This is a genomic window from Actinokineospora baliensis, assembly GCF_016907695.1.
In the GTDB taxonomy this organism is placed as follows: Bacteria; Actinomycetota; Actinomycetes; order Mycobacteriales; family Pseudonocardiaceae; genus Actinokineospora; species Actinokineospora baliensis.
Window position 1 is genome coordinate 2,220,891 of sequence record NZ_JAFBCK010000001.1, and the last position, 55,858, is coordinate 2,276,748.

56 protein-coding genes (2 of these 56 only partly in view) are annotated in these 55,858 nt (G+C 70.6%); 27 read left to right on the top strand and 29 right to left on the bottom strand.

Annotated features, from left to right (window positions below; genetic code table 11):
• From JOD54_RS10595 to JOD54_RS10610, 4 genes are all read left to right on the top strand, one after another.
• Positions 1-69: the final stretch of a class F sortase gene (locus JOD54_RS10595; RefSeq protein ID WP_204450362.1), read on the top strand. It extends 687 nt beyond the left edge of the window; only the last 69 of its 756 coding nucleotides appear in the window; its start codon lies beyond the left edge, outside the window; its stop codon occupies positions 67-69.
• A gap of 315 nt (positions 70-384) precedes the next feature.
• The gene (locus JOD54_RS10600) at positions 385-1,353 is read left to right on the top strand and encodes a polysaccharide deacetylase family protein (RefSeq protein ID WP_239573334.1); all 969 of its coding nucleotides are present in this window, start codon (positions 385-387) and stop codon (positions 1,351-1,353) included.
• Positions 1,354-1,440: 87 nt separating this feature from the next.
• A complete protein-coding gene (locus tag JOD54_RS10605) occupies positions 1,441-2,400 on the top strand; it encodes an ATP-binding protein (RefSeq protein ID WP_204450364.1) in 960 nt (319 codons plus the stop codon).
• Positions 2,401-2,560: 160 nt separating this feature from the next.
• Positions 2,561-3,439 carry a DivIVA domain-containing protein gene (locus JOD54_RS10610; RefSeq protein WP_204450365.1) on the top strand — a complete coding sequence of 293 codons (879 nt, stop codon included), beginning with the start codon at positions 2,561-2,563 and terminating at the stop codon, positions 3,437-3,439.
• A 571-nt stretch (positions 3,440-4,010) separates the two neighbouring features.
• On the opposite strand, the gene JOD54_RS10615 is transcribed toward JOD54_RS10610, so the two are convergent.
• Positions 4,011-5,018, bottom strand: a complete 1,008-nt coding sequence (locus tag JOD54_RS10615; protein WP_204450366.1) for a polyprenyl synthetase family protein — start codon at positions 5,016-5,018, stop codon at positions 4,011-4,013.
• A 399-nt stretch (positions 5,019-5,417) separates the two neighbouring features.
• Between JOD54_RS10615 and JOD54_RS10620 the strand changes: the two genes are divergently transcribed.
• Positions 5,418-6,500, top strand: a complete 1,083-nt coding sequence (locus JOD54_RS10620) for a terpene synthase family protein (RefSeq protein WP_204450367.1) — start codon at positions 5,418-5,420, stop codon at positions 6,498-6,500.
• 493 nt (positions 6,501-6,993) lie between these two features.
• Here JOD54_RS10620 and JOD54_RS10625 read toward each other — a convergent pair whose 3' ends face one another.
• A complete protein-coding gene (locus JOD54_RS10625) occupies positions 6,994-7,482 on the bottom strand; it encodes an Lrp/AsnC family transcriptional regulator (protein ID WP_204450368.1) in 489 nt (162 codons plus the stop codon).
• Between the two features lie 159 nt (positions 7,483-7,641).
• Here JOD54_RS10625 and hppD point away from each other — a divergent pair, with 159 nt between their 5' ends.
• Together hppD and JOD54_RS10635 are read left to right on the top strand one after the other, a co-directional pair.
• Positions 7,642-8,844, top strand: a complete 1,203-nt coding sequence (gene hppD / locus JOD54_RS10630; protein ID WP_204450369.1) for a 4-hydroxyphenylpyruvate dioxygenase — start codon at positions 7,642-7,644, stop codon at positions 8,842-8,844.
• 129 nt (positions 8,845-8,973) lie between these two features.
• Positions 8,974-9,222: a hypothetical protein gene (locus tag JOD54_RS10635; protein WP_204450370.1), complete on the top strand. Its 249-nt coding sequence runs from the start codon at positions 8,974-8,976 to the stop codon at positions 9,220-9,222.
• Positions 9,223-9,262: 40 nt separating this feature from the next.
• Here JOD54_RS10635 and JOD54_RS10640 read toward each other — a convergent pair whose 3' ends face one another.
• The 4 genes from JOD54_RS10640 to JOD54_RS10655 form a co-directional block, all read right to left on the bottom strand.
• Positions 9,263-10,420: a cystathionine gamma-synthase gene (locus JOD54_RS10640; RefSeq protein WP_204450371.1), complete on the bottom strand. Its 1,158-nt coding sequence runs from the start codon at positions 10,418-10,420 to the stop codon at positions 9,263-9,265.
• 96 nt (positions 10,421-10,516) lie between these two features.
• Entirely contained in the window at positions 10,517-11,035 is a 519-nt protein-coding gene (locus JOD54_RS10645) for a hypothetical protein (protein ID WP_204450372.1), read from the bottom strand.
• Positions 11,036-11,118: 83 nt separating this feature from the next.
• Positions 11,119-12,357: a hypothetical protein gene (locus JOD54_RS10650; protein ID WP_204450373.1), complete on the bottom strand. Its 1,239-nt coding sequence runs from the start codon at positions 12,355-12,357 to the stop codon at positions 11,119-11,121.
• Positions 12,358-12,476: 119 nt separating this feature from the next.
• Positions 12,477-13,856: a cystathionine beta-synthase gene (locus JOD54_RS10655; protein ID WP_204450374.1), complete on the bottom strand. Its 1,380-nt coding sequence runs from the start codon at positions 13,854-13,856 to the stop codon at positions 12,477-12,479.
• 165 nt (positions 13,857-14,021) lie between these two features.
• Between JOD54_RS10655 and JOD54_RS10660 the strand changes: the two genes are divergently transcribed.
• A complete protein-coding gene (locus JOD54_RS10660; protein ID WP_204450375.1) occupies positions 14,022-14,834 on the top strand; it encodes an SGNH/GDSL hydrolase family protein in 813 nt (270 codons plus the stop codon).
• A gap of 88 nt (positions 14,835-14,922) precedes the next feature.
• Positions 14,923-16,143: an acetyl-CoA C-acetyltransferase gene (locus tag JOD54_RS10665; RefSeq protein ID WP_204450376.1), complete on the top strand. Its 1,221-nt coding sequence runs from the start codon at positions 14,923-14,925 to the stop codon at positions 16,141-16,143.
• A 509-nt stretch (positions 16,144-16,652) separates the two neighbouring features.
• Here JOD54_RS10665 and greA read toward each other — a convergent pair.
• Positions 16,653-17,147, bottom strand: a complete 495-nt coding sequence (gene greA / locus JOD54_RS10670) for a transcription elongation factor GreA (protein WP_204456197.1) — start codon at positions 17,145-17,147, stop codon at positions 16,653-16,655.
• A gap of 175 nt (positions 17,148-17,322) precedes the next feature.
• Entirely contained in the window at positions 17,323-17,763 is a 441-nt protein-coding gene (locus JOD54_RS10675; protein ID WP_204450377.1) for a DUF4307 domain-containing protein, read from the bottom strand.
• A 127-nt stretch (positions 17,764-17,890) separates the two neighbouring features.
• Between JOD54_RS10675 and mca the strand changes: the two genes are divergently transcribed.
• Both mca and JOD54_RS10685 read left to right on the top strand, forming a co-directional pair.
• Positions 17,891-18,772 carry a mycothiol conjugate amidase Mca gene (mca, locus tag JOD54_RS10680; protein ID WP_204450378.1) on the top strand — a complete coding sequence of 294 codons (882 nt, stop codon included), beginning with the start codon at positions 17,891-17,893 and terminating at the stop codon, positions 18,770-18,772.
• A complete protein-coding gene (locus JOD54_RS10685) occupies positions 18,772-19,017 on the top strand; it encodes a hypothetical protein (protein WP_372440399.1) in 246 nt (81 codons plus the stop codon). The genes mca and JOD54_RS10685 overlap by 1 nt, the downstream gene beginning before the upstream one ends.
• Here JOD54_RS10685 and JOD54_RS10690 read toward each other — a convergent pair.
• Positions 19,012-21,516, bottom strand: a complete 2,505-nt coding sequence (locus tag JOD54_RS10690; RefSeq protein WP_204456199.1) for a polynucleotide kinase-phosphatase — start codon at positions 21,514-21,516, stop codon at positions 19,012-19,014. The two genes, JOD54_RS10685 and JOD54_RS10690, sit on opposite strands and share 6 nt — an antisense overlap.
• A gap of 2 nt (positions 21,517-21,518) precedes the next feature.
• Positions 21,519-22,853: a 3' terminal RNA ribose 2'-O-methyltransferase Hen1 gene (locus JOD54_RS10695; protein ID WP_204450379.1), complete on the bottom strand. Its 1,335-nt coding sequence runs from the start codon at positions 22,851-22,853 to the stop codon at positions 21,519-21,521.
• Positions 22,854-22,909: 56 nt separating this feature from the next.
• Between JOD54_RS10695 and JOD54_RS10700 the strand changes: the two genes are divergently transcribed.
• On the top strand, positions 22,910-23,209 hold the full coding sequence (locus JOD54_RS10700) for a hypothetical protein (RefSeq protein ID WP_204450380.1): 300 nt from the start codon (positions 22,910-22,912) through the stop codon (positions 23,207-23,209).
• On the opposite strand, the gene abmR is transcribed toward JOD54_RS10700, so the two are convergent.
• Positions 23,206-23,706 carry an ATP-binding transcription factor AbmR gene (gene abmR / locus JOD54_RS10705; RefSeq protein WP_204450381.1) on the bottom strand — a complete coding sequence of 167 codons (501 nt, stop codon included), beginning with the start codon at positions 23,704-23,706 and terminating at the stop codon, positions 23,206-23,208. The genes JOD54_RS10700 and abmR overlap by 4 nt on opposite strands.
• Positions 23,707-23,768: 62 nt before the next feature.
• Here abmR and JOD54_RS10710 point away from each other — a divergent pair, with 62 nt between their 5' ends.
• Positions 23,769-24,299, top strand: coding sequence for a GNAT family N-acetyltransferase (locus JOD54_RS10710; RefSeq protein WP_204450382.1), 531 nt, complete (start codon positions 23,769-23,771; stop codon positions 24,297-24,299).
• Positions 24,300-24,910: 611 nt separating this feature from the next.
• Here JOD54_RS10710 and JOD54_RS10715 read toward each other — a convergent pair.
• On the bottom strand, positions 24,911-25,660 hold the full coding sequence (locus JOD54_RS10715; protein WP_204450383.1) for a GntR family transcriptional regulator: 750 nt from the start codon (positions 25,658-25,660) through the stop codon (positions 24,911-24,913).
• 336 nt (positions 25,661-25,996) lie between these two features.
• Here JOD54_RS10715 and JOD54_RS10720 point away from each other — a divergent pair, with 336 nt between their 5' ends.
• A complete protein-coding gene (locus JOD54_RS10720; protein WP_204450384.1) occupies positions 25,997-26,410 on the top strand; it encodes a hypothetical protein in 414 nt (137 codons plus the stop codon).
• On the opposite strand, the gene trhA is transcribed toward JOD54_RS10720, so the two are convergent.
• Both trhA and JOD54_RS10730 read right to left on the bottom strand, forming a co-directional pair.
• Positions 26,407-27,030 carry a PAQR family membrane homeostasis protein TrhA gene (gene trhA, locus JOD54_RS10725; protein WP_204456200.1) on the bottom strand — a complete coding sequence of 208 codons (624 nt, stop codon included), beginning with the start codon at positions 27,028-27,030 and terminating at the stop codon, positions 26,407-26,409. The genes JOD54_RS10720 and trhA overlap by 4 nt on opposite strands.
• A gap of 127 nt (positions 27,031-27,157) precedes the next feature.
• Positions 27,158-27,595: a CoA-binding protein gene (locus tag JOD54_RS10730; protein WP_307859932.1), complete on the bottom strand. Its 438-nt coding sequence runs from the start codon at positions 27,593-27,595 to the stop codon at positions 27,158-27,160.
• Positions 27,596-27,644: 49 nt separating this feature from the next.
• On the opposite strand from JOD54_RS10730, the gene JOD54_RS10735 reads away from it, so the two are divergent.
• Both JOD54_RS10735 and phoH2 read left to right on the top strand, forming a co-directional pair.
• Positions 27,645-28,421 (top strand): isoprenyl transferase, encoded by a 777-nt coding sequence (locus tag JOD54_RS10735; RefSeq protein ID WP_204450386.1) that lies wholly within the window; start codon positions 27,645-27,647, stop codon positions 28,419-28,421.
• A gap of 588 nt (positions 28,422-29,009) precedes the next feature.
• Positions 29,010-30,278 carry an RNA 5'-3' helicase PhoH2 gene (gene phoH2 / locus JOD54_RS10740; RefSeq protein ID WP_372440400.1) on the top strand — a complete coding sequence of 423 codons (1,269 nt, stop codon included), beginning with the start codon at positions 29,010-29,012 and terminating at the stop codon, positions 30,276-30,278.
• A 46-nt stretch (positions 30,279-30,324) separates the two neighbouring features.
• Here the strand turns inward: phoH2 and JOD54_RS10745 are convergent, their stop codons facing one another.
• The 7 genes from JOD54_RS10745 to JOD54_RS10775 form a co-directional block, all read right to left on the bottom strand.
• Positions 30,325-30,531 (bottom strand): helix-turn-helix domain-containing protein, encoded by a 207-nt coding sequence (locus JOD54_RS10745; protein WP_204450388.1) that lies wholly within the window; start codon positions 30,529-30,531, stop codon positions 30,325-30,327.
• A complete protein-coding gene (locus JOD54_RS10750; protein ID WP_204450389.1) occupies positions 30,531-31,010 on the bottom strand; it encodes a DUF2975 domain-containing protein in 480 nt (159 codons plus the stop codon). The genes JOD54_RS10745 and JOD54_RS10750 overlap by 1 nt, the downstream gene beginning before the upstream one ends.
• A gap of 52 nt (positions 31,011-31,062) precedes the next feature.
• A complete protein-coding gene (locus JOD54_RS10755; RefSeq protein ID WP_204450390.1) occupies positions 31,063-31,590 on the bottom strand; it encodes a hypothetical protein in 528 nt (175 codons plus the stop codon).
• Positions 31,591-31,686: 96 nt separating this feature from the next.
• The gene (locus tag JOD54_RS10760) at positions 31,687-32,472 is read right to left on the bottom strand and encodes an ABC transporter permease (RefSeq protein WP_204450391.1); all 786 of its coding nucleotides are present in this window, start codon (positions 32,470-32,472) and stop codon (positions 31,687-31,689) included.
• Complete coding sequence (locus tag JOD54_RS10765; RefSeq protein ID WP_204450392.1) at positions 32,469-33,512, bottom strand: ABC transporter ATP-binding protein; 1,044 nt, start codon at positions 33,510-33,512, stop codon at positions 32,469-32,471. The genes JOD54_RS10760 and JOD54_RS10765 overlap by 4 nt, the downstream gene beginning before the upstream one ends.
• 160 nt (positions 33,513-33,672) lie before the next feature.
• Positions 33,673-34,431 (bottom strand): hypothetical protein, encoded by a 759-nt coding sequence (locus tag JOD54_RS10770; protein WP_204450393.1) that lies wholly within the window; start codon positions 34,429-34,431, stop codon positions 33,673-33,675.
• A gap of 5 nt (positions 34,432-34,436) precedes the next feature.
• Complete coding sequence (locus tag JOD54_RS10775; RefSeq protein WP_204450394.1) at positions 34,437-35,000, bottom strand: papain-like cysteine protease family protein; 564 nt, start codon at positions 34,998-35,000, stop codon at positions 34,437-34,439.
• A 189-nt stretch (positions 35,001-35,189) separates the two neighbouring features.
• Between JOD54_RS10775 and JOD54_RS10780 the strand changes: the two genes are divergently transcribed.
• Both JOD54_RS10780 and JOD54_RS10785 read left to right on the top strand, forming a co-directional pair.
• A complete protein-coding gene (locus tag JOD54_RS10780; RefSeq protein WP_204450395.1) occupies positions 35,190-36,143 on the top strand; it encodes a hypothetical protein in 954 nt (317 codons plus the stop codon).
• Between the two features lie 4 nt (positions 36,144-36,147).
• On the top strand, positions 36,148-37,578 hold the full coding sequence (locus tag JOD54_RS10785; protein WP_204450396.1) for a GuaB1 family IMP dehydrogenase-related protein: 1,431 nt from the start codon (positions 36,148-36,150) through the stop codon (positions 37,576-37,578).
• A 49-nt stretch (positions 37,579-37,627) separates the two neighbouring features.
• On the opposite strand, the gene JOD54_RS10790 is transcribed toward JOD54_RS10785, so the two are convergent.
• The gene (locus tag JOD54_RS10790) at positions 37,628-39,133 is read right to left on the bottom strand and encodes an ATP-dependent DNA ligase (protein ID WP_204456201.1); all 1,506 of its coding nucleotides are present in this window, start codon (positions 39,131-39,133) and stop codon (positions 37,628-37,630) included.
• A gap of 297 nt (positions 39,134-39,430) precedes the next feature.
• The gene (gene pdxR / locus JOD54_RS10795; RefSeq protein WP_204450397.1) at positions 39,431-40,813 is read right to left on the bottom strand and encodes a MocR-like pyridoxine biosynthesis transcription factor PdxR; all 1,383 of its coding nucleotides are present in this window, start codon (positions 40,811-40,813) and stop codon (positions 39,431-39,433) included.
• 743 nt (positions 40,814-41,556) lie between these two features.
• On the opposite strand from pdxR, the gene JOD54_RS35495 reads away from it, so the two are divergent.
• A complete protein-coding gene (locus tag JOD54_RS35495; protein WP_307859933.1) occupies positions 41,557-42,495 on the top strand; it encodes a DMT family transporter in 939 nt (312 codons plus the stop codon).
• Here JOD54_RS35495 and JOD54_RS10805 read toward each other — a convergent pair.
• Positions 42,401-43,792: a class II fumarate hydratase gene (locus tag JOD54_RS10805; RefSeq protein WP_204450398.1), complete on the bottom strand. Its 1,392-nt coding sequence runs from the start codon at positions 43,790-43,792 to the stop codon at positions 42,401-42,403. The two genes, JOD54_RS35495 and JOD54_RS10805, sit on opposite strands and share 95 nt — an antisense overlap.
• Positions 43,793-43,916: 124 nt before the next feature.
• On the opposite strand from JOD54_RS10805, the gene JOD54_RS10810 reads away from it, so the two are divergent.
• On the top strand, positions 43,917-44,900 hold the full coding sequence (locus JOD54_RS10810; RefSeq protein WP_204450399.1) for an NAD(P)/FAD-dependent oxidoreductase: 984 nt from the start codon (positions 43,917-43,919) through the stop codon (positions 44,898-44,900).
• A 57-nt stretch (positions 44,901-44,957) separates the two neighbouring features.
• Here the strand turns inward: JOD54_RS10810 and JOD54_RS35000 are convergent, their stop codons facing one another.
• Together JOD54_RS35000 and glpX are read right to left on the bottom strand one after the other, a co-directional pair.
• On the bottom strand, positions 44,958-45,614 hold the full coding sequence (locus JOD54_RS35000; protein ID WP_204450400.1) for a L,D-transpeptidase: 657 nt from the start codon (positions 45,612-45,614) through the stop codon (positions 44,958-44,960).
• A gap of 115 nt (positions 45,615-45,729) precedes the next feature.
• The gene (gene glpX / locus JOD54_RS10820; RefSeq protein ID WP_204450401.1) at positions 45,730-46,785 is read right to left on the bottom strand and encodes a class II fructose-bisphosphatase; all 1,056 of its coding nucleotides are present in this window, start codon (positions 46,783-46,785) and stop codon (positions 45,730-45,732) included.
• A gap of 154 nt (positions 46,786-46,939) precedes the next feature.
• Between glpX and JOD54_RS10825 the strand changes: the two genes are divergently transcribed.
• Positions 46,940-47,476, top strand: coding sequence for a DUF4245 domain-containing protein (locus JOD54_RS10825; RefSeq protein ID WP_204450402.1), 537 nt, complete (start codon positions 46,940-46,942; stop codon positions 47,474-47,476).
• Here JOD54_RS10825 and JOD54_RS10830 read toward each other — a convergent pair.
• Positions 47,473-48,438 (bottom strand): 4-hydroxy-3-methylbut-2-enyl diphosphate reductase, encoded by a 966-nt coding sequence (locus JOD54_RS10830; protein WP_204450403.1) that lies wholly within the window; start codon positions 48,436-48,438, stop codon positions 47,473-47,475. The two genes, JOD54_RS10825 and JOD54_RS10830, sit on opposite strands and share 4 nt — an antisense overlap.
• Positions 48,439-48,534: 96 nt before the next feature.
• Between JOD54_RS10830 and JOD54_RS10835 the strand changes: the two genes are divergently transcribed.
• From JOD54_RS10835 to JOD54_RS10850, 4 genes are read left to right on the top strand one after another with little or no spacing between them, the layout of a single operon-like run.
• Positions 48,535-49,065 carry a lipid droplet-associated protein gene (locus tag JOD54_RS10835; RefSeq protein ID WP_204450404.1) on the top strand — a complete coding sequence of 177 codons (531 nt, stop codon included), beginning with the start codon at positions 48,535-48,537 and terminating at the stop codon, positions 49,063-49,065.
• Positions 49,062-50,300: an exodeoxyribonuclease VII large subunit gene (xseA, locus tag JOD54_RS10840; RefSeq protein ID WP_204450405.1), complete on the top strand. Its 1,239-nt coding sequence runs from the start codon at positions 49,062-49,064 to the stop codon at positions 50,298-50,300. Before JOD54_RS10835 ends, xseA begins: the two co-directional genes overlap by 4 nt.
• An 8-nt stretch (positions 50,301-50,308) precedes the next feature.
• Positions 50,309-50,704: a sugar ABC transporter substrate-binding protein gene (locus tag JOD54_RS10845; RefSeq protein ID WP_204450406.1), complete on the top strand. Its 396-nt coding sequence runs from the start codon at positions 50,309-50,311 to the stop codon at positions 50,702-50,704.
• Positions 50,685-50,888: an exodeoxyribonuclease VII small subunit gene (locus JOD54_RS10850; RefSeq protein WP_204450407.1), complete on the top strand. Its 204-nt coding sequence runs from the start codon at positions 50,685-50,687 to the stop codon at positions 50,886-50,888. Before JOD54_RS10845 ends, JOD54_RS10850 begins: the two co-directional genes overlap by 20 nt.
• A gap of 974 nt (positions 50,889-51,862) precedes the next feature.
• On the opposite strand, the gene JOD54_RS10855 is transcribed toward JOD54_RS10850, so the two are convergent.
• A complete protein-coding gene (locus tag JOD54_RS10855; protein WP_204450408.1) occupies positions 51,863-52,435 on the bottom strand; it encodes a DUF6542 domain-containing protein in 573 nt (190 codons plus the stop codon).
• A gap of 103 nt (positions 52,436-52,538) precedes the next feature.
• A complete protein-coding gene (gene rmuC / locus JOD54_RS10860) occupies positions 52,539-53,480 on the bottom strand; it encodes a DNA recombination protein RmuC (protein ID WP_204450409.1) in 942 nt (313 codons plus the stop codon).
• Between the two features lie 134 nt (positions 53,481-53,614).
• Between rmuC and JOD54_RS10865 the strand changes: the two genes are divergently transcribed.
• Positions 53,615-54,757, top strand: a complete 1,143-nt coding sequence (locus JOD54_RS10865; RefSeq protein ID WP_204450410.1) for an exonuclease SbcCD subunit D — start codon at positions 53,615-53,617, stop codon at positions 54,755-54,757.
• Positions 54,754-55,858, top strand: the start of a protein-coding gene (locus tag JOD54_RS10870; protein WP_204450411.1) for an AAA family ATPase. The gene runs 1,859 nt beyond the window's last position; the window shows 1,105 of its 2,964 coding nt (coding positions 1-1,105); its start codon is at positions 54,754-54,756; its stop codon lies off the right edge, out of view. The genes JOD54_RS10865 and JOD54_RS10870 overlap by 4 nt, the downstream gene beginning before the upstream one ends.

Here is a 55,858-nt window from a genome sequence, read left to right on the forward strand (position 1 = left end):
GGCGGCCAGTGGGTCGGCGGCCCGGAGGGCTACGAGTCGAACCGGGTGGTCATCGCGGTCCCGGTCTAGACCTGACGCCTGAGCACTGCCGACCCGAACCGGGTGACCCTGGTTCGGGTCGGTTTGTCTCGATCGGGGGGATGTCGAATTACCGATGGCAACGACCTCACCGGACAGGCGTCTATCCGAACGGGAGCACCGAGCGGCGACAGGGGAGGGACGCGAATGGTGGCCAGGAGGCGTTGGGAGATAGTGGTTGTCGGGATCGCGCTGGTTCTGGCCTTTGTGGTCCTCGTGGTCGTCGGCACGATTCGTCCGGAACGGTCCGGTCACGTCGTACAGGGATCGCCGAGTCCCCAGGCATCGGCCGGGCCGCCGGTGTGGATGCGGAAGTTGAACCCGGGGGAGAAACCGCCGCAGTTCGTCCTGTTCTCTTTCGACGGCGCCGGGTCCCACGAGCACTGGCAGCGCTTCTTACCCCTCGCGCGCAGCGTCAACGCGCATTTCTCCGGATTTCTGTCCGGTATCTACATGCTCACCGACGCGGAGAAGACCGCCTACACCGGGCCGGGCCACAAACCCGGCCGCGCGTCCATCGGTTTCGGCGGCACCGCCGATGACGTCCGCCTGCTCATCGGGGACCTCAACACCGCGCTCGACCAGGGCCACGAGGTCGGCACCCACTACAACGGGCACTTCTGCCAGGGCGCCGAACCCAGCGTGGGGCGCTGGGACGCCGCGCAGTGGAACGACGAGCTGGACCAGTTCTTCGCCTTCGTCGACAAGGGCAGGGCGCAGGGGCTGCGGCTGGACCCCAAGACCGTCAAGGGCGGCCGCACGCCGTGCCTGGAGGGCCGCTTCGACGTGCTGATGCCGGTGCTGGCGGCCCGCGGCATGACCTACGACTCGAGCCAGGTCTCCGACGGCCTCGCCTGGCCCACGACGCAAGGCGGGGTGTGGGAATTTGCCATGCCCTCGGTTCGGGTGCCAGGAGTCCGCTACAAGAAGACAATCATGATGGACTACAACTTCTGGTACCTGCTCAACAAAGCGAAGGACGAGCCCGCCAGGGCGCCGGAGTTCACCGGCGTCGTGCTCGACACCTATGAACGCGCTTACCAGGCCGCGTTCGACGGCAACCGGGCGCCGATGGTGGTGGGGAACCACTTCAACAACTGGTCCGGCGGCGCGTTCCTGGCGGCCACGGAGAAGTTCATGGGATCGGTGTGCGCGAAGCCCGAGACCGTGTGCGCCTCCTACTCCGAAGTCGTCGAATGGCTGTCGTTGCAAGACCCCGCGGTGCTCGACGCGTGGCGGAAACTGCCCAACGCGCAGATCCCCCAACCGAGCTGATCACATTCGGGTGGTCCCGCTTGCGTTGGATAATGATAACCGATACCAGTAGTGGGTCAGGATCCACCAGCACCACCGGAGACCCACGTGAAGATCGCCTTCGTAGGCAAGGGCGGCAGCGGCAAGACGACGCTCGCGTCGCTGTTCCTGCGCCACCTCGCCGCCGAGACCCCGGCACCCCCGCTGCTGGGCGTCGACGCCGACATCAACCAGCACCTGGCCGCCGCGCTGGGCGCGCCGGAGGACCACGACCAGCCCACCCTCGGTGAGCACCTGACCGCCATCAAGGACCACCTGCGCGGCGACAACCCCCGCGTGCTCTCGGCGGCCGACATGATCAAGACGACCCCGCCCGGCCGGGGCTCCCGGCTGATCGGGATCGCGGGCGACAACCCGCTCTACGACCGGTTCGTCCGCCCGGTCGGCGGGGTGCGGCTGGCCGCGACCGGCCCGTTCGCCGAGTCCGACCTGGGGGTCTCCTGCTACCACTCCAAGGTCGGCGCGGTGGAGCTGCTGCTCAACCACATGGTCGACGGCCCGGGGGAGTACGCGGTGGTCGACATGACCGCGGGCGCGGACTCCTTCGCCTCCGGCCTGTTCACCCGGTTCGACGTCACCTTCCTGGTGTGCGAGCCCACGCTGCGCAGTGTCGGGGTGTACCGGCAGTACCTGGAGTACGCCCGGGACTTCGACGTGCGCGTCGCCGTGGTCGGCAACAAGGTCATCGACGGCGACGACGTGGCCTTCCTGCGCCAGCACGTCGGCGCCGACCTGCTGGCCTGGGTCGGCCGCTCCGACCACGTCCGGGCGGCCGAGCGCGGCGAGATCCGCCCGGTCGAGGCCCTGGAGCCCGACAACCGCGACGCGCTGCGCTCGATGCGCGCCCTGGTCGACACGGTCGAGAAGGACTGGGCGAAGTTCCACCGGCAGACCGTGCAGTTCCACCTGCGCAACGCCTCGGCGTGGGCCAACGGCCGGGCGGGCCGCGACCTGGCCGAGCAGGTCGACCCCGAGTTCGTGGCAGGCCCGGTCCCGCTGGCAGGCTGAGCCGCCAGGCGGGTCAACGGCTCCCGGCAGGCAGGTGCCGCGCCCGCGGCATCCCGGGGCTGTTGCGCCGCTGCGCGGATATGCCCCGGCGGAGTGACGCGTCACCTGTCCGAGCGGCCTTCATGTTGCCGTTCGTACCCGCCCCGGTACGGTCGTCGGCATGGGCCCCCAGCAGGATCACCCCGAGTTCAGCGTGGCGCGGCACGGGTACGACCGGACGCAGGTCCGCCGCTACGTCGACCGGCTCGTCGAGGAGCACGCGGGCACCACCGCCGAGCGGGACGAGGCCAGGGCGCGCGCCGAGGAGCTGGAGGGGCAGCTGCAGTTGGCGCGCCGCGAGATCACCGCCCTCACCGAGCGCCTCGACAAGATAGGCAACGCCGCCGCGGCCTCGTCGGCCCCCAACGCCGCCGAGCGCGCCGCCCGCACCATCGCCACCGCCGAGGCCCAGGCCGGTGAGATCGTCGCCCGCGCGCAGTCCGCCGCCGACACGGCCTGGTCGGCGGCCGAAGCCGCCTCCGCCGAGCTGCGCGAGCGCTACCGCACCCTCTTCGCCGACGTGGAGAAGCGCCACACCGAGCTCCACGAAGCCCACGTCGGGCTGATGGCCGAGGCCAAGGCCAAGTCCGAAGCCATGACCACCGCCGCCACAACCCGCCAACGCACCACCGACGACCAGGCCGAGCGCGACCGCCAGCGCCAAGAGCAGCAGTTCCAACAAGAGCTGGCCACCCGCCGAGCCGCCCTGGACGACGAAACCACCACCCGCCGGGCAGAGTCCGAAGCCGAAGCCACCCGCCGCATCACCGAAGCCACCGACGAAGCCGCCAAGCGGATCGCCGCGGCCACGAGCCAGGTGGAACAGCTGACCGCCCTGCGCGAACAACTAGCCGGACGCCTGCGCGGCACCTCGGACCTGCTCAACCAGAGCGCGCAGCTGCTGGAGCCCATCGAAGCCGAAATAGACCTGGACCCCGTCAACACCGAGGCCCCCACGGCCAAGAACCTCCCCATCCCCCAGAAAGCCACCCAGCCCTAGCCGCTCGCCCCGCGCACCCCCCACCCGACGCCCGGCTTCGGCTGTCGCGGGTCCCCCGGTGGACGGCCAAGCGGGTTCGCTGCCGCGAACAGGGTGGCCTCGATCAACCCCTGCCGCGGTGTGCCAAGTGAGTAGCAGGTGTGCCAAGGCTTCCGCTGCTCCTTGTGGCGCCCGTGCGGGCAGGGCTGTGGCTTCGACCAACGGCCCCTTGACCTTCGGTGGGGTTGGTCCCGTTTACCCGCTGAGTACCAGCTGCGGCGGACGGCGGCTTGGTCCAGGTCTGTGCTGTGGTGGTGCCAGAGGACGACCGGTGTGGCCGAGGCTTGGCTGTGACCTCGGTCAGTCTCCGTTCGGCCCCCGATCAGGCGTGGTCTTTGCTCGCCCGGGTATCGGCTGCCGCAGGTGGCGATTCACTCTGGGCCCCAGCTGCCGTTGTGGGCCAGGTGCGCGGCCGGTGTGGTGCGGCCGGGATGAAGCTGGCGCTCGGTCTGGGCCTCAGCTGTCGCGGTGTGCCGGGTGGCAGGCCGAGGTTTCCGCTGCTCCTTGGTCGGGCTGGGTCTTGCTCCGAGTCCTAGCTGTCGCGGTGTGCCAGGTGGGTGGCCAGGGTGGCCAGGGCCTCCGCTGCTCCTGGGTGGGGGTTTGCCCGCGTCAGCAGAGTTGTGGCTTCGGCCAGCCTCCGCTCTGCTTCCAGCTGGGCCCAGTCCCGTCCACCCGCTGACTGGATCAGGTGGGCGGCGTGTGTTTGCTCCGACTCGGTCAGCGCTCGGTCTCCCCGGTAGAACGCGGCCAATTCGACGCCCGCGGCGGTTCCGGAGTTCAGGGCGGCGACCACCGGCAGGGTCTTCTTGCGGTTCACCAGGTCGCCGCCTGGTTTTCCGGTCGTGCCGGGGTCGCCCCAGATGCCGAGGAGGTCGTCGACCAACTGGAACGCAAGTCCCAGTTGTTCGCCCATCTCGCGCAGCGCGGCGATCTGGCCCGTGGTCCCGCCGCCGAGCAGCGCCCCCAATGCGCACGCGCACCCCATGATCGACCCGGTCTTGCCAGCCGCCATCGCTTCGCACTCGGCGACGGTGACTTCCGTGCGGTGCGGGAAATCGGCGTCCGCGCTCTGGCCGTCCATGAGCCACCACAGGGCGTCGGTGAGGATCGGCAGGGAGCGGTCGGCGTGGGGGGCGGCCGCGAGGACGCGCAAGGCCAAGGCCCACAAGGCATCCCCGGCCAGTAGTGCCGCGGGGACGCCGAAGACCGTCCACGCGGCACCTCGGTGTCTGCGGGTCCGGTCGCCGTCCATGATGTCGTCGTGGAGCAGGGAGAAGTTGTGCACCAGCTCCACCGCCACCGCCGCGGGGATGGCCGAGGTGGGGTCACCGCCGACGGCGCGGGCGCAGAGCAGGGCGAGGGCGGAGCGGACCATCTTGCCGCTGTCGGTGTGCACGGGGCTGCCAAAGGCGTCGGACCAGCCGAAGTGGTAGCACGCTATTCGCCTCATGGGGTACGGCATGGCCGCCACGGCAGCACGCAGCGCAGGCAGCACGGCACCACGGCTCTCGGTCAGCACCTGCTCGACACCCGGGCTCATGGCTCGCGCTTCCCCGTCGACTCCGCTAGCGACCCCTGAATGATCCCGTGCAGCTGCACAGTCCCCGGTGATCTTTTCGGGTGATCTCCTCGCCGGTATGCCCCGAATGGCCCAAACAGTTGCCGCGCACCGTAGGGGCGCGGCCGCCGCGCAGGTGAAAGCTGTTCACACCCGGGTGGCGCGTGCCCGCCGAAGGGCAGGCTAAGGAAGTCGTGGTCACTGACCGGCTCGACGTCGACCCGGTCACCCGGCCAAGATCACCGGAGTGGCGCAACCGGCAGCGGCACACGGTGACGCCCGTGCGTCCGCACAGGTGAACCGGTGCGGCATCCGCATGAGCGAGATGGAGCGAAACAATCCACCGCGTTTACAATTGAACTATAAAATGGAGGAGTTGGTTTGAAAGATTCTCCCCATCCGGCGGTCGAACTTCGTTACGGAATGTCCTACCGGCTGCCCGCGCTGCCGACCCACTGCCCGCTCGCGCTGCACCAGGACTACCCGGCCACCGCGCCCCGGGTCCTGGCCTGGCTGCGCCCCTACCTGGTCGACTACTTCGGCGAGTCCGAACAGGACAGTCGGATCACCGACCGCTACCTCCGCCAGGACCTGCACCGGTGGGGTGCCCTGTGCCTGCCGCACACCCGGCCGGACCGCTTCTTCGTCCAGCAGCTCTGGATGAACACCGCGGCACTGGTCGACGACGCCTTCTCGGCGCCGTGGCTGCGCGAGCCCGCCGCCCGCGCCCGGCTCGCCGGTGAGCTGTGCACCGCGCTCGGGGCCGACGACGCGGGCGCGAACCCGTTGGTCCGGCTCGTGCGCGACGTGCACCGGCTGATGCTGCCCACAGGTGATTCGGTCGGCGGGCGGATGGTCGAAGCGGGCCGGGCGGTGGTGGTCAACAACGCCACCGAGAACACCGTCGAGGACCTGACCGACCTGGACGCCTACCTGGGCTCCAGCCGCCGGGTGAACGCCTACGGCTTCTGGATCCTCGCCGTCGCCGAGTGGTCCCTCGGCATCGACCTCGGCGACATCGCGGCGGAAGACCCGTTGGTGCGCCGGGCGTGCACGCTCGCGATCGACCACTGGATCCTCGTGAACGACCTCTACTCGTTCGCCAAGGAACTGGAAGAGGGCGAGACCAGCAACGCCGTGTGGGTCCTCTTAGGACAAGGTGCTCCCCTCCAAGAGGCCCTCGACGCCATAGCCGCCCGCGCCGTCGCGACCGAGCAGCGCTTCATCGCCACCCGCGACAAGATCGCCACCGGACCGCTGCGGCACCGCACCGACCTGTCCCGCTTCCTGGTCGAGGTCGGCCACATGATCACCGGAAACCTCCGGCACGCCCGCGAGAGCACCCGCTACCACGGCGACAACCGCACCCTCACCGACGACCTCGCGGGCAGCCCCGTCCCAGAACCCCGAACCCTCACCCGGCTCGGAACCGCCCACCAACCCCTCACCAACCCAACCCGCTAACCCCGGCCCCCACCCCGAGTTGTCCACAGCCCGCCCCGGCATCCACCGCACCCAACCCGCCCCTCCCGGTAGGCTGTATCTCGGGGGCAACTCAGCTCAATTGGATCTTGCAGCCACCCCGAAATGCGCCACTGAACTGCGAATATGCCACCGGAGCGGCACTGGCCAAGTGGCCGCCACCGCACCCCAGCGCGAACCTCCAACGACGAGAGTTATCCACAGGCCGCCTCGCCGCTCACCGCGTCGAGGCCGACTCTCTCGGTAGCCTGGGATTCGGGGGCTGCTCACATCGATTCGATCTTGCCTCGGGCCGTGGAGCACTCGAAACCCAGCTGACGCCCCGCCTCTCGCCGGGCTTCCGAGCACCCGCCCAGAGTTGTCCACAGCCCGCCTCACCACTCGCCCCGCCCAACCCGCCCCTCTCGGTAGGCTGGATACGGGGGCTGCTCAGCGCGATTCGATCTTGCCCGCCGCCCGCCGCCCGCCGCAAACGTCACCGCACCGCCCGTTCCAGCAGCGGCCGCACCCGAGGCGGGATGGGCGTCGACAGTGCGATCGAGGTGGACGTTCGCCGGACCCATTCGACGTTGACCACCCGGTCGATGACGCGTTGCAGGTCGGCGTTGTTCTGGGCGACCATCCGCACCAGCAGGTCGCCTTCGCCGGTGGTGGCGTGGACTTCGCACACCTCCGGGATCGCGTGCAGCCGCTGCGCGACCTCGCCCCGCTTGCCCTGCGCGATCTCCAGCACCGCGAACGCGGTCAGCCCGTACCCCATCGCCGCGAGGTCGACCGCGGGCGGGAACCCGGTCAGCACCCCGCGCCGCTCAAGCCGGTCCATCCGGGCCTGGACCGTGCCGCGCGCGACGCCCAGTCTGCGTGAGCACTCCAGCACGCCCAGCCTGGGTTCGTCGGTCAGCAGGAGCAGCAGTCGGGCGTCGAGGTCGTCGATCCCCGGGCCGCCCTCGGTGGTCTCGCTCATCGCCCGTCCTCTCGTCGCAGGTGCGCAGAGTGTCTGAATTGCCGAACACTATGGGTAATACCCTATACATACTGTCCAGTGATCTTCTCAACTGTTGCGCAGGATGCCCGGTCTGCTCATGCTCGTGCCAACGCAGGACGCGAACGCAGGAGGAATGCCATGACGGGCACGCTGAACCGCGGTGACCAGGGCATGGACGAGGTGAGCTTCGACCAGCTCCGCCAGCTCGTCGGTCTCGTGGAGTACGACGAGAGCAAGGACCCGTTCCCGGTCCGCGCCATGGACGCCGTCGTCTTCGTCGTGGGCAACGCGACGCAGACCGCGCTGTTCTACCAGGCCGCGTTCGGCATGACGCAGGTCGCGTACTCGGGTCCGGAGACCGGCAACCGCGACCACAAGGCGTTCGTGCTCAAGTCCGGCTCGGCGCGCTTCGTCATCAAGGGCGGCGTCGACCCCAAGAGCCCGCTGCTCGACCACCAGCGCGCGCACGGCGACGGCGTCGTCGACCTGGCCCTCGAGGTCACCGACGTGGACAAGTGCCTGGCGCACGCCCGCGCCCAGGGCGCGATCGTGCTCGAGGAGGCGCACGACGTCACCGACGAGCACGGCACCATCCGCATCGGTGCCATCGCCACCTACGGCAAGACCAGGCACACCCTGGTCGACCGCTCCCGCTACAACGGCGTCTACCTGCCGGGCTACGTGGCGAAGGCGGGCGCCTACACCAAGCCCGCGGACGCCCCCAAGCGCATCTTCCAGGCCGTCGACCACTGCGTCGGCAACGTCGAGCTCGGCAAGATGGACTACTGGGTCGACTGGTACAACCGCGTCATGGGCTTCGTGAACATGGCGGAGTTCGTCGGCGACGACATCGCCACCGAGTACTCGGCGCTGATGAGCAAGGTCGTCGCCAACGGCAACCACCGCGTCAAGTTCCCGCTCAACGAGCCCGCGATCGCGAAGAAGAAGTCGCAGATCGACGAGTACCTGGAGTTCTACGGCGGCCCCGGCTGCCAGCACATCGCGCTGGCCACCAACGACATCATCGCCACCGTCAAGGCCATGCGCGCCGCCGGTGTCGAGTTCCTGGACGTGCCGGACTCCTACTACGAGGACCCGGAGCTGCGCGAGCGCATCGGCAACGTGCGGGTGCCGATCGAGCAGCTCAAGGAGCACGCCATCCTGGTCGACCGGGACGAGGACGGCTACCTGCTGCAGATCTTCACCAAGCCCACCGGCGACCGGCCGACGGTGTTCTACGAGATGATCGAGCGGCACGGCTCGCTCGGCTTCGGCAAGGGCAACTTCAAGGCCCTGTTCGAGGCGATCGAGCGCGAGCAGGACCGCCGGGGCAACCTGTAGCCCCCGCTTGAGCGCACGAGTGTGGCCCCCGTCCCGGTTGGACGGGGGCCACACTCAGCTACTACTCAGGTGCGTTCGGGACCGGGCGGGTACGCTCGCCCCCAGGGCGTATTCACCTCGGGGAGAACCATGGCCGCACGCAGGACGATGCCACTGGCTGGCGCTGCCGCGGCTGCTCTGGTCCTGGCGGGCGTCGCGGTGTTCACCGTGAGCAACGCGGGCTGCGCGAGCGCGGGCGAGTTCGTCCAGCGCCCGCAGGGCCTGGAACTGGTGGGCGGCTGCGTCGACCCGGCCGACCTGCCCGCCGCGCCCAGCACGCCCACGTCGGAGACCGACGCGGGCCGGGCCGTCGAGCGCTTCCACCAGATCAGCCCGTGACCCGCCGCGGGGCCTCACGACGAGGCCCCGCTGACGAGGTCTAGTCCAGTGCCTTCAGCAGGTCGGTCACCAGGTCCGTGCTGTCCTCGATGCCCACCGACAGCCGCAGGATGTCGCCCGCGACCTGCAGCGGCGACCCCGTGGTGCTGGCGTGGGTCATCTTGCCGGGGTGCTCGATCAGCGACTCGATCCCGCCGAGCGACTCCGCCAGCAGGAACAGCCGGGTGCGGGCCGCCACGGCGAGCGCGGCCTCTTCCCCGCCCGCGACGGAGAACGACACCATCCCGCCGAACCGGCGCATCTGCTTGGCGGCGATCTCGTGCCCGGGGTGCTCGGCGAGGCCGGGGTAGTAGACCCTGGTCACCTTGGGGTGGCCGACCAGCGTCTCCACGATCCGCTCGGCGTTGTCGCTGTGCCGCTCCATGCGCAGCGCCAGGGTCTTGGCGCCCCGCAGCACCAGCCACGCGTCGAACGGGCCGGGCACCGCGCCCGCGGCGTTGCGCAGGAAGGCGAACTGGTCGCGCAGTTCGTCGTCGGAGGTGATCAGCGCCCCGCCGACCACGTCGGAGTGCCCGCCGAGGTACTTGGTCGTCGAGTGCAGCACGACGTCGGCGCCGAGGCCGAGCGGGGACTGCAGGTACGGGGTGGCGAAGGTGTTGTCGATGATCAGCCGGGCGCCCGCCTCGGCGGCGATCGCGGCCAGCGCGGCGATGTCGACGACGCCGAGCAGCGGGTTGGTCGGCGTCTCCGACCAGATGACCTTGGTGGTCGGGCGGACCGCGGCGCGGGTGGCGTCGAGGTCGCCGAGGTCGACCGCGGTGTACTCGACGCCCCACTGGGTCAGGACCTTGTCCAGCAGCCGGAACGTGCCGCCGTAGGCGTCGTTGCCGAGGATCACGTGGTCGCCGGGCCTGGTGATCGACCGCAGCGCGACGTCGGAGGCGGCGAGGCCGGAGGCGAAGGCCAGGCCGTGCTTGCCGCCCTCCAGCGCCGCGAGCGCCTGCTCCAGCGCGGTGCGGGTCGGGTTGGCGCTGCGCGAGTACTCGTACCCGCCCTCGCGCAGGCTGCCGACACCGTCTTGGACGAAGGTCGAGGTGGCGTAGATGGGCACGATCACCGCGCCGGTGTGCGGGTCGGGCTCCTGCCCAGCGTGGATCGCGCGGGTCTCGAACCCCCAGCGCGCAGTCTCGTCAGCCATGCCGTCCAGGCTACGGGGATCCGGCTCCCAGCCCACTACCTGGGAGCCTTCCCACTATGAGGAATATTTCACCGATCGAGTGACCTGCGCCTGGTGTCAGTAGCGGCGCGCGCCCCGCAGCCACCGACCGGTCGGCGGCAAGATCGCGAACAGGAAAGCCAGCAGGGCGGCGGCAGCTCCGACGGCGAGCAGGATCGTGTAGGTGTCGTTGAACTCGAAGAGGGCCTGGAAGTAGTCGCTGACCGACAGGCCGATGCCGCGCAGCATCTCCGAGACCACGGGCTCCAGCGGCAGCGATGCCGCGCCGAGGATCGCGCTGATGGCTACGACGGGGGCCCCCGCCCGGCGCCGCGCGAACAGCATGATCGCGCCGATCAGTGCCAGCGCGGCGATCGCGAGCCTGCCGATCAGGATCGACTGCATCCCGGCCGGGAGGTCGAAAACGTTGCCGTAGGAAGGGAACTCGGCGAGGAAGTACGCCGAGGCGCCGCCGATGCCACCCGCAACGGCCAAAGAGGACAGTCCAGCTAGGACAGCCGTGGCCGGGCTGCTCTGCGCCAGCGGGTAGGACGGGTGGAAAGCCTGCTGCTGCGGGTACTCGGACTGGTAGTTCATGGTTCCCCCTCGCGTCTCGCGGTGACGAACCCTGAGACGCCGATGGGCCCCGGCTGGTTGCCGGGGCCCATCGATTCACTTCATTAGCTCCACTGCTGCGGGGGCTGCTGTCCGGGGGGCTGCTGCCCGTAGCCACCCTGCGGCGGCTGCTGCCCGTAACCCTGCTGCGGCGGCGGGAAGCCGGGCGGCGGGGTCTGCGGCGGCGGGCCGTACCCGGGCGGCGGGGGCGGCTGCTGGCCGTAGGGCTGACCGTAACCCTGCTGCGGTTGCTGCTGCTGGGGCTGGCCGAAGGGCTGCTGCGGCTGGCCGAAACCACCGGGCGCACCGGGGCCGCCGGTGCCACCGCCGCCGCTGAGCGAGCTCAGCGGCGAGCTGCCCAGCAGGTAGTCCTTGGTCTGCGGGAAGAACGCCAGCGCACCGGCACCCGCGATGATCAGGCCGAACACGAACGACGTGGTGATGCTGCCGCCGAAGGTGAAGGTGATGCCGTTGAGCAGCGAGCCGAGGAGCACGACACCGCCACCGCCGACGACCAGGAAGTGCGCGATGTTCAGGTTCCGCTTCAGCGCCAGCAGCACCGCGCCCGCGGCGGCCACGCCGCCACCGGCCAGCTGCAGCAACGAGAACAGCACGTTGATACCGCTCGGGCAGGCGATGCTGACCGCGAAGGCGCTGTCGTTGTAGGCCGAGCACGCGCTGCTGACCGACGAGATGGTGGACGTCAGCGAGATGCCCATGATCAGCGTGATCACGCCGAGCAGCGCCACGACGCCGAGCACGATCAGCGCGATCATGCCGGTGTTGGCGGGCTGGCCCGCGCGCGGCGCACCGCCGAGGCCGGGCTGCTGCGCGAAACCGCCCTGCTGCGGGTACCCACCGGGCTGCTGGCCGTAGCCGGGCTGCTGCTGGCCGAACCCGCCGGGCTGGCCGTACTGCTGCTGCGGCTGGCCGTAGGGCTGCCCGAACCCGCCGGGGGGCGATGCGGTGTCGGCCGCGCTCGGCGGCGGGTTGTAGGGCGGGTTCTGCGGGACCGAGCCCGGCGGCACCATCTGGGTGGCGTCACCCTGGCCGGGGCGCACGACCTGCGTGCGGTCGACGCCGTCGTCCTCGCTGCCAGGGGGGTTCTGCCCCGGGCGGATGGCCTGCGTCCGCTCGACGCCGTCGGCGCCGGTGTTGTCACCGGGCGGCGGCGCGTAGTGCGGCTGCTGCGCCGGGTAGCCACCCGGCTGCTGGCCGTACGGCTGGTCCTGACCGGGTTGACCAGGCCACTGCTGGGGCTGACCGCCCTGCCATGGCTGGTTCGGCGGTTGGGGAGCACTCATCGGGTTTCCCACCCCTTTTGACCTGGTGTGTCAGCTGGCAACGCGGATAACACTGCCGGTAACGCTATCTGATGCGCTATCCGGGTGTAGTTCGTGCCTCGCCGGGTGACCATGCGGCGTCACCGCCCGGCGAGGAAGCCGAGGAGATCTTGCCTCGTGACCACCCCGGCGGGCTTGCCGTCAACGAGGACGAGCGCGCCATCGGCGTCGGTCAGCGCCTTCATGGCCATCGACACCTGCTCGCCTGCGCCGATCGTGGGCAGCGGGCCGGACATGTGGCGGTCGAGCCGGTCGGCCAGGGCGGCCTTGCCGGTGAACAGGGCGTCGAGCAGGTCGCGCTCGTTGACCGCGCCGACGACCTCGGCCGCCATGACCGGCGGCTCGGCGTTGACCACCGGCATCTGGCTCACGCCGAACTCGCGCAGGATCGCCACGGCGTCGGCGACGGTCTCGGTCGGGTGGGCGTGCACGAAGTCCGGGATGGTGTTGCCCGACGCGCTCTTGCGCCGCAGCACGTCGCCGACCGTGGCGCCGGAGTGCTCCGGCGGCAGGAAGCCGTACTGCGCCATCCACGGGTCGTTGAAGACCTTCGACAGGTAGCCGCGGCCGCCGTCGGGCAGGAGCACCACGACGACGTCGTCCGGGCCGAGCTGCTTGGCCAACCGCAGCGCCGCGGCCGCCGCCATGCCGCAGGAACCGCCCACCAGGAGGCCCTCTTCGCGGGCGAGCCTGCGGGTGATCTCGAAGGACTCGGCGTCGGACACCGCGATGATCTCGTCGGCGACGGTGCGGTCGTAGGCCTCCGGCCAGAAGTCCTCGCCGACGCCCTCGACCAGGTACGGCCTGCCGGTGCCGCCCGAGTAGACCGAGCCCTCCGGGTCCGCGCCGATGACCTGGACCGCGCCGCCCGAGACGTCCTTGAGGTAGCGGCCGGTGCCGGAGATCGTGCCGCCGGTGCCGACGCCCGCCACGAAGTGCGTGATCTTGCCCGCGGTCTGCCGCCACAGCTCCGGGCCCGTGGAGTGGTAGTGGCTCGCCGGGTTCTGCGGGTTGGCGTACTGGTTGGGCTTCCACGCGCCCTCGATCTCGCGCACGAGCCGGTCGGAGACGTTGTAGTAGGAGTCCGGGTGCTCCGGTGCCACCGCGGTCGGGCACACCACGACCTCGGCGCCGTAGGCCTTGAGGACGTTGCGCTTGTCCTCGCTGACCTTGTCCGGGCAGACGAAGACGCACTTGTAGCCCTTGCGCTGCGCCACGAGGGCCAGGCCGACGCCGGTGTTGCCCGACGTGGGCTCGACGATCGTGCCGCCGGGCCGCAGCTCGCCGGAGGCCTCGGCCGCCTCGATCATGCGCAGCGCGATCCGGTCCTTGACGCTGCCGCCCGGGTTGAAGTACTCGACCTTGGCCAGGACCGTCGGTGCCAGCCCTTCGGCCAGGGAGTTCAGCTTCACCAGCGGCGTGTCACCGACGAGATCGATGATGTGCTCGACGTACTCCACCGAGGGCTCCTTCGTGGGGTCGCGTGTAGGGGTCGCGTCGTTGACCTGCTCCTGGAGCGTAGCCGGGGCCAAGGCGCGGCGAGGTGTTCGGCGCGTTTGGTAAGGAGGAGGTCCAAAGGGGCGATAGGTCTAGGACAGTCACCTTTGGTCGGAGGGGGGCAGGCGATGTACTGGGTCCGTGGGCTCTGGGTGGCCGCGGTTGCGGCGGGATCCGTTGGCGGCCTGTCCGGCGCGGCCTACACCCTCTTGCAGTCGCAGTCCCGGCAGGCCCGCAGCGTCATCGGTGTCCCGCGCGACCTGCCGTTCAACGCCGATGGGGTGTACCTGCCCGATGGCTCCGGACCGGTCGTGGCCGCCGGTGGCCTCACCTTCGGCGTCTTCGGTGACTCGAGCGCGGCGGGCCTCGGTGCGGAGGCGCCGGACTGGTTGCCGGGTGTTCAACTCGCGCGTGGTCTTGCGGAGGAATCGGGTCGTCCGGTCCGGTTGACGACCTACGCGATCAGCGGCTCGCGCAGCTCCGACCTCGCGGGCCAGGTCGACCGCGCGCTGGTGGACCCGCCTCGGGTCGCCCTGGTCATGGTCGGGGGCAACGACGTCACCGCTCGGCGCGGTGTCGCCGTGTGCGCCGAGTTGCTGGCCGAGCAGGTCCGGCGGCTGGTCGCGGCAGGCACGGCGGTCGTGGTGGGTACGTGCCCGGACCTCGGCTCGGTCCGCCCGATCCCGCAGCCGCTGCGGTCGCTTGCCGCGCGGTGGAGCCTGGCGCTCGGCCGGGCGCAGGCGCGTGCCCTGGTGGGCAGCGGCGCCTCGGTCGTTCCGCTGACGCTGCTGTCCCGGCACTTCGCGACCCGGCCGGAGGAGCTGTTCAGCACCGACCGGTTCCACCCCAACGGCGCGGGGTACGCGTTGGCGGCGGCAGTGATCCTCGCCCCACTGTGTTCGGCGGCCGGGGTGTGCGACAGTGCGGTGACTCCCGACTGAGCGGCGTGGCTCCACGGGTGGGTTACCGGCGGGTAGTTCGGCGTAGCCTCAGCGGTGTCGTGTTGGTGTCCACCGCGAAGGAGTACCCATGCCCGAGGCAGTCATCGTCTCCGCCGTCCGCTCGCCGATCGGCCGCGCGGGCAAGGGGTCGCTGGTCGACATCCGGCCGGACGACCTCACCGCGCAGATGGTCCGCGCCGCCCTCGACCGGGTGCCCGCGCTCGACCCCGCCGACATCGACGACCTGATGCTCGGCTGCGGCCTGCCCGGCGGCGAACAGGGCAACAACATGGGCCGGATCGTCTCGGTGCTGCTCGGCTACGACTCCCTGCCCGGCTGCACGGTGACCCGCTACTGCGCGTCCTCGCTGCAGACGACCAGGATGGCGCTGCACGCGATCAAGGCTGGCGAGGGCGAGGTGTTCATCTCCGCGGGCGTGGAGGCGGTCTCCCGGTTCGCCAAGGGCAGTTCCGACTCGTGGCCGGACACGCACAACCCGATCTTCGCCGAGGCCGAGGCGCGCACCGCCGAGGTCGCCGAGTCCGGCGCGGGCGAGTGGCACGACCCGCGCACCGACGGCCGCGTGCCCAACGCCTACATCGCGATGGGCCAGACCGCGGAGAACCTGGCGCTGGCCAAGGGCATCACCCGCGAGGAGATGGACCACTTCGGCGTCCGCTCGCAGAACCGCGCGGAGGAGGCGATCAAGTCGGGCTTCTGGGCCCGCGAGATCACCCCGGTGACCCTGCCAGACGGCCGCGTCGTCGACACCGACGACGGTCCGCGCGCGGGCGTGACCTACGAGAAGACCGCCACCCTGCAGCCGGTGTTCCGCCCCGACGGCCGGGTCACCGCTGGCAACTGCTGCCCCCTCAACGACGGCGCGGCGGCCCTGGTGATCATGTCCGACCGCAAGGCCGCCGAACTCGGCCTGACCCCGCTTGCCCGCATCGTCTCCACCGGCGTCTCCGGCCTGTCCCCGGAGGTCATGGGCCTCGGCCCGGTCGAGGCGTCCCGGCGGGCACTGGCCCGCGCGGGCCTGACCATCGCCGACATCGACCTGGTGGAGATCAACGAGGCCTTCGCCGCCCAGGTCATCCCCTCGGCCCGCGACCTCGGCGTCGACGAGGACCGCCTCAACGTCAACGGCGGCGCCATCGCCGTCGGCCACCCCTTCGGCATGACCGGCGCCCGCATCGCCACCACCCTGATCAACTCCCTCCAGTGGCACGACAAGCAACTCGGCCTGGAAACCATGTGCGTCGGCGGCGGCCAGGGCATGGCCATGGTCCTGGAGCGGCTGAGCTGATTCGGGGCCGTGCCGAGCAGCCCCCGAATCAATCCTTCCAGGTCCGAGGGCTGCTCGGAGACCGGCGATCTTGCGTGTGGATCCCGGGCGACGTTGTGGACAAACCCAAGGGAGGTCCGCCACCCGACCTGCTCGCCGCCCGCGGCAGGGGACCGAGCTGTCCACAGCCCGCCCGCCGAGCCGCCCGTTCTGCCCGCTTCCGCCGGTAGGCTCGGTTCGGGGGCTGCTCAGCGCGGTTTGATCTTGCTCCGAGGCGTGGTCGCCGAGTTGTCCACAGCCCGTCCATCGAGCCGCCCGTTCTGCCCGCTTCCGCCGGTAGGTTCGGTTCGGGGGCTGCCTACTTCGGTTTGATCTTGCCCCGAGGCATGTCCGCCCCGTCCTCCCCAGGTCGCCGTTCGTGGCGCCGCCGCCCTGCGGGCAAGCCCTGCCGCTCGGCTCGAACGGCACCCGCGAACGCCGAACGGCCACCCCCGCCAGCGCGGGGATGGCCGTTCGAGTGGGTACCTGGGTCAGCCGCCGTAGGGGACGGCCTTGGTGAGGATGACCTTCTGGGTCTTGCCGTTGGGGAGCTCGTACTCGCGGGTCTCGCCCTCCTTGGCACCGAGCAGCGCGCGGCCGAGGGGGGACTCCGGGGAGTAGACCTCCAGCTCGCCCTCGCCGCCCTCCTCGCGGGTGGCCAGCAGGAAGACCTCTTCGTCGTCCTCGCCGTCGTAGCGGACGGTCAGGACCATGCCCGGCTCGGCGATGCCGTCGTTGGCCGGGGCCTCGCCGACCTTGGCGCCGCGCAGCAGCTCCTGCAGGTGGCGGATGCGGGCCTCTTGCTGGCCCTGCTCCTCGCGGGCCGCGTGGTAGCCGCCGTTCTCCTTGAGGTCACCCTCCTCGCGGCTGGTGTTGATCTTCTGCGCGATGACCGGGCGGTTCTCAATCAGCTCGTCGAGCTCGTGCTTGAGCCGGTTGTAGGCCTCCTGGGTCAACCAGGTCACCTGGGTGTCGCTCACGGTCACCAACTCCTCGTCGTACTCCGGGCCCGTGGTCACAGGCCGGCAGTCCAGGCCTCGTGGTGCGCCCGGAATGGAAAAAACACGGCCCTCCTAGGGGCCGTGCAGGTCTACGAGCGTACCACGAACACACGTGCTATAACGCCGGATTTGTCCCCTTTGCCCCAATTCTGGGTGTAGTTCACCCCGTTGGCGGCTGGGTTGTGGACAGGTAAGCGGGCACCTGGTACGAGCAGCCGAAAACGTCGGCCGTAACCGGTTCTGTGCTGCTCGCGACCACCGTCGTCATCCGGACGGACGCCTGACCCGGCGGCACGTAGACCTCTTTGCGGCCGCCTTCGGCGCCGTCGATGCCGCGCACCCGCACCACGCACACCGCGGCCCGTTCCGGGGTGGATCGAGTCACCTCGAACGTCATTCGCATGCGGTTGCCGGGCTCCGGACTAAAAGCAGTCCGCTCTGCTTCTATAGGCGCCGAACCCAGGTTGCGGTATCCGACGTAAGCCACCGCGGTGCCCACGACGAGGCCGAGGGTGACCAAAACGATCGCTGTCCGTCGCGACCGCGGCGCCTTTCGCGCGCCGTAACGGCCCTCTGGCGGTGTGCGACCGTCGGCGGTCATAGCGGGGCCTCCTCACGCGGGCGTTCCAACCGGCGGGAACAATGGCCCCCGCGCGGCGCGTTGCGCTGTTCGGGTCGAGTATCCGCCGTGCGCGGGACCACGTACCAGGAGGGGGCCGAGGAGGACCATGTCCGAGAAGCTGCGGTTGATGGCGGTGCACGCCCACCCCGACGACGAGTCGAGCAAGGGTGCGGCGACGATGGCCAAGTACGTCGCCGACGGGCACGAGGTCATGGTGGTCACCTGCACCGGTGGGGAGCGCGGGGACATCCTCAACCCGGCGATGGACCGGCCCGAGGTGACCGCGGACATCGCGGGTGTGCGGCGGGCGGAGATGGCCAAGGCCGCCGAGATCCTGGGCGTCGAGCACCGCTGGCTCGGGTTCGTCGACTCCGGCCTGCCCGAGGGCGACCCGAAGCCGCCGCTGCCGGAGGGTTGCTTCGCGCTGGTGCCGCTGGAGGAGTCGGTGCCGCCGCTGGTCGCCGCGATCCGCGAGTTCCGCCCGCACGTCGTCATCACCTACGACGAGAACGGCGGCTACCCGCACCCCGACCACATCCGCTGCCACGAGGTCTCCGTTGCAGCGTTCGACGCCGCGGGCGACCCGGAGCTGCACCCGTCGGCGGGCGAGCCGTGGCAGCCGCTGAAGCTGTACTACTCGCACGGCTTCAGCCGGGTCCGGATGGTCGCGATCCACGAGGCCCTGCTCGCGCGCGGCCTGGAGTCCCCGTACGGCGAGTGGCTGGAGAACTGGTCCGCCGACCGGGGCGACGTCGCCGACCGGGTCACCACCCGCGTCGAGTGCGCCGACTACTTCGAGGTCCGCGACGCCGCGCTGCTGGCGCACGCCACCCAGATCGACCCCAACAGCCGCTGGTTCGCGGTGCCGCTGGACCTGCAGCGCGAGGTGTGGCCGGTCGAGGAGTACGAGCTGGTCCGCTCGCTGGTCGACAGCACCCTGCCCGAGGACGACCTCTTCTCCGGCATCCAGGAGAAGGTCGCGCTGTGATCCCCGGCCCCGAGTTCCCGGTCACCTTCGCCCAGGTGCAGACCCAGCCGCCCAAGCCTGCCGACCCCGGCGGCCAGGGGGAGGACTTCGGCAAGTCCTCCCCGCTCGGCTTCCTGATCCTGGTGCTGTTCTTCGTGGCGGTGGCCTTCCTGGTCCGCTCGATGACCAAGCACCTCAAGCGGCTCCCGGCGTCGTTCGACGAGCCCGCCGCCGAAGAACCACCGGCCAAGCCGACCGCGTCATAGCCTGGGGTCGATCGGCTCCGACTCCAGCGCCAGGACCGCGAACACCGCCTCGTGCACCCGCCACAGCGGTTCGGCCTTGACCAGCCGGTCCAGCGCCTCGAGGCCGAGCGCGTACTCGCGCAACGCCAGGGACCGCTTGGGGCCGAGCTTGCGGTCGCGCAGTCGGTCCAGGTTGGTCGTGTAGTCCGGGCCGTAGACCACCCGCAGGTAGTCGCGGCCGCGGACCTTGAGGCCGGGCAGGGTCAGCTTGCGGCCGGTGCGCACGAAGTTCGCCGCCGGTTTGACGACCATGCCCTCGCCGCCCGCCGCGGTCAGCGACTCCCACCAGGCCACGCCCTCGGCCACCGAGCCCGGGTCGGTCGGGTCGACCGCCAGCCGCCGGGTGCGGGTGAACAGGTCCGGGTCGGCGGCGTGCAGCCGGTCGGCGATCTCCAGGTGCCAGGTGTGCGGTCGGTCGTGGTAGGTCCGGCCTTCGGTGGCCAGCAGCTGGAACGGCGCGAGGCGCACGCCGTCGAGGCCGGTTGTCGGCCAGCAGTAGCGGCGGTAGACGTCCCGGAACGATCCCGCGTTGGTGAGCCGGATTTCCGTGCGGGACAACAGGTCCGCCACTCCGACGCCGCGGTCGGCGGCCGAGCGCAATGCTGACAGCGCGGCCGGGAGCGCGGCGTGGGCGGCTGCGGCGACGGCGGCGAACTGGCCGGTGATCAGCTCCTTCGCCTTGGCGTTCCACGGCAGCAGCTCGGCGTCGAGCAACACCCAGTCGGTGTCCAGCTCCTCCCACGGGATGGTCGAACGTACTCGTCCCAAGAGGACGGATGTGGTCTCTTCGTCGAAGAACGGCCTGCCGGTGCGGGTGTAGACGGCGCCGTCGCCCTCGATCGCGAACCGCCGAGGAGCGACGGACTCCGAGCGGGTCACCAGCACGACCGCCCGGGAGCCCATGTGCTTCTCCTCGCACAGCACGGGAAGCGCCCCGTACCCGGCGAACGCCTCCCTCGGGTGCTCCAGGTACTCGCCTTCCCGATGCGTCTCCGCGGGCGCCATCGTCGGCGGCAGGTACACCAGCCAGCGCGGATCCACCGCGAACCGGCTCATCACCTCCAACGCCGCTGCGGACCGCTCCCCGCGCACTGTCACCGCGTCCTGTGCCCACGTCTGGACGACCCGGCGGCCGAGGACGTCGTCGAGCGCCAGCGCGGTCGGCTCCCGCTCGGCGACCGGTGCCACCAACGGCCGCACCGGCTCGTACCACACCTCGTGCGCCGCGACGGAAACCAGTTCCCGCTCCGGGTAGCGCAACGCGGTCAGCTTCCCGCCGAACACGCACCCGGTGTCCAGGCACATGGTCGAGTTGATCCACTCCGCTTCCGGGACCGGCGTGTGTCCATACAGGACCATCGCCCGACCGCGGTAGTCACGGGCCCACGGGTAGCGCACCGGCAGCCCGTACTCGTCTGTCTCGCCGGTCGTGTCACCGTAGAGCGCGAACGAGCGAACCCGGCCGGACGCCCGCATGTGGTAGTGCTCCGGCAGGCCCGCGTGCGCGACCACCAGTGCGCCACCGTCGAGCACGTAGTGCCCGATCAGCTGGTCGCAGAAGCGTTCCACGCGCGTGACGAACTCGGGTTCCTCGCGCCCCAACTGCTCCAGCGACTCGGCGAGCCCGTGCCGCACGGTGACCTGCTTGCCGCGCAACGCCTTCAGCAGCTTGTGCTCGTGGTTGCCCGACACGGCCAGCGCCGTACCGGCCTCGACCATGCCCATCGCCAGTCGCAGCACGCCCGGCGTGTCCGGCCCCCGGTCCACGAGGTCGCCGACGAACACCGCGCGCCTGCCCTGCGGGTGCGCCGCGCCGACCGCGCGGCCCTGGGCGTCCCGGTCGAGGGTGTAGCCCAGCTCGCCGAGCAACTCCTCCAGCTCCGCCCGGCAGCCGTGCACGTCGCCGATCACGTCGAACGGGCCGGTCTCGCCGCGCAGGTCGTTGCGCAGCGGCTCGACGACGATCCGCGCCTCGTCCACTTCGGACTCACCGCGCAGCACGTGCACCCGGCGGAAGCCCTCCTTGGTCAGCGACCGCACCGACCGGCGCAGCTCGTCGACGTGCCTGCGCACCACGTGGGCGCCGAAGTCGCGGTCGGGTCGCTCGGCGTTGCGCCGCACGCACACCGATTCCGGCAGGTCCAGCACGATCGCGACCGGCAGCACGTCGTGCTCCTTGGCCAGCCGCAGCAGGTCCGCGCGCGGACCGCGCTGGGTGTTGGTCGCGTCGACCACCGTCACCAGGCCTGCCCGCAAGCGCTTGCCCGCGATGTAGTGCAGCGCGTCGAACGCCTCGGCCGAGGCGTCCTGGCTGTTCTCGTCGTCGCTGACCAGGCCGCGGAAGAAGTCGCTGGAGAGCACCTGGGTCGGCGCGAAGTGCTTGCGCGCGAAGGTCGACTTGCCGGACCCGGAGGCGCCGACGAGCACCACCAGGGCCATGTCGGGGATGGCGAGGTCCATGCTCACGCTTCCTCCCTGGAGAACACGGCCAACTGGGTGGGCGGCCCGAGATCGGGGTGGACCGGGCCGACGGGTCCGAATCGGACGGTGTAGCCGGTCCGCTCGGCGACGCCGTCCGCCCAAGCCTGGAACTGCGCCCTGGTCCACTCGAACCGGTGGTCGGGGTGCCGGGTCGCCGCGGACCCGAGCAGCGGGTTGTACTCGACGTTCGGGGTGGTGACGACCACGTGCGCAGGCTTCGCGACGCCGAACACCACCCGCTCCACGGCGGGCAGCCGAGGCGGGTCGACGTGCTCGATGACCTCCATCAACACCGCCGCGTCGAACCCCGCCAACTCGGGATCGGTGTAGGTGACCGACGAGTGCCGCAGCGACACCCGCTCGCGGACCCGCTCCGGCAGCCGCGACAACCGGCGCTCGGCCGCGTCCAGCGCACCCGCGGCAACATCGGTACCGACGACCTCGGAAAACTCTTCCGCCAGCCGCTCCAGCAGCGCTCCGCCACCGCAGCCCAGATCGAGCACACGCCGCGCACCGACCTCGTGCAGCGCAGCGATCACGGCGTCCGCCCTGGCCGCGGCCAACGGGCGGGTGGTGGTCACCTCCGGCTCCTCGGCCGTCCCGTCCAACTCGGTCAGCTGGGTGAGGGCGCTGCGCACGTACCCGCGCTGGTGGGCCAGGTAGCGGCGGCTGACCAGGTCCCGCTCGGGGTGCGCGGGCAGCCAGTCGCCGCCCGCCCGGACCAGCTTCGCCACCTCGTCCTCGCCCACCCAGTAGTGCTTGGTGTCGTCGAGCACCGGCAGCAGGACGTACAGGTGGTGCAACGCGTCGGCCAGCCGCTGCGTGCCGGTGAGCCGCAGGTCCAGGAAGCGGGAGTCGCCCCACTCCGGCAACGCCGGGTCCAACGGCACCGGCCGCGCCTCGACCTGCCAGCCCATCGGCGCGAACAGCCGCTCCGCCAGGTCGACGCCGCCGTTGCAGGCGACAGCGGGCAGGTGCACCGACAACGGGATGGCCGTGCCGGGCAAGTCGGGGCGCGAGTCGCAACGGCCCGTCATCGCGGTCCGGAACACCGAACCCAGTGCCACCGCGAGCATCGAACCGGACGCGTAAGCCCGCTCGTCGACATGGCTGGTGCCAGGTCGGCTCTTGGCCAGGGTGACGGGATCGACCTCGAGCAGGAGCGCCGCCGTGCACCGCGCCTCGTCCGCTTGCGGGTAGAAGACGTGCGCGGTGCCGGAAGCGGTGCTGAAGGACTGCGCTCGGTCCGGGTGCTTGAACAGCAGGAAGCCCAGATCGGTGGCCGGGTTCATGGTGGTCGATACCGTCAACAACACCCGTGGAGTGTGGCAAAGCGGGCTGTTGGTGGGCATCTCGGTTTGAGGGGTGGGGCATGAGGATCGGCGAAGTGTGGCGCCTGACCAGCGGCGACGACCCCGTCGCGGACATCGTGATCAACGACAGCGACTTCCCGTGGCTCTACGGGCGCCTCGTCCCGCTCCCGGCCTTCGACCGGTTCCGCCCGCTGTTCGACCAGGAACTCGCCCTCGTCGAGTCCCCCGACGTCGCCGCGTGGGACAGCGTGCACGCCAAGATCGCCGCCAGCCTCACCCTCCACGCCCCGACGGGCCCCGTCGCCGAGTACCTGCTCCACGTGGACGGCGACGAGGCGTGGTTCCGCTGGGTCGACTAGCGGTCCGGCCCCTGGGTGCGCAGGTCCTCCACCTTGGTCATGGCCGCCCGCAGGTCGGTGAGCCACTCCTCGGCGTGCTTGCCCACCAGCCGCACCGCCCACGCCAGGGCGTCCGACCGGGACCGGGCCACCCCGGCGTCGACCAGGGTGTCGAGGGTGCGGCGCTCCGGTTGGCGCAGGCGGGTCATCACCGGGACGGACAGGGTGGTGAACAGCTCCTCGGTGCCGCCCTGCCGCGCGCCCCAGGCGACCTTGCGCCCGTACCGGTGCTCGGCCTGCCGGGCGATCTCGATCCGCCGCTCCCGGGTGTCCTCCCGCCACCGCGCGATCCGCCCCGCCTCGGCGGCGGCCGTGGCGGCCTCGTCCGGGTAGTCGTCCGCGAGCGGGGGGAGGGTGCCGACCAGCAGGATCTCCTCCCGGTCGACGGTGATCTCGGGTTCGCCGGTGAACCAGCCCTCGGGCAGCCGCCCGGAGAACCACGCCGCGATGTCGCTCATGACCACTCCTTCTGATTACTTGATTACAACGTTACACCCTCCTGGGTCCCTACCCTGGTCCCATGAACCTCACCGGCGACCTGGTCCACCTCCGAGCCATCGAACCCGAAGACGCCGACGCGTTCTGGCGCTGGCACCACGACCCCGTGGCCATGCGGTGGATGACCACCTCGTACCCCGAGTCCCTGGCCGAAGTCCGAAAACGCTTCGCCGAGTTCCCCTCGAACAGCTACGAACGCTGCCGCTTCGCCATCACCACCACCGCCGAGTCCCGCCTCATCGGCTTCATCGGCCTGCGCGACGCCACCCCGGAGGTCGGCAGGGCCACCCTCGACATGTACCTGGGGGAGAAGGACACCTGGAACAAGGGCTACGCCACCGAAGCCCTGAGAATGGTCTGCCGCTGGGCCTTCAACGACATGCGCCTCACCGCAATAGACCTAGAAGTAGTAGCAGGCAACGACGCCGCCGAACACCTCTACCGCAAACTCGGCTTCGTCCAAGAAGGCCGCCGCCGCAACTCCTTCCGCCGCGACGGCCAACTCCACGACCAGATCCTCATGAGCCTCCTGGCAGAGGAGTACAAGGACTAGCCCGGAACCAGACGCGCCAGCTCAGCCCACCCCGAGCCAGGCCACCCAACCCAGCCACGGCTCCCAGAGGCTGCTGGTGCCAGCCCAACCCCCGAGTCAGCCCCGCCAGCCCAATCACTGGACACTCGGAAGCCGTTGGTGCCAGCCCAACCACCCGACTCCGACAGCATTGCTGACCACTGGACACTCGGAAGCCGCTGGTGCCACCCCAACCCACCGAGTCAGCCCACCCAAACCCAACCCGCCGAGCCAACCCCGCCAGCCCAACCACCGCCCCCGGAAGTCGCTGGTGCCAACTGCTCGATGGGGTGGACCTGTTTTGTGTGGGGGACGATAGTCGTAGCCTTGCCTCGCTGCAGGGCCATGCTTTTCGGCCCCTGCTTTGCGGTCCTGCCACGGCTGTCGTAGGGGCCCCACGCGAACTGGTCCACCACATCGAGCCCGCACCTAAATCGCGGATCCAGCGCAATGCCGCAGGCGAGCCGAAAGGCCCCTCGGGGGCAGTGGCGACGTTGGTTGCGACTCTGCGGACGGCGGCTACTCATCCGGTCGTCCCCGCGCGAGCGGGGATGGCCGTGACCGCTTCTGGCAGATGCTGAGACTGCGGGAGGTTAAGCACCGCCACCGTTCGTGTACTCGTAGAACACCCAGTGGCCGGGCAGTGTGGTCGACTCGCCGTACTCGATGACGGCCCCCGCGGCGTCCAGGAAGCGGTTGCGGCTGAGCAGTACCGGTGTGCTGGCTTCAACGCCCAATTCCTGGGCGTCCTCCGCGCTGGCGCCACCTCCGGCATGCTGCACGTGGGTCGCGTTGACAACGCGGCCGGTGAGCTCTTCCACGTAGCGGCTGGTCCCCTGGGGAATGCGGGAGGTCTCAAGCAAGAGCGGGGCCACTTCTGCAAGGTCGCCGGGGTACCAGGACACGGAAGTGGAGAGCGCAACGTCTTCCGCGCTGTAGGTGGTCCGCCGCCGCTGGATGACCTGCTCACCCTCGTCCAGCCCCAGGGCCCCAGCCACCTCTGCAGGGGCAGCGGTCAGCACAGCAGACCGGACCTTCGCGTAGTGGCCAGGCGGGTAGATCTTGCCCGTGCGCTCGATGGCAAGGACGCGGTCCTGGGCCGACAGGTGCAGGGAGTCGCCCGCGACGATGGTGCCCACTCCTGACACCGAGCGAACCAGGCCTTCGGAGCCAAGCAGCGCGAGCGCCTTCGCGGCCGTGGCCATCGCCACCTCCCAGTCACGGGTGATCTGCCGGGCCGACGGCACGGCGTCGCCAACCTTCAGATCCCCGCTTGCGATCCGGGCCCGGATCTCGGCTGCGATCTGCATGTACGGCGGCTCCGGCCGCTCGATCGACGGCATGACTCGTCTCCTTGGTAGAGCACTCCACGTGTTCTAGGGCACCTACAGGTTAGCCCCGCACCCCCTGATCTCAAACCCAGTTCACTGTGTACTAGAGCACGTGTTGACAGTGCTCTAGTACACCTCTAACGTTCTGAGTGTTGCGCACGTTGCAGGCGCCGCGTCCACGGCAGAGACACAACGAGGCCCCGGACGGTGTTGGCGCCGACTGGGAGAACGTGGGCGATATGGCTCTGCCGTTTCACGTCCCGCATCGGGTGGTGTCTCGACCCGAACCTGGTCGAGTCGCGCCCCTACATCACCGGCACAGCACACAACGCATGGAGGACAAGCAGCATGACCGCGACTTTGGAGACCACCATCACCGTCCCATGGGGACAGATCGACCACGCCACGACAGCAGTTCGACGACACATGGACAGCCACCCGCACCTACCGTTGGGCAGCCTTGGCGTCCACGCGGCCGGAGAGAGCCCGGGCCGGGTCGAGGTGTTCGTCCCCGCCCCCGATCAGCCGCAGGCGTGCGCGAACCTGTTGGCGTGGCTGGACACCCTCGACCATGCCACGCTGGTGCTGCGGTTCTGCGATGACGACCCACAGGCCCGCGCCTACACCTCCCTGCCCGACGGCACCCCCATCACCGTCATCGCCCCTCTGGACCCGACACAGATGCACGGCGTCGACTCGGACCGGACAGGCGAGCGCGTCGTGCACTGGCTGCGGTGGCAAGCCCTGGAGACCGCTGACTAGGGGTACATCGCCAGCCAGATAGCGACGTAGTGGCAGATGGCGGCTAGGACGGTGGCGGCGTGGAAGAACTCGTGGTGGGCGAAGGTTCGGGGCCAGGGGTTCGGCCACTTGGTCGCGTAGAACACCGCGCCGACGGTGTAGAAGAGGCCGCCTGCGAGCAGGAGTACGAGGGCGGCAACGCCTGCGTGGGCCAGTAGCTGGGGCAGGACGAAGATGGCCACCCAGCCCAGGGCGATGTAGATGGGGGTGCCCAGCCAGCGGGGTGCGTGCGGCCACAGCAGTTTCAGGCCGACCCCGAGGATGGCGCCGCCCCAGACCACGGACAGGACTATGTAGCCGGTGGGCTGGTCCATCGCCAGGAGGCTGAACGGGGTGTAGGTGCCCGCGATGAACAGGAAGATCATCGAGTGGTCGAGGCGCTTCATCATGGTGCGGGCGCGCTCGGTCACCCACCAGCGGCGGTGGTAGAGCGCGCTCACGCCGAAGAGGCCGAGCACGGTGGCCCCGTACACCGAGGTCGCCAGGGCCGCGGTCGGCGAGATGGTCGCGGCCATCGAGATCAGCGTGCCGCCGGTGGCGAAGGAGATGAAGAACGACCACAGGTGGATCACGCCGCGCATGCGGGGCTTGTCCTTGAGGGACCGGGGCGCGGTCTGGGTCGCTGCCGTCACGCTCCCGAGGTTACGGGACCGTAGGTTGGTCCGCCGGGGTTGTGTGCGCCGGACCACAACCGGCCGGTAGTCCCGGCTACGACCAGCCGACGACCTCGCGGTGCTCGACGGCGAAGCAGCGGTCCATCACCACGTCCAGCCCGCCCGCCGCCGCCACCCTGGCCGCCTCGTCGCTGATGACGCCCAGCTGCAGCCACAGCGCGCCCGCGCCGACCGCGACCGCCTCCGCGGCGACCTCGACGGCGTGCTCGGGTCTGCGGAAGACGTCGACCACGTCGATCGGGTCCGGGATGTCGGCCAGCGAGCGGTACGCGGGCAGCCCCTCCCAGGTCTCCAGCGCCGGGTTCACCGGGAAGAGGGTCAGGCCGCTGGAGCGCAGGTAGGTCGCCACGCCGTGGCTCGGCCGGGCGGGGTCGGCGCTGAGGCCGACGACCGCGATCGTGCGCGACTCCCTGACCAGGCGCTCCAGCACGGCCAGGTCCTGCCATATCGGATCGATCTCGGTACGGTGCACGTCCCCAGTGTCCCCCGGATCACCCCCGGGCGGCGTACCCTCGTTGGCCGTGAGTCTGCGCAGGCGTGTGGCCGACATCGTCTATGGCATCTACGAGAAGCGGCTCGTCCAGCAAGCGGGTGGGCGCACCCCCCGCCACGTCGGGGTGATGCTCGACGGGAACCGGCGCTGGGCCCGCGAGGCGGGGTTCACCGACGTCAACGACGGGCACCGGGTGGGTGCCAGGCGCATCGCCGACCTGCTCGGCTGGTGCGAGGAGGCCGGGGTCGAGGTGGTGACCCTGTGGCTGCTGTCCACCGACAACCTCAACCGCGACGAATCCGAGCTGCGCCCGCTGCTGGAGATCATCGGCGACGTGGTCGACGAGCTCGCCGAGCCGGGCGCGCCGTGGCGGCTGCGGATCATCGGCGCGCTCGACCGGCTGCCCGCCGAGACCGCGGCCAGGCTGAAGGCCGCGGCGGGCCGCGCCGGTGGGCGCGAGGGCGTCGAGGTCAACATCGCGGTCGGGTACGGGGGCAGGCAGGAGATCGCCGACGCGGTGCGCAAGCTGCTGCAGCAGCACGCCGAGGCGGGCACCAGCATCGAGGCGCTGGCCGAGGTGCTCGACGTGGACCACATCGCCGAGCACCTGTACACCTCCGGGCAGCCGGACCCGGACCTGGTGATCAGGACCTCCGGTGAACAGCGACTGTCGGGCTTCCTGCTCTGGCAGTCGGCGCACTCGGAATTCCACTTCTGCGAGGCCTACTGGCCGGATTTCCGCCGGACCGATTTCCTGCGCGCGCTTCGGGCGTACGGAATACGTCACCGGCGATTCGGGTCTTAGGCACCACATCGGGCACCCGGGCCGGGGTTTTCCACCCAGCCGGTGGTCACGGCCGCGGCCGGATACGCCGCGTCAAGGCAGCTAGGGGCCCCGACCCCTAACCGCCGGTAGGTGTGGACGCGCCGACACGTTCGGCCGCTGCCGCCGGTCGCCGGGTGTGCTAGCGGCCGCCGGATCCGATAACGCTGCGCGCTCGCGTGGCGCCGGGATGTCACTGTGATGACGAAATAGAAAATCACCTGTGTGGCAGCGTGCCGATTGTCGGAGTTCGCAGGTAGCTTTCGAAGTGTCGGGCCGTGTCCACTGCGGTTCGACCCGGGAGGCCCTGGTCGTGAGAGTGACGATCGCGAGGGGGCCGGCACCCGGCTCCCGCGGGGAGCGAGGTGGACGCCGGTAGCCACCGCGCGTCGGCCAGTCGCAGACCCAGCCAGGGCCGGTTGCCCGGCCCACCGAGGAAGCGGGCGCGGGTGCCGCGTCCGCGAGGGAGTTGCCGTGACCGCTTCGCGTTCATCCACAGGCCTTTCCTCGAGTACGTCGAGTTCCCAGGAGGCGGAACCAGCCAGGCGCACCTACGTCCTCGACACCTCCGTGCTGCTGTCGGACCCGTGGGCGTTGACCCGGTTCGCCGAGCACGCGGTCGTCGTCCCGCTGGTGGTCATCAGCGAGTTGGAGGGCAAGCGGCACCACCCGGAACTCGGGTGGTTCGCCAGGGAGACGTTGCGCCTGCTCGACGACCTGCGACGACGGCACGGCAGGCTCGACAAGCCCATCGCGGTGGGCGAGGGCACCCTGCACATCGAGCTCAACCACTCCGACCCGTCGGTGCTGCCCGCGGGCTTCCGCACCGACGGCAACGACTCCAGGATCCTGGCCTGCGCGCTCAACCTGGCCGCCGAGGGCCTGGCGGTCACCCTCGTCACCAAGGACATCCCGCTGCGGGTCAAAGCGGGCGCGGTGGGCCTGGACGCCGACGAGTACCGGGCGGGCGAGGTCGCCCCGTCCGGCTGGACCGGCATGACCGACCTGGACGTCCCCCAGGAGGCGGTGGCCGCCCTCTTCGAATCCGGCGCGGTCGAGCCTGCCGACTACGGCGTCCCCGACGCGGCCGAACTCCCGGCGAACACCGGCATCCGGTTACTGGCGGGCACCTCAAGCGCCCTCGGCCGCGTCACCGCCGACAAGCAGATCCGCCTCGTGCGCGGCGACCGCGAGGCCTTCGGCCTGCACGGCCGCTCCGCCGAACAGCGCATCGCCCTCGACCTCCTGCTCGACCCCGACATCGGCATCGTCTCCCTCGGCGGCCGAGCGGGCACCGGCAAGTCCGCGCTGGCGCTGTGCGCGGGCCTGGAAGCGGTGATGGAACGCGGCCTGCACAAGCGGGTCGTCGTCTTCCGCCCGATGTACGCCGTCGGCGGGCAGGACCTCGGTTACCTGCCCGGCACGGAGAGCGAGAAGATGCTGCCGTGGGCGCAGGCGGTGTTCGACACGCTCGGCGCGCTGGTCAGCAAGCCGGTGATCGACGAGGTGCTGCACCGGGGCATGCTGGAAGTCCTGCCCCTGACCCACATCCGCGGCAGATCACTGCACGACACCTTCGTGATCGTCGACGAAGCCCAGTCCCTGGAACGCAACGTCCTGCTGACCGTGCTGTCCCGACTCGGCTCGGGGTCACGCGTGGTGCTGACACATGACGTGGCACAGCGCGACAACCTCCGGGTCGGACGGCACGACGGGGTCGCCGCGGTGATCGAGAAGTTGAAGGGGCACCCGCTGTTCGCGCACGTGACGCTGACGCGGTCGGAGCGGTCGCCTATCGCCGCCCTGGTGACGGAGATGCTGGAGGACCACACGGCTTAGGAACTGGCGATGGCCCTCGGAGTGATGTCGCTCCGGGGGCCACCGCCTAGTCCTCGACCCACTCCAGGAGGTCTCCTGGTTGGCACTCGAGTACGCGGCACATGGCTTCCAGGGTGCTGAAGCGGACGGCTTTCGCACGGCCGTTCTTCAGGACTGCCACGTTCGCGGGGGTGAGGCCGACTCGTTCGGCGAATTCGCCGACGCTCATTTTTCGTTTGGCTAGTTGGACGTCGATGCGGACCACGATGGGCATCAGATCACCGAGTCCAGGTCGGCGCGCAGGGCTGAGGCTTGGCGCAGGAGGGCGCGCAGGACGACCACCAGCAGCCCGACCACGGTGACGCCGACCGACATCAGGAATAGCACCAGCGGCAACCCCGGGTCGTTCGCGTTGAACCCGACGAAGCCGAGCACGCCGAGCAGCACCACCCCGCCCCCGGCGATCGCCCACACGATCGCGTCCACCCACACCAGGGACTCCTCGGTGAAGATCCGGTCGGTCTTGACCAGGGTGAGCAGCTTCCAGGTGGACACGATCACCACCTGCACGCACAGCACCCAGAACACCGTCACGCCGGTGGCGGGCCAGCGCAGGTGGGCGAACTCCGGGTCCTCGCGCGCCATGTGCGCGAACTGGCCGGGCAGGGACATGGTCTGGAACAGGACCAGCACGCCGAACAGCACGACGAGCAGTACGCGGAGTGGGACGACCACTCGATGCACGGATGTCATGCGTCGAGTGTCGCCAGGAATCTATCGAAAGTCAATCGGTAGCTATCGTTGATCAGCTGGTCAATAGGAAGCTGTCGACCAGGCCGGTGGTGTTGCTGATCGGGGTGCCGAGCAGGCAGCCGACCACGCTGCCGAGGTAGCTGGTGCCGGAGGTGACCTTGGTGGCGCTGTCGCCGAGGTGCCTGCCCGCGGTGACGGCCCCGGTCAGGACCACGGTTTGCCCGACGACGGTGGAGTTGGACCACGTGACGGTCGTGGTGTCGCCGGTTCCGTCGAGCCAGGTGACCACTTCGGTCTCCGGCGGGATGCCGGGCACCACCGGCACGCAGGACAACGTGGCGCTGTTGACCACGGTGCTGGTCGCGGTGGGGCCGACCAGGCAGGTGCCGTAGGTGTAGGTGGCCGTGGCGGTCACGGTCTGCGGGGTGGTGGTGATCGGCGGGGTGAACGCCCGGCTGAAGCTGCCGAGGCACTCGGCGTCCACCGCCACGGGCGCTGCGGCGGCCTGTGTCCAGCCCGCGGTCAAGGCCGCCAACAGGAGCGTGACCGTGACCAGCACCCGGCGCAACGGCTTCGTCATCTGGTTCCGCCTCGTCATCGAGAGGTTGCCCGACGTCACCGATCTTGCTCCGGTGCGGACCCCGGGGACAATGCGCCATCCCGGGGTCCGGACCGCTCAGTCGAGTGCTCGGCGGAGGAAGCCGCGGATACCCAGGGTGCCGAACACGCCGCAGGCGGCGACCATGACCAGGAGGCTGATCCACATCGGGATGTGCGGCACGTGCGGGACCAGTTCCGCGCGCATGCCCTCGCTGACGTAGGTCAGCGGGTTGAGGGCGCACAGGACCTGGAACCACCGCACGCTCTCGAGCCCCATCCACGGGAACTGGGTGGAGCCGGTGAACATCAGCGGGATCATGATCACCGCGAACAGGATGTTGATCTGCCTGGGCTGCACCGAGGTGCCGATGGTCATCCCGATCGCCGCGCCGACCAGGGCGCCGAGGGCCACGATCAGCAGGACCGGCAGCCAGGCCGAAGCGGGCCAGCTGATGTTGTCCAGGATGAGGAACCCGATCGGGATCATCACCAGCGCCGCGACCACCCCGCGCAGCGCGCCGAAGAGCATCTTCTCCACCGCCACCCAGGCGATCGGGATCGGCGCGAGCAGCCGGTCCTCGATCTCCCTGGTCCAGGAGAAGTCCATGATCAGCGGCATGGTGGTGTTCTGCAGCGCGCCGAGGAACCCGTTGAGCGCGACGATGCCGGGCAGCAGGATCGCGGCGTAGTCGGGGCCGACGTAGCCGAGGTTGGCCAGCACCTTGCCGAAGATGAACAGGGTGAAGAACGGCTGGACGATCACCTGGGCGAGGAACGGCAGCAGTTCGCGGCCGGTGACGAACACGTCGCGCCACAGCACCGAGCCGAAGGTGCGCAGCGGGGAACTGGCGTGGGTGGTCATCGCAGCTCCCGGCCGGTGAGGTGGATGAAGACGTCTTCGAGGCTCGGGGTGCCGATGGACAGGTCGGTGACCTCGCACGCGGTGTCGCCGAGGACCCGCAGCACGGACGGCAGGACCACCGCGGCCTCCTGCCCGGTGTAGAGGCGGAACTGACCGGTGGACGAGGGTGCCGCTTGCGCCGCGAGAGCGGCCAATGCGGCAGGCGGGACGCCAGGCGGCAGTCCAGCGGGCACAGCAGGTGCGCCTGCGGCGATCCGCTCGACCCGCTCGATGCCGTCAATGCCCGCAAGGGCCTTCTCGACCAGCTCAGCCGTAGTGCTCGCCAGGTTCACAGTGACGCTCACGGTGGTGCTACCGGGCAATCCGCGCGTAAGAGCCGCGGGCGTGTCCAGGGCGAGCAGCTTGCCGTGGTCGACGATGCCGACCCGGTCGCACAGCTTGGCGGCCTCGTCCATGTCGTGCGTGGTGAGCACGACCGTGACCCCCTCGGCGCGCAGGTCGCGCACCCGGTCGTGCACGAACAGCCGGGCCTGCGGGTCCAGGCCGGTGGACGGTTCGTCCAGGAACATCACCTTCGGCTGGTGCATCAACGCGCGCGCGATCATCACCCGCTGCGCCTGCCCGCCGGAGACGATGTCGATCTTGTCCTTGGCCCGGTCGGCCAGCCCCATCTTGTCCAGGATCTCGTCGGCCCGCGCGTTGCGCTGGGCCCGCGGCACCCCGTGGTAGGCCGCGTGGAACAGCAAGTTCTGCCGGATGTTGAGCGATCTGTCCAGGTTGTTGCGCTGCGGCACCACCGCCAGCAGTTGCCGCGCGCGCCTGGCGTCGCGGACCACGTCGACCCCGTGCACCTCGGCGTGCCCCGACGTCGGCAGCACCCTGGTGGTCAGCACCCCCACGGTCGTCGTCTTCCCGGCGCCGTTGGGTCCCAGCAGGCCGAACACCTCACCGGCCTCGACGCTGAAACCCAGGCCGTCCACCGCGGGCTTGGGGTTCTTCTTGTACAGCTTGACAAGGTCCCTGACCTCGACTGCTCTCACCCCGCAACCATATGCCGCGCGTCAAACGAGATGCGACCGCGCGAATCCGCACCAGGGCGTGATTCGCGCGGTTTGTCGGCATAGGAGTTCGTCCACTCAGGACGGAGGGTGGCGGTGGTCCGAGACCTCCTCAAGCCCGGACCACCGCCACCCCGTGGGCCTAACGTCGCCGCAGTGCAGGGGCGGCGGTCGTGAGGACCACCGCGGCGACGCTCAGCACCAGGATCCCGAGGACCGCCCAGGGCATGGCCGCGCTACCGGGCGTTCCGGTACCGGTGGGGCTGACCAAGCCCGTGCTCGGGGAGGAATAGCCGCCCGCTTGACCGGAGCGGTCGTAGGCGGAGCCGGGCAGCTTGTCGGCGTAGCGGGACGCGACCTCGCGCTGGTACTGCGCCAGCGACTGGGTCTTGCCGGTCGACAGGGAGCGGATCGCGTTCCCGGTGACCGCGTACCAGCTGTTCGTCTGCGGTTCCCGCAGCAGGACAGCGCCAGCGCCCAGCTTGCTCGCGTTGCGGAACTCCAGGTCGCCCGCGGCGATGTTGGCGACCGTCCACGCGCCGGAGGCGTCGCGGACCGTCCACACCGACGCGCTCGCCCCGCCGGACGCGGTGGCCGGGACGGCCACGTACGCCAGGCGGCCGACCTTCGACGAGCGGCCCGCGACGAACTCCGGGCTCAGCTCGTACACCGGCACCGAGGTGCCGCCGACCTGGGCCTGGCCCGCCCCGGCGAATCCCGCCGCGCCGAGGAACTTGCCGACCGTCGCGGTGACGTCCGGAGTGGACGCCGCCGCACTGGCCTTCGCCGCGTCGGCCGCCGAGACCGAGCCGTCGACCGGGGTCGGGTCGGCGCCCGCGTAGCCGGCGAGGCCGAGCACGCCCACCGCGGCCAGGGCCAGGGTTGTGAGGATCTTGCGCATGCCGTTCACCGCCTGATCCCGGTCAGCGTGTGGGTCCACGAGAAGCTGGAGTTGTTGACGTAGTAGTTGTAGGTCGCCCAGTTGTAGCGGTAGTTGTCCGGCCACGGGTCGCCCCAGTAGACCCAGCTCTTGGCCGAGTCGTAGCCGTAGAGCACGTGCATGTGCCCGCCACCGGACTTCCAGAGGATGCGGGTCTCGACCGGCTGGTTGGCGTTGAGCTGGGACTGCACCGCCGAGTAGCTGATCGTGTTGTAGATGTAGGACCCCGGGCTGCTGAAGCCGAGGCGGGAGAAGCCGTTGCGCACCTGGGCGAGGTCGGCCTGGTCGTTGGGGCAGGTGAGGTTGGTGTTGCGGTTCTTGGCCAGCGCGCAGAAGTAGTTCTGCGACACGTTCACGCCGTGGGACGCGGCGATCGACGTGCCCGAGGCGGCCCAGCACCAGTTGGTCTGCTGCTGGGCCTGCATCGTGAACGCGGCGGCCGCTTGGGCCGACGCGGGTGCGCTGACCAGCCAGGCGAGGACGGCCACGAGGGTGGCCGCCAGCGCCGAGCGGGTCGCTTGCCGGGACATGATGCCTCCTGAAAACGCAGGGTGGAGTGCTCGGAAGCGTGCGATCACCGCGTTTCGGCGGACAAGGGCCCGGCAAGGGGGCCCGGAGCGTTCCAGCCGGACGGCGCACCTTTACCCGTCGGTTACGCGTGGCTACTGTGAACATTCACCGTCGTTCACCCGTTCGGGAACGCCCAGTCGGGAGCAGCCGTGACCGCAGACGCCTTGGCAGACGCGCTCCGCCGTGGTCCGTTCCACGTGGCTCTGCGCACGGCGATCGAGCACAGAGGCCTGTCGCTGGCGCGGTTGCGGGCGCACCTCTCGCGCATCGAGGTATCGGTCGCCGAGTCCACACTCAGCTACTGGCAGCGGGGCCTGCGTCACCCGGACATGCCACACGCGCTCACCGCCGTGCGCGGGCTGGAGACCGTCCTCGGCCTGCCGACCGACTCCCTGGTCGTCCTGATCGGCCCCCGGCAGCGCGGCAACCGGGCCCGCAAGCCCTCGGCGTCCTTCGCCGAGCTCGTCGTCGCCGGACCCACCACCCGGGAGCTGCTCGCCCAGCTCGGCGTCGACCCGGAGCGCTGCAACGCGGGCCTGGAGCTGCAGATGACCCACGAGCGGGTCACCATCGCCGCCGACAGGACCCAGGGGCGCATCGACACCCGGCTGGTCAGCATCGCGCGCGAACCGGGCATCGACCGGTACGTGGCGGTCTACCACGGGGAGCCGGGCTGCGACATCGAGCGGGTCCGGGTCACCGCGGGCGACGGGTGCCGGTTGGGCCGGGTGCGCCGCAGGGAGATCTGCGTGGCGTTCGAGCTGATGTTCGACCGCAGGCTCGCCGAGGGCGACACCGTGGTGCTCAGCTACGCCGTCGACGACAGCTCCGGGCTCGAGTGCCCCGGGTACTTCCGGATCTTCCGCGAGCCCAGCGGGCCGTTCCTGCTCCAGTTGGAGCTGCCGCCTGCCGACCTGCCCGCCCGCTGCGTGCAGGAGGTCCGGACCAACGACCTGCGCCCGCCGTCGGTCTCCCAGGACCTGTACTGCGATCGGGGGTACGTGGTGAGCGCGTACTACTCGGGGGTGGACCGCGGGATAGCGGGAATCGCGCTGGAGTGGCCGCAGAACCCGGCGAACCCGGCGGTGCACCCCGTACCGTGACGTGGTGCGCTTCCTCACCGGCGAGCCCGCCAACGACCTGACCTACGACGACGTGTTCCTGGTGCCCGGCCGCTCGGCCATCACCAGCCGCTTCGACGTCGACCTGGCCACCGCCGACGGCACCGGCGCGAGCATCCCGATCGTGGTGGCCAACATGACCGCGGTGGCCGGTCGGCGGATGGCCGAGACCGTGGCCCGCCGCGGTGGCCTGGTGGTGCTGCCGCAGGACGTGGACCCCGCGGCCGTCGGCGAGATCGTGACCTGGGTGAAGTCGCGGCACGCGGTGTGGGACACGCCGCTGGTGCTGACCGCGGGCGACTCGGTGGCCGACGCGCTGAACCTGTTGCCCAAGCGGGCGCACGGCGCGGTCGTCGTGGTCGACGCCGACGGGCGCCCGGTCGGCGTGGTCGACGAGGCCGCCTGCCTGGGCGTCGACCGGTTCACCCGGGTCGGCGAGGTGGCCGACCAGGCGATCGTCACCCTCCCGGTGGACAGCGCGCCGCGGGCGGTGTTCGACGCGCTGCACTCGAGCAAGATTGCGCTCGCGGTGGACGCCGCGGGTCGGCTCGCGGGTGTGCTGACCGCCGTGGGTGCGTTGCGGGCCGACATCTACGCCCCCGCGGTGGACGCCTCCGGCCGCTTGCGCATCGCCGCGGCGGTCGGGGTCAACGGTGACGTCGCGGCGAAGGCGGCTGCTCTGCTGGAGTCCGGTGTGGACGCTCTGGTGGTCGACACCGCGCACGGCCACCAGGAGAAGATGCTCACCGCGTTGCAGCGCGTCCGCGATCTGGCGCCTTCCGTTCCCGTCGTCGCGGGCAACGTGGTCACCGCGGAGGGCGTCCGCGACCTGGTCGAGGCGGGCGCGGACGTGATCAAGGTCGGTGTCGGTCCCGGCGCCATGTGCACCACCCGCATGATGACCGGCGTGGGCCGCCCCCAGTTCTCCGCCGTCCTGGAGTGCGCCGCCCAGGCCCGCGCCCTCGGCAAACACATCTGGGCCGACGGCGGCGTCCGCCACCCCCGGGACGTGGCACTGGCCCTGGCAGCGGGCGCGTCGTCGGTGATGGTCGGCTCGTGGTTCGCGGGCACCTACGAGTCCCCTGGCGACCTCCTGCGCGACGAACAAGGCCGCCCCTACAAGGAATCCTTCGGCATGGCCTCCAAACGAGCCGTCTCCGCCCGAACCCGCGCCGACAGCGGCTTTGACCGCGCCCGCAAGGCCCTGTTCGAAGAAGGCATCTCCTCCTCCCGCATGCGACTCGACCCGAAAGCCCCTGGCGTGGAAGACCTGCTGGACTCGATCTGCTCCGGAGTCCGCTCCGCCTGCACCTACGCGGGAGCGGCGAACCTGGCGGAGTTCCACGCCCGAGCGGTGGTGGGAGTCCAATCAGCAGCAGGCTTCGCCGAAGGCCGCCCCTTGCCGTCTGGTTGGTAACGCCTGCGAAGAAAGGGAGGGCGGACCGGGATCGCCTCGGCCACTGGATTCACAGGAGCCTACGTACCGCGTCGATGGTGTCCGCCTCGGCGGCTGTCTTGTCCGGTCGGTACCGGACCACCCGCGCGAAGCGCAACGCCACCCCGCCCGGGTACCGGGTGCTCACCTGCACCCCGTCAACGGCGATCTCCACCACCAGCTCCGGTCGCATGTAGACAGTCCACTCGTCACCCCCCGAGCGGTACTGCGGGAATTCCTCCGTCTGCCACCGCAGCAGTTCGTCGGTCAGTCCCTTGAACGTCTTCCCGACCATCACCGGCGGCCCGCCGTCCGGGTCCCGCGCGCCCAGGTGCAGGTTCGACAGCGACCCCGTCCGCCGACCGTGCCCCCATTCCGCGCCCAGCACCACCAGGTCCAGCGTGTGCACCGGCTTGACCTTCTGCCACGCCTTGCCCCGGCGCCCGGCGGCGTACACCGAGGCCAGGTCCTTCACCATCACCCCTTCATGTCCCTCGGCCAGCGCCCGCGCCGCCAGGTCCTCCGCGTCCTCGACGGACGGGTCCACCAAGCCCGGGATGACGTGTTCGCCCACGGCCCGGCGCAGTGCGGCGGCGCGGTCACGCAGGGGTAGGTCGATCAGGTCTTCGCCGTCGAGGTGTAGGCAGTCGAAGAAGTACGGCCGCAGCAGGAGGGCCTTCACCTGCTCCTCGACGGTGCTGCCGAACCTGCTCATCGTCTCCTGGAACGGCCTGGGCCTGCCGTCGTCGGACAGGGCGAGGGTTTCGCCGTCCAGGACCACCGTGGTGCAGGGGAGGTCGCGGACGAGGGCGACGAGTTCGGGGACGCTGTCGGTGATCTCGCGGAGGGTGCGGGTGTAGATCGTCACCCGGTCGGGGGTCTTGTGGACCTGGATGCGGGCGCCGTCCAGCTTGTACTCGATGGCGCAGGGGGTGAGCTGGGTCAGGGCGTCGGCCAGGGAGGAGCCGGGGGAGGCCAGCATCGGGCGGACCGGGCGGTGCAGTTGAAGACCGACCGCCGACAGGTCGCCGCCGGTGAGGGCGATGGCGGCGGTGGCGGGCAGGCGGCCGGAGAGCATGAACGCGCGGCGGACGGCGGGGACGGGGGCATCGGCGGCCTTGGCGACCGCGTCGAGCATGACGCCCTCGAGGGCGCCCTGGCGGAGTTCGCCGGTGAGCAGGGCGACGATGAACCTCTGCTCGTCGGCTGTCGCGGCACCGAACAGCTCGTCCAGCAGCGCCCGGCGGGTCGCGGTCGACCCCTTGCCGGAGGCCTCGGCCAGCGCGGTCAGCACCCGGTCGAGTTCGACGACGGTCAGCGCGGGCTCGGTCGCGGGTGGGTGGTCCAGGGCGAGCAGCGTCCGCCACCCGGCGCCCACCCGGCCCTGGACCGGCGACCCGGTGAGGAAGCCGACCACCGGCGCGATCTCCGCCGGGTCGGCGCGGCGCAGCAGTGCGGCCAGGGTGTCGACTTTGGCCAGCCGCGAGCGGGTGCCGCCGACCTCGGCGGAGGCCGTCACCACGTCGGTCATCGTCAGCATGCCGTCATGGTGCCCGCACCCACTGACAACCGCAGCCGAAAGAAGATCGCGATCCCACCGCAACCCCGGTCCGGCTCGCGCGTCTACCTGGATGAGCCCCTCGTACCCATGCGGAGCCCTCCTTGATGCGTCTTGCCCTCGCCACCGTCCTCACCATGACCGCGGTGGCGCTCGCCGGGTGTGCCGACCGCACCCCGCCGTCCGCCGAGTCCAGGAGCCGGGTGGCCATCCCGGTGCCGCCCCCCGTTCAAGAGGCCGTCGAAGCACAGCCGCTTCAGGCTCCACAGTGGATAGTCAGAGCGCGCTGACCGAGGCGATCTCCGTGACGGCCGCCCGCAGCCGGTCCACCGACAGCGCCGCGTAGCCGACCACCAGCCCGGGGAACGGGCTCGTCGACAGCGCGTAGCCCGACAGCGCGGGGGCGTTGATGCCGCGTCGGGCGAGCTCCTCCTGCAGGGCCTTGTCGTCGGTGCCCGCCGGTAGCCGCAACACGAGGTGCAGGCCCGCGGCGACGCCGTGCGGCTGCCAGTCCGGCAGTTCACTGGCCACGGAGGAGAGCAGGGCGTCCCGTCGCCGCCGGTAGAGCTGGCGGCTGCGGCGCAGGTGCCGGTCGTACCCGCCCGAGCGCAGCAGGTGGGCCAGGGCGGCCTGGGGCATGGGGGAGCAGCCCAGGTCGGACAGGCGTTTGTGGTCGACCACCCGGTCCCGCAGTGCAGCGGGCACGACCATCCACCCCAGCCGGATCGCGGGGGCCAAGACCTTGCTCACGCTCCCGAGGTAGACGACCCGGTCGCGGTCGAGCACCTGGGTCGTCCCCACGGCCGGTCGGTCGTACCGGTGCTCGGCGTCGTAGTCGTCCTCCAGCACGTACCCGTCGCGTTCGCGAGCCCAGCTCACCAGCGCCCGGCGGCGCTGGGGGCTCAGGACGACCCCCAGGGGGAACTGGTGGGCCGACGTCACCAGCACCGCCCGACACCCCGTGCGCGGCAACAGGTCCACCCGCATGCCGTCCTCGTCGACCGGGACCGGCACCGGACGCAGCCCGTGCGCGGTCAGCGCCTCAACCGACCCCGGGTGCGTCGGATCCTCGACGGCGATGGTCCGGTGCCCCTGACCCCGCAGCACCTGCGCCATGAGCGACTGGCTCTCCGCGACCCCATGCGTGACCACCACGTCAGCGGCCTCGACCGCCCGCACCCGCCCCAGGTAGGCGGCCAGTTCCGTGCGCAACGCGGGCAGCCCCGCCGGATCCGGATACCCGAGGTCGTCGTCGGTCAGCGTCGCCAACCCCGCCCTGGTCGCCGCCTGCCACTCCGACCGGGGAAACGCCGACAGCGCGGGCACCCCCGGCCGCAAGTCGTACCGCCACCGAGGCACCACCGCGACCGGCGGCGGCGCCACGCTCTCAGACCCAACCGGCGTAGCGGCAACCGTCGTCCCCGACCCGTGCTTGGCCCGGAGATACCCCTCAGCCACCAACTGCGCGTACACAGCACTGACCGTCCCCCGCGACAACCCAAGCTGCCCCGCCAAATCCCGCGTAGAAGGCAACCGCGCCCCCTGCGTCAACCGGCCATCCCGAATCGCCGCCCGCACCGCCGCCTCCAGCGCCCGCCCCCGCTGCCCACGCCCAACCTCGCCCATGCCGGGCACCAGGAGTTCGCGGAAGGAGGACATACCGCCAGCCTACGGCCCACCCCCGTTCCCGCCGCCCCAGTCGCACCCCCGAGTCGGCCCACCTGGTTGACCACCGGTCCCGGAAGCAGCCACCCAACCCAACCCCCCGAGCCGGCCCACCCAACCCAGCCCCCCGGATCAGCCCCATCAGCCTCGCCGCCGCTCTCGGAAGTCGCTCGCCCCAACTGCTCGATGGGGCGAACTTGGTTTGCGCGGGGCCCCTGCGCTACCCGTGGCAGGACCGCAAAGCTGGGGCCGAAAAGCATGGCCCTGTCCGCGCACAACGCTACGGGCACCGCTCCCCCACGCAAACCAAGTCCGCCCCATCGAGCCGCCGCGCCCAGCCCCCCGAGCCAGCCCACCCAAACCCAACTCACCGAGCCAACCCCGCCAGCCTCACCACCGCTCCTCGGAAGTCGCTGGTGCCAACTGCTCGATGGGGTGGACCTGTTTTGTGTGGGGGGACGGCAGTCGTAGCCTTGCCTCGCTGCAGGGCCATGCTTTTCGGCCCCTGCTTTGCGGTCCTGCCACGGCTGTCGTAGGGGCCCCACGCAAAACAGGTCCACCGCATCGAGCCTGCACTTAAATCGCGGATCCGATGCAAGGCGCGAAGCGACGAGCCGAGGATCCGGTGCAATGCCGAAGGCGAGCCGAGATCTCCCAACCCGCCACCCCAAGTGGACCAGTCCACACCACCCGAAGTGGAGCTTCTCCAGGGTCCACTTCCCAGCGACCCTAACCGGGTGCCCACTTCCCGCTACCGCCTAGCCATCGGCACCGGCCTCCTCACCTCCGCCATGATCGGCGGCTCCGTCCCCCTCTCCGGGATGCTCATCAACTTCCCCCTGTTCACCGGCCAGTCCCTGCGCTACGGCGCAGGCGCCCTCCTCCTAGCAGCCTGGGCCCTAGCCAAACGCGCCCCCATCGCCATCCCCAAGCCCAGAGACTTCCCAGCCCTGATCGCCATCGTCGCCGTAGGCATGCTCGGTTTCAACGCCGTCATGATCGCCGCCCAGCGCCACGCCGAACCCGGGCTGGTCGCCGCGGTTCTCGGCGGTAGTCCGCTCGTGCTCGCCACCGTCGGCCCGCTGCTGGCCAAACGGGGCCCCGCAGCCAGGACCCTGCTCGGTGCCGCAGTCGTCGTCGCGGGCGTGGTTGTCCTGTCCGGTGGCGGTAGCTGGGAAGGGCCAGGCCTCCTGCTGGCAGTGCTGACGATGGTGTGCGAGGCCTGCTTCACCCTCTTCGCCGTGGGCGTGATCGGCAGGATGGGCGGCCTGTCCGTCTCGCTGTGGTGTCACGTCATCGCGACGGTCGGTGGTGCGTGCCTCGCTGTGGCCTTCGAAACGTGGCGGACCCCGACCAATCGCGAGTGGACAGCGCTGTCTGTCGTCGCGGTGCTGACCGTGGTCGCTTTCGTCATCTGGTACCACACGGTGTCTGTACTGGGGGCCGACCGCGCTGGTGTGCTCATCGGGGTGATGCCCGCGGCGGGGTTGTTCGTGTCCGTCGCGATCGGCTCCCAGGATTTGACGCTCGCGGGTCTCGCGGGTGTCGCTGTGGTGGGGTTGGGGTGTGTGATCGGGCTGCTCAGCCGTTCCCCTTGGCCATCCGCAGGACGTCGAGTGCTTCGTCCAACTGCTGTTCGGTCAGCTTCCCCGCCGCCACGTGACCCCGTTCCATGACCACGTCGCGGATCGTCTTGCGCTCCTTAAGCGACTGCTTGGCGATAGAGGCCGCTTCTTCGTAGCCGAGGTAAGAGTTCAGCGGGGTCACGATGGACGGCGAGCTCTCCGCGTACTCGCGCAGGCGTTCCACGTCCGGCTCCACCCCGGCGATGACCTTCTCCGCCAGCAGTCGGGCCACCGCGGCCAGCAGCCGGGATGACTCCAGGATGTTGCGGGCGATCACCGGCAGCATCACGTTGAGCTGGAAGTTGCCCTGGCTGCCCGCGAACGCCACCGCCGCGTCGTTGCCGATGACCTGGGCGACCACCATCATCGTCGCCTCGGGGATCACCGGGTTCACCTTGCCGGGCATGATCGACGAGCCCGGCTGCAGGTCCGGCAGGGCCAGCTCGGCCAGCCCGGTGCGCGGCCCCGACCCCAGCCAGCGCAGGTCGTTGGCGATCTTGAACAGCGACACCGCCACCGCGCGCAGCTGCCCGGACGCCTCCACCACCGAGTCCTGCGTTGCCTGCGCCTCGAAGTGGTCGCGCGCCTCGGTCACCGGCAACCCGGTCGCCGCCGCCAACTCCGCCGACACCGCCGCGCCGAACCCGGGCGGCGCGTTGAGCCCGCTGCCCACCGCGGTCCCCCCGATGGGCAGCTCACCCAACCTGGGCAGCACCGACTGGAGCCGCTCCACCCCGTAGCGCACCTGCGCCGCCCACGCCCCGGCCTCCTGGCCCAGCGTGATCGGCACCGCGTCCATCAGGTGCGTGCGACCGGACTTGACCACCGAGCCCCACTGCGCCGCGCGGTCCTCGATGGCCCCGGCCAGCTGCTCCAGCGCCGGGACCACGTCGGTCACCACGGCCTCGGTCGCGGCCAGCCGCAGCGTGGTCGGGAAGGTGTCGTTGGACGACTGCGAGGCGTTGACGTGGTCGTTGGGGTGTACGTCGCGGCCGAGCGTCCGGCTGGCCAGGGTCGCGATGACCTCGTTGGCGTTCATGTTCGACGACGTGCCCGACCCGGTCTGGAACACGTCGATCGGGAAGTGCTCGTCGTGCGCGCCGTCGGCCACCTCGGTCGCGGCGGCCGCGATCGCCTCGGCGACCTCGGCTGGCAGCACGCCCAGCTTCCCGTTGACCCTGGCCGTGGCCGCCTTGAGCAGGCCGAGCGCGCGGATCTGGGCCCGCTCCAGGCCGCGGCCGGAGATCGGGAAGTTGTCCACCGCCCGCTGCGTCTGGGCCCGCCACAGCGCCTGCGCCGGGACCTGGACCTCACCCATCGTGTCGTGTTCGGTGCGGAACTCAGCCATACCGCCAGTCTCACCCCCTTCCCGGCCCCGGGCACGGTCAGCTTGCCCACAGCCGAACCTGCCACCGGCCCGGTCGCGGCAATAGGGTGGAACCGGACGCCCACCACGCGGAAGGGCAGGACGCATGACCGCTCCCACCACCACCGAGGTCGACCTCCTCATCGTCGGCGCAGGCCCCACCGGTCTGTTCGCCGCCTACTACGCCGGGTTCCGAGATCTCAGCACCGCCGTCGTCGACTCCCTGCCGGAGCCGGGCGGCCAGATCACCGCCATGTACCCGGAGAAGCAGATCTTCGACGTCGCCGGGTTCCCCTCGGTGCGCGGCCGCGACCTGGTCACCGCGCTCGTCGAGCAGGCGGACCAGTGGAAACCGACCTACCTGCTCGGCCGCCGGGCCCTCACCGTGTCCGAAGTGGACGGACGGTTCACCGTGGAGCTCGACGGCGGCGCCGTGGTCGACGCGGGCGCCGTGCTGATCACGGCCGGGATCGGCGAGTTCACCCCGCGCCCGCTGCCCGCCGGATCGGGGTGGCTCGGCCGGGGCGTGGTGCACTTCGTGCCCTCGCTGGAGGTGCACCGCGACCAGCACGTGGTCATCGTCGGCGGCGGCGACTCGGCGTTCGACTGGGCGCTGGCGCTGCACCCGATCGCCACCTCGGTGACCCTGGTGCACCGCAGGGCCAAGTTCCGCGCCATGCCCGCGACCGTCCGCCAGGTCGAGGCCCTGGGCGTCCGCATCATCACCGACGCCCAGGTCACCGAACTGCGCGGTGACGACGACGGCCTGCACGAGGTGGAATTGGCGGTCGGCGGGGAAGCGGTGGTGCTCCCGGCTCAAGCAGTGGTCGCCGCGCTCGGGTTCACCGCGGACCTGGGGCCCATCGACGCGTGGGGCCTGGAGATCGACCACCGCTCGATCAAGGTCGACACCACCATGCGCACCGCGCGGGAGAGGATCTACGCCGCCGGTGATGTCGCCGCCTACCCGGGCAAGGTGAAGCTGATCGCGACAGGCTTCGGGGAAGCGGCCACAGCGGTGAACAACATCGCTGTGGCGTTGAATCCGGAGGCCCACTTGTTCCCCGGACACTCCAGCAACGCCGAATAGGCCTATAGACGCAAGAAAGGCGGCGGAGTGAGACTCCGCCGCCTTTCTGCGTGAGAACTAAGCGACGACCTGAACGATGTCACCGACGGAAAGGCCGTTGTAGTAAGCCTTCGCCGCTGACGCCGACAGGTGGATGCAGCCGTGGCTCTGGACCTTCAGGCTGCCCTGGTGGAAGGCGATGCCGCCGTTGAAGAACACCGAGTAGGGCATCGGGGCGTTGTCGAACTCCCGGCTCTTGTGGTCGATGTCCTTCCAGCCCACCTTGAACGTGCCCACCGGGGTCCGGTAGCCCGGCCTGCCGTGGGTGATCGGCACCGGCCCCAGCACGACCTTGCCGTCCTTGAGCAGCCACGACTGGTTCGCCGACAGGTCGATGCACGCCGAGGCCGTCGCCGCGCACGGCACACCCGCGACGGGCGGCGGGACGGGCTTGGTGGTCGTCGGCTTGGGCTTGGGCTTCGTCGTCGTGGTGGTCGGCTTCTTGACCGTGGTCGTCGTGGTCGGCGCGACCGTGGTGGTGGTCGTAGTCGTCGGAGCCACGGTGGTCGTCGTTGTGGTGGTGGTCGTGGGGGTCGTTGTCGTCGCCTGGGTCGTCGACTGGACCGACCCGGGCTGGACCTGCGCGGCCGGGGCTGCGTCACCGGTGCCACATGCCGTTGCCAGCAGCGCGGCCGCGGTGAGCCCCGCGGCCGCGATCAGCCGGTTGACCTTCATGCTCGCTCCTCGACTACCCCAGCGGGCGTCCCCACGGATGCCCCGTCGTCAACAATGACGACCACGGGGGTGGTGGGGTTGTCGACCGCGACCGATCCGTTACCCGGAGCGCGGTTTACGGAAGCGGCGGGATCGCGTCGGCCTCGGCCAGGTCGAAGTCCACCGACGAGTACTCGCGCAGCTTGGTCAGCCGGTGGAAGCCGTCGATCATGCGGACCGTGCCGGACTTCGAGCGCATGACGATCGACTGGGTGGTGCAGCCACCCGAGCGGTAGTGCACCCCCCGCAGCAGGTCACCGTCGGTCACCCCGGTGGCGCAGAAGAACACGTTGTCGCCGCGCACCAGGTCGTCGGTCAGCAGCACCCGGTCCAGGTCGTGGCCCGCCTCGATGGCCTTGGCCCGCTCCGCGTCGTCCTTGGGCCACAACCGGCCCTGGATCGCCCCGCCCATGCACTTGAGCGCGGCCGCGGCGATGATCCCCTCGGGGGTGCCGCCGATGCCCAGCAGCAGGTCGACCCCGGTGTTGGGCCGCGCGGCCGAGATCGCGCCAGCCACGTCGCCGTCGGAGATGAAGTGGATCCGCGCGCCCGCCTCGCGGACCTCCTTGACCAGGCTCTCGTGCCGGGGCCGGTCCAGCACGCACACCGTCACGTCGGAGACGTCGGTGCTCTTGGCGCGCGCGACCCGGCGGATGTTCTCCGCCACCGGCGCGGTGATGTCCACCACGTCGGCCGCCTCCGGGCCCACCGCCAGCTTCTCCATGTAGAACACCGCGGACGGGTCGAACATCGCGCCGCGCTCGGCGACCGCGAGCACCGCGAGCGCGTTCGGCATGCCCTTGGACATCAGCGTGGTGCCGTCGATCGGGTCCACCGCGACGTCGCAGTCGGGGCCGTCGCCGTTGCCGACCTCCTCGCCGTTGTAGAGCATCGGCGCCTCGTCCTTCTCGCCCTCGCCGATGACCACCACGCCGCGCATCGAGACCGTGCCGACCAGCTTGCGCATCGCGTCGACCGCGGCCTGGTCACCGCCGTTCTTGTCGCCCCGGCCCACCCAGCGACCCGCCGCCATCGCCGCAGCCTCGGTCACCCGGACCAACTCCAGCGCGAGGTTGCGGTCGGGTGCCTCCCGGCGGCGCTCAGGGCTCGAACTGGTGGTCGGAGTGCTCATACTGCCTCCCGGATCGGCGCGGGCAGCCTGCGGCAGTGCAGACCAATCCGCATCCTCCCAGACCAGGGTGTGTACCTGCCTAGCTCGATCGCCGTGCCGCTCGTCACTGGTGGCTCCCGCGCGGCCCCCGATCGGCGGTTGCGATTATGGGCGGATGGCACCCGGCAACCGGCTGACCCACGGTCCGCGCGACATCGTCCTGTCGCTGCTGGCCCTGCTGATCATCATCGGCGCCCCGCTGGTGCTCACCAGGGCCTGCACCTTCAGCCCCGGCGCGCCCCAGGCCGACCCGGCCTCGGCGCCCAAGGTCGACGTCGCCGACAGCCTCGGCCGCGCCCAGGCGCCGTTCCGGGTCCGGGTGCCGTCCGTGCCGTCGGCGTGGCAGGGCAACTCGGTCAGCAGCGGCCGGGTGGACCCGTCGGGCCGGGTGGTGCGGGCGGGCTGGCTGACCCCGGACCGGTTCATCCAGCTCAGCCAGTCCGACGCCGAGCTCACCGACCTCGTCGCCGCCGAGACCGGCACCCAGGGGCTGGCCACCGGCGTCGAGGACGTCGACGGGACACAGTGGACGGTCTTCCCCGGGCGCCGCGACGAGCAGGCCTGGGTCGCCGACGTGGGCGGGGTGCGGTTGCTGATCACCGGCAGCGCCACCGCCGAGGAGTTCCGCACCCTCGCGGCGGCAGCTGCCTAGGGCTTCGCGGCCTGCTTGAGGCCCTTGCGCAGCTCGGCGGGCAGGGAGAAGGCGACCTTCTCCTCGGCGGTGGTGATCTCCTCGATCTCGCCGTAGCCGCGCTCGGCCAGCCAGGCCAGCAGGTCCATCACCAGGTTGTCGGGCACCGACGCGCCGCTGGTCACCCCGACCGTGCTGACCCCGGCCAACCACGACTCGTCGACCTCGTGGGCGAAGTCCACCAGGTACGAGGCCTTCGCGCCCGCCTGCAGCGCCACCTCCACCAGCCGCTTGGAGTTCGACGAGTTCTGCGAGCCGACCACGATCACCAGCTCGCACTCCGGCGCCATCGCCTTCACCGCGAACTGGCGGTTCGACGTGGCGTAGCAGATGTCGTCGCTGGGCGGGTTCTGCAGCAGTGGGAACCGCTCGCGCAGCTGGTCCACCCGTTCCATCGTCTCGTCGACCGACAGCGTCGTCTGCGAGAGCCAGATCACCTTGGACGGGTCGCGCACCTCCACCTTGGCCACGTCCTCGGCGGTGTCCACCAGCTGCACGTGGTCGGGTGCCTCACCGGCGGTGCCCTCGACCTCCTCGTGGCCCTCGTGGCCGATGAGCAGGATGTCGTAGTCGTCCTTGGCGAACCGCTTGGCCTCGAAGTGGACCTTGGTGACCAGCGGGCAGGTGGCGTCGATGGTCCGCAGGTTGCGCTGGGCGGCCTGGTCGTGGACGGCGGGGGAGACCCCGTGCGCGGAGAACACCACGAGCGCGCCCTCGGGCACCTCGTCCGCCTCGTCGACGAAGATCGCGCCCCGCTCGCGCAGCGTCGCCACGACGTGCTTGTTGTGGACGATCTCCTTGCGCACGTACACCGGTGGGCCGTAGGTCTCCAGGGCCTTCTCCACGGTGATCACCGCGCGGTCGACCCCGGCGCAGTAGCCGCGCGGCTTGGCCAGCAGGACGCGTTTGGTGGTGGCGCTCATGCCGTCCAGGGTACGGCCGTGCGGCCCAGGGCTCCTGTTCGGTCGGTGTCGGGGCCCTCACTGTGCAGATCGTGCCGACTCGGGCAGGCTAGGAGCATGAAGTCTCTCCCCCTGCCGCTGCGGGTCGCGGCCGGGCTCGCCGCCACCGCGCTGGAGCACGCCCGCGACCTGCCCACCCGGATCGCCGGGCTGCCGGTCACCGTGGCCAGCCAGGCGCTGCAGGTGTCCATGCGGGTGCAGCAGCACGTCACCGAGCTCGCCATCAAGGGCGACGAGGCGATCGCCGCGCTGCGGCCGGTGGAGGACGAGCCCGAGTGGGCGACCTTCGACGAGGACCTCGACGACGCCGACGACCAGCCGGCCGCCTTCGACCAGGTGACTGAAGAGGACCTGACCGAAGAGGACCCGGCCGAGGACGCGGTGCCCGGACCCGCGTCGGTGCCCAACTACGGGGAGCTGTCGCTGGCGCAACTGCGCGCCAGGCTGCGCGGCTTCGACGTCGAAGCGCTGGAGGAGCTGCTGGCGCACGAGCGGGCCACGGAGAACCGGCCGTCGTTCGTGGGCATGCTGACCCGCCGCTTGGCCACCGTGCGGGACTCCGCCGGGCAGGACCCGTCCGCCACGTGAGCGCCCCCACCGCGGAAGAGCCGTGGCCGGTCCGCACGGTCGCCCGCAAGATCGCCGACTGGGTCAACCGGCTTGGCACCGTGTGGGTGGAGGGCCAGGTCACCCAGATCTCCGCGCGACCCGGCACCGGAACCGCGTTCCTCACGCTGCGCGACCCGGCCGCGGACGTGTCGATGACGGTCACCTGCTCGACGCAGATGCTGCGCGGGCAGGAGCCGCCGCTGGCCGACGGCGCCAGGGTCGTGGTGCACGCCAAGCCCACCTTCTACCTCAACCGCGGCACGCTGAGCCTGCGCGCCGACGAGATCCGCGCGGTCGGCGTCGGTGAACTGCTGGCCAGGGTCGAGCGCCTGCGCAGGCTGTTGGCCGCCGAGGGCCTGTTCGACCCGAGGCGCAAGCGCCGCCCACCGTTCCTGCCCGCCAAGGTCGGCCTGATCACCGGCCGCGCCTCGGCCGCCGAGCGAGACGTGCTGGCCAACGCCACCGCCCGCTGGCCCGCCGTGGCGTTCCGGGTGGAGAACGTCGCGGTGCAGGGCGCGCTGGCCGTGCCGCAGATCCTCGACGCGCTGCGCGTGCTCGACCGCGACCCCGACGTCGAGGTGATCGTCATCGCCCGCGGCGGCGGCAGCGTCGAGGACCTGCTGCCGTTCTCCGACGAGGCGCTGTGCCGCGCGGTCGCCGACTGCCGCACCCCGGTGCTCAGCGCGATCGGCCACGAACCGGACACCCCGCTGCTCGACCACGTCGCCGACGTGCGCTGCTCGACCCCGACCGACGCGGGCAAGCGGGTGGTGCCCGATGTCGCCGAGGAGTCGGCCAGGGTCCGCCAGCTGCGCGACCGGGCCCGCCGGGCGTTGCACGGATGGGTGGATCGGGAGGTCCGGTTGCTCACCCAGCTGCGCAGCCGCCCGGTGCTCGCCGACCCGATCACCCCGCTGGCGCGGCGCGCCGAGCAGGTGGATTCCCTGGTCGAACGGGCCCGCCGGGCCCTGCTCGCGCGGGTGGCCGAGGAGCGCGCGGCGCTGACCGCGACGAAAGCCCGCTTGACGACCTTGGGGCCAGCCGCCACCCTTGCGCGAGGGTACGCGGTCGTACAGCACACCGATGCCGACGGGACTCCCCGGGTTCTCCGCTCGATCGAGGACGCCACCGAGGGCACCGCCCTGCGCATCCGGCTCGCCGACGGCGCACTGCACGCGGTCGCCACCGGCGACCGGGAGGGCGAAGGGAGCTGATCCGGCCGATGCGGACCTGTCGCGAGCCGACGTTCCTCCCGCTCACCCTGTCCACGGTCGTCCGAGCCACCCCCGGCCCGGCCACCCTGGCCGTCCACGCCACCGCCCGCCGCGCCGACTCCGCCGCCGCCGAGTGCTGGGCCGCCCTCCTAGCAGGCTGCGACTCCCCCGGAAAGCACCAACTCCCCCAGCGCCTGCGCGAACTCTCGGCCGCCGCCACCCCCCACGCCACCGAGTCACACCGCGGCAAGATCGACCAAGCCCGCACCAGGATCGAAGAAGCCCTCACCGACCGCGACGGCGAAGACTTCGCCGAAGCCTTCATCGGCTACGACCAAGCAGTGGCGACCGCCCTGGCCCGCGCCAACAACCGACAGGAAACCGGTGACAGAACCTGGGTATGAACAAGCCCGCGACGAACTGGCGTCCGTGGTCGCCAAACTGGAAGCGGGCGGTCTGTCGCTGGAGGACTCACTGGTCCTGTGGGAACGCGGAGAATCCCTCGCCAAAATCTGCGACCGCCACCTGGCAGGCGCACGGGAACGCGTAGAAACCGCCCTGGCCGCAGCCGAAGCCGAAGACAAGTAGTCCCAGGGGACCAGCCCGCTGGACCTCCGGTGCCACCCCAGCCCACCGAGGCCCACCGAGCCCACCCCGCCAGCTCACCTCTCAGGCCGACCCTGCCCCCGCCCGACCACCGCTCCCAGAAGCAGGCGCGCCACCCAGCTCGCCGAGCCGACCCACTTGGTCGACCACCGCTGCCCGGAAGTCGCTGGTGCCACCCCAACTCACCGAGTCGGCCCACCCAAACCCAGCCCGCCGAGTCCACCCCGCCGGCCCGGCCACTGGACACTCGGAAGTCGCTGGTGCCACCCCAACTCACCGAGTCGGCCCACCCAAACCCAGCCCGCCGAGTCCACCCCGCCGGCCCGGCCACTGGACACTCGGAAGTCGCTGGTGCCACCCCAACTCACCGAGTCGGCCCACCCAAACCCAGCCCGCCGAGTCCACCCCGCCGGCCCGGCCACTGGACACTCGGAAGTCGCTGGTGCCACCCCAACTCACCGAGTCAGCCCACCCAAACCCAACCCACCGAGCCAACCCCGCCAGCCCGACCACCGCCCCTCGGAGTCGCTGGTGCCAACCCAGCCCACCGAGTCGGCCCACCCAAACCCAGCCCGCCGAGTCAGCCCACCCAACTCGGCCACCGCTCCCGGAAGTCGCTGGTGCCAACTGCTCGATGGGGTGGACCTGTTTTGTGTGGGGTGGCGGCAGTCGTAGCGTCGCCTCGCTGCAGGGCCATGCTTTTCGGCCCCTGCTTTTGCGGTCCTGCCACGGCTGTCGTAGGGGCCCCGCGCAAAACAGGTCCACCGCATCGAGCCTGCACTCAAATCGCGGATCCAGTGCAATGCCGCAGGCGAGCCGACGATCCGATGCAATGCCGAAGGCGAGCCGAAGATCATCTAACCCAAGATCCCCCGAATACACAGCCTACCGAGGCGGCCCCACCAAATCAGGCGACGCAAACAGCCCCTGTGGACACCCAAAGCCGTTGTGGATAACTAATCCCGCTCTCGAGTCTCCCGAGGCTTCCGCGCCCCAGCGCCCCGCTCCCGAGAACCAGTCCTGGGACCAGGACGAGAGTCAGAACGCGCACGCACCGCCTTCTCACCCCGAGCCGGATCGCGCTGCGTGAACAACCGCACCACCCCGAGCCCGATCGTGATCCCCGTGGTCAGCGCCATCGTCGGGAAGTTGCTCGTCAGCGGGATCCCGATCGTCAGCAAGAGCTTCTTCAGCCCACCGTCATCGGCAGGGGCGAGCGCCACGTTGGCCACGATGGCCGTGATGGCGAAGACCAGCGGTGGCTGCACCATCGGGCCGAACAGGTTCGCGCGCCTGACCAGGCAGATCGCGGCGATGCAGCTGATGATGTAGGTGCCTTGGAAGATCTTGCCGAGGGTGTCCTGCAGTTGCATGTCGACCACGGCGGCCAGGGCGGTGAGGCCGAAGGCGAGCAGCACCGCTCCCCACCAGGGGAGCCCGCGCGAGCGGCCCAGGATGGGGCGTTCGTCCCAGGCGGGTTCGGCGCGGGAGTCGTCTAGATCGCTTCGGCGATCGCGGGTCGCGGTCACACCCGTACACGTTAGACCGTCCCGGCCGCGACGCGCCGTGACTTGGCCGTAACCGGGGGCATGTCCACTCGTTATCATGACCGCCCGGTCCGTTATGCACCTTTCAGCCGGTCAACTCCTCCGGTTCACCTCCAGCGACCAGTGCCTCCTCGACCCGGCGCAGCTCCGGGACCGGCGTCGGAGTGCCCGCGGCGTCGCTGAGCGGGGTGACCGCGGAGCGGAACTGCTCCAGTGCGTCCAGTTCCCGGCGGCGTGCGGACAGGAACCGCTGCAGGTGGGTGCTGGACAGGTTGACCGCATCGATCGCGGCCGATGCCGTGCGGTGTGCACCAGCGGCGTTCGCGCGCACCGCGGCGACGTCGGCGGCGATGGTGCGTTCGGTGGCCGCGAACAGCGCGGCGGAGGCCAGCACCGCGAAACCGGTCGGCCCGCAGAGGAACACGCGCCGGTCGAGCAGCCAGCGCAGCAGCGTCGGGTCGGTGTCGAGCGCGGCGACCACGGCGGCGTCGGACGGGACGAACATGATCGTCCCGTAGATCGCGTCCGCCCAGCGCTGGTAGCCCTTGCCGGACAGCTCCGCCGCGCGCGAGCGGATGTTGCGCACGTGCACGCGCAGCGCGTCCAGCCGCTCCTCGGCGTCGTCGGTCTCCACGGCTTCGGCCCAGGTGGCCATGCTCATCTTGGCGTCGACCGGCACCCGCCGGTCGTCGCCGACCACGAGCAGCAGGTCCGGTCTCGCGGCGCCTCCGCCCGCAACGTCCGTCTGCAGCGTGTAATGCAGGCCCTCGCGCAGCCCGAGCGCCCGCGCGGTCTCGACCAGGACCTGCTCGCCCAGTTCGCCCCGACCGCTGATGGAGGCGAAGGCGACCTCGTAGCGGCGCAGCGCGGACTGGTGCCCGTCCGAGCGGCGGCGCTCTGCGGCCACCTCGGCGCGGGCGTCCTCGGCGCGGCGCTGCGCCTCGGTGTAGAGCCGCCAGAACAGCGCGCCCGCGGCCACCAGCAGCAGGACGAGCACGGCGACGATGGTGCCGAGCACGGCGGTCACGCCACCACCTCCTTCCGACTCCGCTCGACAACAGTGATCTCTACCGTATTGCCCCGACAGAACCAGGCTCGAACGGGCGTTCGACCGGCGAGCCTCCCCCGATCGGGCGCAAGATCGGCATACCCTGGCCCGCCATGCGGGTCCTGCACACCTCCGACTGGCACGTGGGTCGCACGTTCCACGGCCGGGACCTGCTCGCCGAGCAGGAGACCGTGCTCGGCGGCCTGGCCGACCTGGTCGCCACCGAGCGGGTCGAGGTGCTGGTGGTCTCTGGCGACCTCTACGACCGAGCGGTGCCCTCAGCCGAGGCGGTCGACACCTGCGCCCGGGTGCTGCACCGGATCGCCGAGGCGGGCGCGCAGATCGTCATCACCCCGGGCAACCACGACTCGGCGCCCCGGCTCGGGGCCTTCGCCGCGTTCGCGAAGGCGGGCGGCCTGCACCTGCGGACGGCGATCGCAAACCTGCACGAGCCCGTCCTGCTCGACGACAAGCACGGTCCGGTCGCCTTCTACGGCATTCCCTACCTCGAGCCCGAGGTCGCCCGCCACGCTCTTGGGGACCCTGAGCTGCGCGGCCACGCCGCCGTTCTCGGCGAGGCCATGCGTCGGATCAAAACCGACCTCTCTTCGCGTAAGACGCGATCGGTGGTGCTCGCGCACGCGTTCGTCATCGGCGGTGAGACCAGCGATTCGGAGCGCACCATCGCCGTAGGCGGTGTCCCGCACGTGCCCGGCGCGCTCTTCGACGGCATCGACTACGCGGCCCTAGGGCACCTGCACGGCCCGCAGACCCTCGCCGACCACCTCCGCTACTCGGGCAGCCCTATGGCGTATTCGTTCTCCGAAGCGCGCCACCACAAATCGGTATGGCTCGTCGAGCTCGACCAGCACGGCCTCGCGGGCGTAGAGCGTCGAGAGTTGCCTGTGCCGCGCGCGCTGGGCACCTTGCGCGGACAGCTAGAGGACCTCTTGGTAGACCCGGCGCACGAGCCCGAGGTCGACAAGTTCCTCTCTATAGAGCTCACCGACCAGGTGCGCCCGATCGACGCCATGCGCAGGCTGCGTGAGCGCTTCCCGCACGCACTGCACCTGGACTGGATGCCTGAAGGCGGTAAGCCGCGCGTCCGTCGGTTCAGCGAGACTGTCAAAGGGCGCACGGACGAGGAAGTCGCGTGCTGCTTCGTCCAGGACACCCGCAACAGCCCGCCGACCGACACCGAGCGCGCGCTGCTCCGGGAGGCTCTTGCTGCCGTCGCAGGTAAGGAGCGCGAGTGAGGCTGCACCACCTGGAGTTGACGGCGTTCGGGCCCTTCGTGAACAGGGAGACCGTCGACTTCGACGCTCTAGGTGCCGAGGGCCTGTTCCTCCTGCACGGAGACACCGGCGCGGGTAAGACCACCTTGCTCGACGCGGTCGCTTTCGCTCTCTTTGGGGCGGTTCCGGGCGCGCGCGCCGAGGCCAGGCGGTTGCGGTGCGACTACGCGGACCCGGACACACACACCGAGGTGACGCTGGAACTGACGGTCCAGCAACACAGGCTCCGCATCACGCGTAGCCCAGAGTACGAACGCCCTAAGAAGCGCGGCGGCGGCACTACGAAGCAGAACGCCAAAGCATCGTTGACTTGGGTCGGGAAGGCCCCCTCTGGCCACCAGCCTGAGGGTGTGACGCGGATCGACGAGGTGGCCCGCGTCGTCGAGCGGCTGCTCGGGATGACCAAGGAACAGTTCTTCCAGGTGGTGCTGCTGCCGCAAGGCGAGTTCGCCCGATTCCTGCGGTCGTCCACTGAGGACCGGGAGAAGCTGCTCGAGAAGTTGTTCGGCACCGAGCACTTCGAGCGGGTCGAGCAGTGGTTCCGCGACCAGCGCCGCGAACTCGGGCGTGAACGCGACGAACGCCTGACGGCGACCAACGTGCTGCTCGCCCGGTTCGCCCAGGCGGCGGGGATCGAGCCGCCGGACCAGCCGGAGATGGCCTGGCTGGAGGTGGTCCTGACCGACGCCGAGAAAGCGGCGACCAACGCCGCCGAAGCGGCCACGGCGACCGGTAGGCGGCGTGACCGGGCCGACGAGGCGCTGGTCGACGGTCGCGACCTGCAGCAGCGGGTGAAGCGCGTCCACCGGGCGGTCAACGGCCTCGCCGAGCTGGCACACCAGGCAGCCGACCGTGCCGCGTGGCGGGACGAGTTGGCGGCCGCTGAGCGCGCGGTCCCGGTCGTCGCGGCCACCGAGCAACTGATGACGCTGGAACGCCGCGCGGACGACGCGGACGGCGTAGTCACCGCCCGCGCTGAAGCCGTTGCCGGGTGGGGCTATACCGAGGCAGACGCCGCATTGCCGACACTGCGCGAGTCCGTGGGCAAGCTGCGCGAAGAAG

Excerpts from the sequence above, each read along its gene's own strand:
- JOD54_RS10600 (WP_239573334.1), top strand. The coding sequence starts at position 385 with ATGCGGAAGTTGAACCCGGGGGAGAAACCGCCGCAGTTCGTCCTGTTC.
- JOD54_RS10610 (WP_204450365.1), top strand. The coding sequence starts at position 2,561 with ATGGGCCCCCAGCAGGATCACCCCGAGTTCAGCGTGGCGCGGCACGGG.
- JOD54_RS10615 (WP_204450366.1), bottom strand. The coding sequence starts at position 5,018 with ATGAGCCCGGGTGTCGAGCAGGTGCTGACCGAGAGCCGTGGTGCCGTG.
- JOD54_RS10625 (WP_204450368.1), bottom strand. The coding sequence starts at position 7,482 with ATGAGCGAGACCACCGAGGGCGGCCCGGGGATCGACGACCTCGACGCC.
- hppD (WP_204450369.1), top strand. The coding sequence starts at position 7,642 with ATGACGGGCACGCTGAACCGCGGTGACCAGGGCATGGACGAGGTGAGC.
- JOD54_RS10635 (WP_204450370.1), top strand. The coding sequence starts at position 8,974 with ATGGCCGCACGCAGGACGATGCCACTGGCTGGCGCTGCCGCGGCTGCT.
- JOD54_RS10640 (WP_204450371.1), bottom strand. The coding sequence starts at position 10,420 with ATGGCTGACGAGACTGCGCGCTGGGGGTTCGAGACCCGCGCGATCCAC.
- JOD54_RS10645 (WP_204450372.1), bottom strand. The coding sequence starts at position 11,035 with ATGAACTACCAGTCCGAGTACCCGCAGCAGCAGGCTTTCCACCCGTCC.
- JOD54_RS10650 (WP_204450373.1), bottom strand. The coding sequence starts at position 12,357 with ATGAGTGCTCCCCAACCGCCGAACCAGCCATGGCAGGGCGGTCAGCCC.
- JOD54_RS10660 (WP_204450375.1), top strand. The coding sequence starts at position 14,022 with ATGTACTGGGTCCGTGGGCTCTGGGTGGCCGCGGTTGCGGCGGGATCC.
- JOD54_RS10665 (WP_204450376.1), top strand. The coding sequence starts at position 14,923 with ATGCCCGAGGCAGTCATCGTCTCCGCCGTCCGCTCGCCGATCGGCCGC.
- JOD54_RS10675 (WP_204450377.1), bottom strand. The coding sequence starts at position 17,763 with ATGACCGCCGACGGTCGCACACCGCCAGAGGGCCGTTACGGCGCGCGA.
- mca (WP_204450378.1), top strand. The coding sequence starts at position 17,891 with ATGTCCGAGAAGCTGCGGTTGATGGCGGTGCACGCCCACCCCGACGAC.
- JOD54_RS10690 (WP_204456199.1), bottom strand. The coding sequence starts at position 21,516 with ATGGACCTCGCCATCCCCGACATGGCCCTGGTGGTGCTCGTCGGCGCC.
- JOD54_RS10700 (WP_204450380.1), top strand. The coding sequence starts at position 22,910 with ATGAGGATCGGCGAAGTGTGGCGCCTGACCAGCGGCGACGACCCCGTC.
- abmR (WP_204450381.1), bottom strand. The coding sequence starts at position 23,706 with ATGAGCGACATCGCGGCGTGGTTCTCCGGGCGGCTGCCCGAGGGCTGG.
- JOD54_RS10710 (WP_204450382.1), top strand. The coding sequence starts at position 23,769 with ATGAACCTCACCGGCGACCTGGTCCACCTCCGAGCCATCGAACCCGAA.
- JOD54_RS10715 (WP_204450383.1), bottom strand. The coding sequence starts at position 25,660 with ATGCCGTCGATCGAGCGGCCGGAGCCGCCGTACATGCAGATCGCAGCC.
- JOD54_RS10720 (WP_204450384.1), top strand. The coding sequence starts at position 25,997 with ATGACCGCGACTTTGGAGACCACCATCACCGTCCCATGGGGACAGATC.
- trhA (WP_204456200.1), bottom strand. The coding sequence starts at position 27,030 with ATGCGCGGCGTGATCCACCTGTGGTCGTTCTTCATCTCCTTCGCCACC.
- JOD54_RS10745 (WP_204450388.1), bottom strand. The coding sequence starts at position 30,531 with ATGCCCATCGTGGTCCGCATCGACGTCCAACTAGCCAAACGAAAAATG.
- JOD54_RS10750 (WP_204450389.1), bottom strand. The coding sequence starts at position 31,010 with ATGACATCCGTGCATCGAGTGGTCGTCCCACTCCGCGTACTGCTCGTC.
- JOD54_RS10755 (WP_204450390.1), bottom strand. The coding sequence starts at position 31,590 with ATGACGAAGCCGTTGCGCCGGGTGCTGGTCACGGTCACGCTCCTGTTG.
- JOD54_RS10760 (WP_204450391.1), bottom strand. The coding sequence starts at position 32,472 with ATGACCACCCACGCCAGTTCCCCGCTGCGCACCTTCGGCTCGGTGCTG.
- JOD54_RS10770 (WP_204450393.1), bottom strand. The coding sequence starts at position 34,431 with ATGCGCAAGATCCTCACAACCCTGGCCCTGGCCGCGGTGGGCGTGCTC.
- JOD54_RS10775 (WP_204450394.1), bottom strand. The coding sequence starts at position 35,000 with ATGTCCCGGCAAGCGACCCGCTCGGCGCTGGCGGCCACCCTCGTGGCC.
- pdxR (WP_204450397.1), bottom strand. The coding sequence starts at position 40,813 with ATGTCCTCCTTCCGCGAACTCCTGGTGCCCGGCATGGGCGAGGTTGGG.
- JOD54_RS10805 (WP_204450398.1), bottom strand. The coding sequence starts at position 43,792 with ATGGCTGAGTTCCGCACCGAACACGACACGATGGGTGAGGTCCAGGTC.
- JOD54_RS10810 (WP_204450399.1), top strand. The coding sequence starts at position 43,917 with ATGACCGCTCCCACCACCACCGAGGTCGACCTCCTCATCGTCGGCGCA.
- JOD54_RS35000 (WP_204450400.1), bottom strand. The coding sequence starts at position 45,614 with ATGAAGGTCAACCGGCTGATCGCGGCCGCGGGGCTCACCGCGGCCGCG.
- glpX (WP_204450401.1), bottom strand. The coding sequence starts at position 46,785 with ATGAGCACTCCGACCACCAGTTCGAGCCCTGAGCGCCGCCGGGAGGCA.
- JOD54_RS10825 (WP_204450402.1), top strand. The coding sequence starts at position 46,940 with ATGGCACCCGGCAACCGGCTGACCCACGGTCCGCGCGACATCGTCCTG.
- JOD54_RS10830 (WP_204450403.1), bottom strand. The coding sequence starts at position 48,438 with ATGAGCGCCACCACCAAACGCGTCCTGCTGGCCAAGCCGCGCGGCTAC.
- JOD54_RS10835 (WP_204450404.1), top strand. The coding sequence starts at position 48,535 with ATGAAGTCTCTCCCCCTGCCGCTGCGGGTCGCGGCCGGGCTCGCCGCC.
- JOD54_RS10845 (WP_204450406.1), top strand. The coding sequence starts at position 50,309 with ATGCGGACCTGTCGCGAGCCGACGTTCCTCCCGCTCACCCTGTCCACG.
- JOD54_RS10865 (WP_204450410.1), top strand. The coding sequence starts at position 53,615 with ATGCGGGTCCTGCACACCTCCGACTGGCACGTGGGTCGCACGTTCCAC.